Source organism: Hymenobacter sp., from assembly GCF_036388155.1.
In the GTDB taxonomy this organism is placed as follows: Bacteria; Bacteroidota; Bacteroidia; order Cytophagales; family Hymenobacteraceae; genus Hymenobacter.
This window is the reverse complement of record NZ_DASVSI010000050.1, coordinates 1-49,248: the sequence shown is the minus strand read 5'-3', so window position 1 is coordinate 49,248 and position 49,248 is coordinate 1. Positions and strand designations below refer to the sequence as shown.

General features: G+C 61.8%; 42 protein-coding genes and 1 tRNA gene. 26 read left to right on the top strand and 17 right to left on the bottom strand.

The genetic code is table 11. The features are described from left to right. The 4 genes from VF629_RS07480 to VF629_RS07465 form a co-directional block, all read left to right on the top strand. The coding region (locus VF629_RS07480; protein ID WP_331057842.1) for a sugar transferase at window positions 1-212 on the top strand (212 nt) is incomplete at its 5' end. After that, on the top strand, window positions 209-892 hold the full coding sequence (locus tag VF629_RS07475; RefSeq protein WP_331057841.1) for an acetyltransferase: 684 nt from the start codon (window positions 209-211) through the stop codon (window positions 890-892). The genes VF629_RS07480 and VF629_RS07475, both read left to right, overlap by 4 nt. An 85-nt stretch (window positions 893-977) precedes the next feature. Beyond that, a complete protein-coding gene (locus VF629_RS07470) occupies window positions 978-2,144 on the top strand; it encodes a DegT/DnrJ/EryC1/StrS family aminotransferase (protein WP_331057840.1) in 1,167 nt (388 codons plus the stop codon). Between the two features lie 261 nt (window positions 2,145-2,405). Continuing rightward, window positions 2,406-3,719, top strand: coding sequence for a PAS domain-containing sensor histidine kinase (locus VF629_RS07465; protein WP_331057839.1), 1,314 nt, complete (start codon window positions 2,406-2,408; stop codon window positions 3,717-3,719). Window positions 3,720-4,113: 394 nt separating this feature from the next. Here the strand turns inward: VF629_RS07465 and VF629_RS07460 are convergent, their stop codons facing one another. Beyond that, window positions 4,114-4,809 carry a hypothetical protein gene (locus tag VF629_RS07460; protein ID WP_331057838.1) on the bottom strand — a complete coding sequence of 232 codons (696 nt, stop codon included), beginning with the start codon at window positions 4,807-4,809 and terminating at the stop codon, window positions 4,114-4,116. Window positions 4,810-4,963: 154 nt separating this feature from the next. On the opposite strand from VF629_RS07460, the gene VF629_RS07455 reads away from it, so the two are divergent. Both VF629_RS07455 and VF629_RS07450 read left to right on the top strand, forming a co-directional pair. Next, on the top strand, window positions 4,964-5,578 hold the full coding sequence (locus VF629_RS07455; RefSeq protein WP_331057837.1) for a hypothetical protein: 615 nt from the start codon (window positions 4,964-4,966) through the stop codon (window positions 5,576-5,578). A 203-nt stretch (window positions 5,579-5,781) separates the two neighbouring features. Continuing rightward, window positions 5,782-7,569, top strand: a complete 1,788-nt coding sequence (locus VF629_RS07450; RefSeq protein WP_331057836.1) for a glycoside hydrolase family 15 protein — start codon at window positions 5,782-5,784, stop codon at window positions 7,567-7,569. Between the two features lie 246 nt (window positions 7,570-7,815). Here the strand turns inward: VF629_RS07450 and VF629_RS07445 are convergent, their stop codons facing one another. From VF629_RS07445 to atpD, 8 genes are all read right to left on the bottom strand, one after another. Next, the gene (locus VF629_RS07445) at window positions 7,816-9,990 is read right to left on the bottom strand and encodes a bifunctional alpha,alpha-trehalose-phosphate synthase (UDP-forming)/trehalose-phosphatase (RefSeq protein ID WP_331057835.1); all 2,175 of its coding nucleotides are present in this window, start codon (window positions 9,988-9,990) and stop codon (window positions 7,816-7,818) included. 111 nt (window positions 9,991-10,101) lie between these two features. Beyond that, entirely contained in the window at window positions 10,102-10,851 is a 750-nt protein-coding gene (locus tag VF629_RS07440; RefSeq protein ID WP_331057834.1) for a fatty acid desaturase, read from the bottom strand. A gap of 145 nt (window positions 10,852-10,996) precedes the next feature. Beyond that, entirely contained in the window at window positions 10,997-11,677 is a 681-nt protein-coding gene (locus VF629_RS07435; RefSeq protein ID WP_331057833.1) for a DUF4166 domain-containing protein, read from the bottom strand. A gap of 31 nt (window positions 11,678-11,708) precedes the next feature. Continuing rightward, on the bottom strand, window positions 11,709-12,629 hold the full coding sequence (locus tag VF629_RS07430) for a DoxX-like family protein (protein WP_331057832.1): 921 nt from the start codon (window positions 12,627-12,629) through the stop codon (window positions 11,709-11,711). Window positions 12,630-12,789: 160 nt separating this feature from the next. After that, a complete protein-coding gene (locus VF629_RS07425) occupies window positions 12,790-13,920 on the bottom strand; it encodes an aminotransferase class I/II-fold pyridoxal phosphate-dependent enzyme (RefSeq protein ID WP_331057831.1) in 1,131 nt (376 codons plus the stop codon). Window positions 13,921-13,976: 56 nt separating this feature from the next. Then, entirely contained in the window at window positions 13,977-15,032 is a 1,056-nt protein-coding gene (locus VF629_RS07420; protein WP_331057830.1) for an AI-2E family transporter, read from the bottom strand. Window positions 15,033-15,166: 134 nt separating this feature from the next. Next, window positions 15,167-15,412 (bottom strand): ATP synthase F1 subunit epsilon, encoded by a 246-nt coding sequence (atpC, locus tag VF629_RS07415; RefSeq protein ID WP_331057829.1) that lies wholly within the window; start codon window positions 15,410-15,412, stop codon window positions 15,167-15,169. Window positions 15,413-15,513: 101 nt separating this feature from the next. Further along, window positions 15,514-17,019, bottom strand: coding sequence for a F0F1 ATP synthase subunit beta (gene atpD, locus VF629_RS07410; protein WP_331057828.1), 1,506 nt, complete (start codon window positions 17,017-17,019; stop codon window positions 15,514-15,516). Between the two features lie 276 nt (window positions 17,020-17,295). Here atpD and VF629_RS07405 point away from each other — a divergent pair. From VF629_RS07405 to pth, 5 genes are all read left to right on the top strand, one after another. Further along, window positions 17,296-17,368, top strand: a tRNA-Gln gene (locus tag VF629_RS07405). 146 nt (window positions 17,369-17,514) lie between these two features. Then, complete coding sequence (locus tag VF629_RS07400) at window positions 17,515-18,441, top strand: ribose-phosphate pyrophosphokinase (protein ID WP_331057827.1); 927 nt, start codon at window positions 17,515-17,517, stop codon at window positions 18,439-18,441. Between the two features lie 137 nt (window positions 18,442-18,578). Further along, window positions 18,579-19,640 (top strand): DUF6340 family protein, encoded by a 1,062-nt coding sequence (locus tag VF629_RS07395; protein WP_331057826.1) that lies wholly within the window; start codon window positions 18,579-18,581, stop codon window positions 19,638-19,640. Window positions 19,641-19,781: 141 nt separating this feature from the next. Further along, window positions 19,782-20,354, top strand: coding sequence for a 50S ribosomal protein L25/general stress protein Ctc (locus VF629_RS07390; protein ID WP_331057825.1), 573 nt, complete (start codon window positions 19,782-19,784; stop codon window positions 20,352-20,354). 134 nt (window positions 20,355-20,488) lie between these two features. Beyond that, entirely contained in the window at window positions 20,489-21,055 is a 567-nt protein-coding gene (pth, locus tag VF629_RS07385) for an aminoacyl-tRNA hydrolase (protein WP_331057824.1), read from the top strand. A gap of 79 nt (window positions 21,056-21,134) precedes the next feature. On the opposite strand, the gene metG is transcribed toward pth, so the two are convergent. Next, window positions 21,135-23,177, bottom strand: a complete 2,043-nt coding sequence (metG, locus tag VF629_RS07380) for a methionine--tRNA ligase (RefSeq protein WP_331057823.1) — start codon at window positions 23,175-23,177, stop codon at window positions 21,135-21,137. A 232-nt stretch (window positions 23,178-23,409) separates the two neighbouring features. On the opposite strand from metG, the gene VF629_RS07375 reads away from it, so the two are divergent. Continuing rightward, window positions 23,410-24,132, top strand: coding sequence for a hypothetical protein (locus VF629_RS07375; RefSeq protein WP_331057822.1), 723 nt, complete (start codon window positions 23,410-23,412; stop codon window positions 24,130-24,132). 99 nt (window positions 24,133-24,231) lie between these two features. Here VF629_RS07375 and VF629_RS07370 read toward each other — a convergent pair whose 3' ends face one another. Both VF629_RS07370 and msrB read right to left on the bottom strand, forming a co-directional pair. Next, entirely contained in the window at window positions 24,232-24,588 is a 357-nt protein-coding gene (locus VF629_RS07370; RefSeq protein WP_331057821.1) for a hypothetical protein, read from the bottom strand. 230 nt (window positions 24,589-24,818) lie between these two features. Beyond that, the gene (gene msrB / locus VF629_RS07365; protein WP_331057820.1) at window positions 24,819-25,370 is read right to left on the bottom strand and encodes a peptide-methionine (R)-S-oxide reductase MsrB; all 552 of its coding nucleotides are present in this window, start codon (window positions 25,368-25,370) and stop codon (window positions 24,819-24,821) included. 228 nt (window positions 25,371-25,598) lie between these two features. Between msrB and typA the strand changes: the two genes are divergently transcribed. The 3 genes from typA to galB all read left to right on the top strand — a co-directional run bounded on the left by typA (window position 25,599) and on the right by galB (window position 30,650). Then, the gene (gene typA / locus VF629_RS07360) at window positions 25,599-27,410 is read left to right on the top strand and encodes a translational GTPase TypA (protein WP_331057819.1); all 1,812 of its coding nucleotides are present in this window, start codon (window positions 25,599-25,601) and stop codon (window positions 27,408-27,410) included. 151 nt (window positions 27,411-27,561) lie between these two features. Continuing rightward, window positions 27,562-28,077 carry a DUF6630 family protein gene (locus VF629_RS07355; protein WP_331057818.1) on the top strand — a complete coding sequence of 172 codons (516 nt, stop codon included), beginning with the start codon at window positions 27,562-27,564 and terminating at the stop codon, window positions 28,075-28,077. A 104-nt stretch (window positions 28,078-28,181) separates the two neighbouring features. Continuing rightward, window positions 28,182-30,650 (top strand): beta-galactosidase GalB, encoded by a 2,469-nt coding sequence (gene galB / locus VF629_RS07350; RefSeq protein WP_331057817.1) that lies wholly within the window; start codon window positions 28,182-28,184, stop codon window positions 30,648-30,650. A gap of 8 nt (window positions 30,651-30,658) precedes the next feature. Here the strand turns inward: galB and VF629_RS07345 are convergent, their stop codons facing one another. Continuing rightward, the gene (locus VF629_RS07345) at window positions 30,659-31,480 is read right to left on the bottom strand and encodes an RNA methyltransferase (protein ID WP_331057816.1); all 822 of its coding nucleotides are present in this window, start codon (window positions 31,478-31,480) and stop codon (window positions 30,659-30,661) included. 81 nt (window positions 31,481-31,561) lie between these two features. Here VF629_RS07345 and VF629_RS07340 point away from each other — a divergent pair, with 81 nt between their 5' ends. The 8 genes from VF629_RS07340 (at window position 31,562) to VF629_RS07305 (ending at window position 39,711) form a co-directional block, all read left to right on the top strand. After that, window positions 31,562-33,052: a sensor histidine kinase gene (locus VF629_RS07340; protein WP_331057815.1), complete on the top strand. Its 1,491-nt coding sequence runs from the start codon at window positions 31,562-31,564 to the stop codon at window positions 33,050-33,052. Window positions 33,053-33,162: 110 nt separating this feature from the next. Continuing rightward, window positions 33,163-33,573: a response regulator gene (locus tag VF629_RS07335; RefSeq protein WP_331057814.1), complete on the top strand. Its 411-nt coding sequence runs from the start codon at window positions 33,163-33,165 to the stop codon at window positions 33,571-33,573. A 215-nt stretch (window positions 33,574-33,788) separates the two neighbouring features. Further along, window positions 33,789-34,748 carry a hypothetical protein gene (locus VF629_RS07330; RefSeq protein WP_331057813.1) on the top strand — a complete coding sequence of 320 codons (960 nt, stop codon included), beginning with the start codon at window positions 33,789-33,791 and terminating at the stop codon, window positions 34,746-34,748. A gap of 130 nt (window positions 34,749-34,878) precedes the next feature. Further along, on the top strand, window positions 34,879-35,616 hold the full coding sequence (locus VF629_RS07325) for a Fe-S cluster assembly protein HesB (protein ID WP_331057812.1): 738 nt from the start codon (window positions 34,879-34,881) through the stop codon (window positions 35,614-35,616). Window positions 35,617-35,751: 135 nt separating this feature from the next. Further along, window positions 35,752-36,018 carry a DUF167 domain-containing protein gene (locus tag VF629_RS07320; protein WP_331057811.1) on the top strand — a complete coding sequence of 89 codons (267 nt, stop codon included), beginning with the start codon at window positions 35,752-35,754 and terminating at the stop codon, window positions 36,016-36,018. Between the two features lie 67 nt (window positions 36,019-36,085). Then, window positions 36,086-37,456 (top strand): ATP-binding protein, encoded by a 1,371-nt coding sequence (locus VF629_RS07315; protein ID WP_331057810.1) that lies wholly within the window; start codon window positions 36,086-36,088, stop codon window positions 37,454-37,456. Between the two features lie 5 nt (window positions 37,457-37,461). Then, window positions 37,462-38,496 (top strand): tetratricopeptide repeat protein, encoded by a 1,035-nt coding sequence (locus VF629_RS07310; RefSeq protein ID WP_331057809.1) that lies wholly within the window; start codon window positions 37,462-37,464, stop codon window positions 38,494-38,496. 3 nt (window positions 38,497-38,499) lie between these two features. Then, the gene (locus tag VF629_RS07305; RefSeq protein ID WP_331057808.1) at window positions 38,500-39,711 is read left to right on the top strand and encodes a tetratricopeptide repeat protein; all 1,212 of its coding nucleotides are present in this window, start codon (window positions 38,500-38,502) and stop codon (window positions 39,709-39,711) included. 54 nt (window positions 39,712-39,765) lie between these two features. Here VF629_RS07305 and VF629_RS07300 read toward each other — a convergent pair whose 3' ends face one another. The 3 genes from VF629_RS07300 to VF629_RS07290 form a co-directional block, all read right to left on the bottom strand. Then, on the bottom strand, window positions 39,766-40,968 hold the full coding sequence (locus VF629_RS07300; RefSeq protein WP_331057807.1) for a threonine synthase: 1,203 nt from the start codon (window positions 40,966-40,968) through the stop codon (window positions 39,766-39,768). A 165-nt stretch (window positions 40,969-41,133) separates the two neighbouring features. Further along, complete coding sequence (locus VF629_RS07295; RefSeq protein ID WP_331057806.1) at window positions 41,134-42,039, bottom strand: LysR family transcriptional regulator; 906 nt, start codon at window positions 42,037-42,039, stop codon at window positions 41,134-41,136. Window positions 42,040-42,163: 124 nt separating this feature from the next. Next, on the bottom strand, window positions 42,164-42,790 hold the full coding sequence (locus VF629_RS07290) for a chloramphenicol acetyltransferase (protein ID WP_331057805.1): 627 nt from the start codon (window positions 42,788-42,790) through the stop codon (window positions 42,164-42,166). A 157-nt stretch (window positions 42,791-42,947) separates the two neighbouring features. On the opposite strand from VF629_RS07290, the gene VF629_RS07285 reads away from it, so the two are divergent. Further along, on the top strand, window positions 42,948-43,643 hold the full coding sequence (locus VF629_RS07285; protein ID WP_331057804.1) for an HAD family hydrolase: 696 nt from the start codon (window positions 42,948-42,950) through the stop codon (window positions 43,641-43,643). A gap of 109 nt (window positions 43,644-43,752) precedes the next feature. Continuing rightward, a complete protein-coding gene (locus VF629_RS07280; RefSeq protein ID WP_331057803.1) occupies window positions 43,753-44,304 on the top strand; it encodes a DUF4269 domain-containing protein in 552 nt (183 codons plus the stop codon). Window positions 44,305-44,401: 97 nt separating this feature from the next. Here the strand turns inward: VF629_RS07280 and VF629_RS07275 are convergent, their stop codons facing one another. Further along, a complete protein-coding gene (locus tag VF629_RS07275) occupies window positions 44,402-45,265 on the bottom strand; it encodes a M28 family peptidase (RefSeq protein WP_331057802.1) in 864 nt (287 codons plus the stop codon). Between the two features lie 373 nt (window positions 45,266-45,638). Here VF629_RS07275 and VF629_RS07270 point away from each other — a divergent pair. After that, a partial coding sequence (locus tag VF629_RS07270) for an alpha-2-macroglobulin family protein (protein ID WP_331057801.1) occupies window positions 45,639-49,248 on the top strand: 3,610 nt, incomplete at its 3' end.

Below are 49,248 nucleotides of genomic sequence, written 5' to 3'. Positions count from 1 at the left end.
CGGGCTGGGCGCAGGTGCACGGCCGCAACGCCCGCACCTGGGAAGAAAAATTCGCGCTTGACAACTGGTACGTCGCCCACCGCGGCTGGGCCCTCGACGTCCGCATTCTCCTCCTCACGCTGGCCCATTTGCTGGGCCACGGCCGCCACCCCGGCGCCAATGAACCCGCCCCTCGTTTCACTGGCACCCCCACGCCCAACGTTCTTGCATGACCCAGCTTTTCTTTTCTGATTACGACGTGAGCGAGGCTCCGGCGCCGCTCGTCATTTTTGGCGCGGGCGGCCTTGGGCGCGAAGTGCTGCTGCTGCTGCACCAGCTCAACGAGGTGCAGCCCACGTGGAATGTGCTGGGCTTCTACGACGACCAGCCGCCCAGTACATCCATCGTAGCGGGCCTGCCTTACCTGGGCACCAGCGCCGACCTCATCGCGACCACGGAACCGCTGGCGGTGGCCGTGGCCGTGGGCAACCCCGCCGCGCGCGCCGCCGTGGTGGCACGGCTTACCTCGGCGCACTTGTCGTTTCCGGCACTGGTGCATCCGCGCGTGGCACTGGCCCCGGAGCAGCGCATCAGCGTGGGCGCGGGCTGCATCATCCAGCAGGGCTGCCTGCTCACTTGCGACATTAAGTTGGGCCAGTTTGTGCTGCTCAACCTGGGCTGCACAGTGGGGCACGACGCCGTGCTGGCAGACTTTTGCTCGCTGATGCCGCACGCCAACGTGAGCGGCTCGGCCCAGCTGGAAACCGGCGTGTACCTGGGCACCAACGCCACCATTATTCAAGGCGTCCGCGTCGGCGCAAACACCATTGTGGGGGCCGGAGCCGTGGCCGTGCGCGACTTACCGGCCAACGCCACCGCTGTGGGCGTGCCCGCCAGGATAATTAAGAATTAATAATTATAAATGACCGATTTGGCAGCACAACTGCGGTTGGTCGTCCTAATTATTAATTCTTAATTATTCATTTTTAATTATTTGAATGCGTAGCCAAGATTACGACCGTCTGTTTTTGTCCCCGCCCCACCTGGGCCGGCACGAGTTGAACTACGTCCACAAAGCCATTGAGGACAACTGGGTGGCGCCGGCCGGCCCCAACATCACCGGGTTCGAAGCCGACATTTGCCAGGCCGCGGGCGTGGCGCATTGCGTAGCCCTTACTTCGGGCACCGCAGCCATTCATTTGGGCCTGATACTGCTGGGCGTGGGGCCGGGCGACGAGGTGCTGTGCCCGTCGTTCACCTTCGTGGCCACGGCCAACCCGGTGCTGTACCTGGGGGCCTCGCCGGTTTTTGTGGATAGCGAGCCCGATACCTGGAACCTGTGCCCCAAGCGCCTGCGCGAAGCCATTGAGGACCGCATGGCCAGGGGCAAAAAGCCCAAAGCCCTGATTCTGGTCCACCTCTACGGCATGCCCGCCAAGCTGACCGAGCTGCTGGCCCTGGCGCAGGAGTTTGACATTCCCGTGCTCGAAGACGCGGCCGAGGCGTTGGGCGCGCGTTTCAACGGCCAGCCGCTGGGCAGCTTTGGCGCGGTAGGCGTGTTTTCCTTCAATGGCAACAAAATCCTGACCACCAGTGGCGGCGGTGCCTTGGTCACCAACGATGCCGCTCTGGCTAAAAAGGCGCGTTTCCTGGCCACCCAGGCCAAAGAAGACGCCCCCCATTACCAGCATTCGGAGGTGGGCTACAACTACCGCCTGAGCAACATCCTGGCTGGCATTGGCCGGGGCCAGATGGGCTTGCTAGACGACCGGGTGAAGCGGCGGCGCGAAATATTTGCCTGGTACCAGGAACACCTGGCCGGCCTGCCGGGCCTGACCGTGGCCCTGGCCCCCGAGCCGGCTGGCAGCCGCTCGAACCGCTGGCTCACCACCATCCTCCTCGACCCCGCCGAACCGAAGGAAGGCGTTAGCCAAACCACCGCCACGCCCGAAACCGTCCGCCTGCACCTCGAAACCCGCAACATCGAGAGCCGGCCCCTGTGGAAACCCCTGCACCTGCAGCCCCTGTTTGCCACGGCGCCCGTGTACGGCGGCGCAGTTTGCGCCGACCTGTTTGCCCGCGGCCTGTGCCTGCCCAGCGGCACGGCCATGACGGACCAAGACCTGCGCCGCGTGAAAGAAGCCCTCACGGAGGCACTGGCGTAGCATCCGTCGCCGTCCGTTAGACTTTTTTTTGAGGAAGCCGTTGCTTGTGTTTTGGAGTCCACGAAACTCGTCGCCTCGGCGCGCTTCGTGAACTTTGAATCGTGGACGGGTTTCTTAAACTTCTCCGGCCCTGCAACGGCTCACTAGCACCTGATGTCGAGCAGTTGCAAGGCGTTTACTGAAAGGAGCATTTGGGCAACTGGAAACACAGCCGACTTTTGGCCGGCGCCGTAGTATAGGCGTCGTCTCCCGTTTGTTCGCATGCCGTCCGTCCCTTCCGACCCGTCCTCGCAGGAAAGCATTATCCGCGCGCTGCGGGAAGAACTGCAGGCCCTGCGCGACGCCAGTGCCGCCGCCGGTGCCCTGGCCCGGGACGCGGCGCGCTACCACCTCAGACAGGTGCGGTTCCGCACGGTGTTCGAGCATTCGCCGCTGGGCCACAAAATCATCGGCCCGGACTTGCTGATTCGCGACGCCAACCCCGCCGTGGTGGCGCTGCTGGGCCTGCCCGGGCCCGAGGCGCTGCTCGGGCGCCCCATTCTGGACTTTGCCCACCCCGCCCACCGCGCCGACTGGCGGGCCCTGCAACGGGCCCTGTGGGACCGCTCCCTGCCCGCGTTCGCCCTGGAAACCCGCCTGTGCCGGCCCGACGGGACCGAGCTCTGGTGCCGGGTGACGTCGGTGCTGTTTCCCGACGAGGGCGGCACGCTGGGCTACACCACCCTGGAAGACATCTCGCCCCGCAAGCACCTGGAGGAGGGGTTGGCGGAAACGGCCCGCCAACGCGCCGCCGCCAACGAGCACTTGACCGCCCTGAATGAAGAGCTGACGTCGCTCAACGAGCAGCTGCGCGTCGCCAACGAGGAACTGCAGGACGCCAACGCCACCCTGGTGCAAGTCAACGGGGAACTCGACACGTTCGTGTACGCCGCCTCCCACGACCTGCGCACGCCCCTGGCCAACCTGCAGGGCCTGGTGCAAGCACTGGCCGAACACGGGCCCGCGGCGGCGGAAGACGAGCACGTGCCGGTGCTGGTGGGCATGATGCAGCTGTCAGTGGAACGCCTGCGCGCCGCGCTCGACCGCCTGGCCGACTTCGGCACCGCGCGCCACGACATGGCCGGGGCCCGCGAACAGCTGTCGGTGGCGGCGGCGCTGGAAGCGGTGCGGCCCGAGGTGGCGCCCCTGCTGGCGGCCGCGGGCGGGCGGCTGGAGGTGAACATCGCGGGCACCCCGTACGTGTGGTTTTCGCCCAAGCACCTGCATTCGGTGCTGCTCAACTTAATCAGCAACGCCGTGAAGTACCGCCACCCCGACCGCGCCCCGGTCGTACGCGTGCGCGCCCACCGCGAGGCCACCCGCGTGGTGGTGCACGTGAAAGACAACGGCCGGGGGCTGACCGTGGCCCAGCAAGCAAAGGGGTTTCGCCTGTTTCAGCGCTTTCACCCCGACGTGGAGGGCACCGGCGTGGGCCTGTACCTAGTGAAGAAAATCGTGGACCACGCCGGGGGGGAGTTGCAGGTACAAAGCGAGCCCGGGCGCGGCACCACGTTTACGCTCGTCTTCCCGGCGTAAGTGCGGGCGTCTGTGAAAAGGGTAGTTTTCTTCTCACTCCCTCACTTATGGGCTCTGCCAGGCCTGCCAAATGTCACTCGACGCGACCAGGCGCCAAGCTCCGGCGGCAAGCAAGTCTATAACCGGTGAGCGCGACGGCTCACAACCGGCCCAAGGTGCCCGGCAAGTACTCGCGGCTGGCTTCCGGCATCATAAGGGCCGCCTGCACGCCCGTGCGGGCTACTTCTCCCACATGCAACACCGGCCCGCACGGGCGTGCAGGCGGCTTCCGGAATGGTAAGAAGTCGTCTGCACGCCCGTGCCATCGGCTTTTGAAGAGGCAGAAGCGCCCGGTACGCCCGTGCGAGGCATTTTAGGGAGCTACGCAGCCGTCCGCACGGGCGTGTGGGCGGCTTTAGTCCTGGTTGGGCACTAACACGGCCTTCGCCTTGCCCGATTTATTGACTTTAGCCGCCGAGAAATCAAAGAAGCTGTACACCTTCTCGGGCTGGTCGAACGTGAGCTCTAGCTGGGCTTTGAGGCGGCGCTGGGCGCGGGCAATGGCGGCGCGGTCGGCGGCCAGGTCCAGGATGGCCGCGTCGATGGTGGCGGCCTGGGTGTCGCGGGAGGCGTCGGCGGCGGCCAGGGCGGCGTATTTGGCCTGGGCTTCGGCCCCCAGCGTGGGGTAGAGGCTGGGCTGCTGGGCGGTGTAGAGGGCCAGCAGGCGCTCGGACTCGGTGAGCAGCGCGGGCTGCGGCAGGGCGGCGAGCTTGCTCTTGCCGAACTTCTTGAAGTCGGCGTACACGGGCAGCTTGCGCAGCTTGGGCGTCACGTGGTCCTTCATGGTGTCGTCCACGAATTCCAGCCATTCGGCGCGGGCCTGGCGGAAGGCGGTCGTGCCGCCGGCCGTGGACTGGCCCCGGTCGGCGAGGTTCTCGTCGAAGCCACCGATGGCCGTTTCCAGCTCGGCCAGCAGCGGGGCGAAGGCGGTGCCGAGGGCGGCTTCGCGGCCGGCCCGCAGGCTGTACTCGGCCTGGGCTTTAAAGTCGGGCCGCGCCATGCGCAGCGCCTCAAACAGATTGTCGAAGTAGGTAGAATACGCGCCTTGCATGCAAAGAATGGAGAGAAAGAAAAGAACGGCCAATGGCTTGGCCACGCGCTGATTATCAGGCGCGATGTAAGAGTACGGCTTTTTCCGCAACCACGCCGCTGCACACCGTAGCACGGTGTTTGCCGTTATAAGGCGCATTCACTTCTTTATACCCATGACCCACTTCCGTATTCTCGCCGCTTTGCTGCTCGCGCTGCCCCTGGCCGCCACCGCCCAGACCACGCCTGCTTCGCCCAAAAAGACCCCGCCCACCACGACCACTCCGACCACTCCGACCAAGGCGCCGACGCCGGTGAATACCACCTCGGCGCCCCAGCAGGTAACCGAAACCGTTGAGGACCTGGACCCGGCCACGGGCAAGGTGATTCGCCGCACCACCCGCACCACCACGGTGCCGGCCGGCACGCCCCTCCCGGGCACCACCACCGCGCCCTCTTCTCCCACCGAAGTTGCCGATGGAACGATGGCCACCGACGCGCAGGTAACGGCCTTTTTGCGCACCAAAACCACGGTGAGCACCCTCACCGCGCCCGCCCTGGTTAGCGCCTACTCGCGCTTTATGGAGCAGGTAAACGCTAGCCGCCACGGGTGGAGGTCGGCGGACTGGGCCAGTGCGGCGGCGGTACTCAGCAGCCTCAATGCCCGCTACGAACAACTGCGCTCCAACATCAGCTTCGACGACAAAGTGAACATCCGCGCGCAACAAGCCGAGTTCCAGACGCTGCGCACGGCCCGCCAGCTCTCCGACCAGGTGTCGGATAAGCTGTAGGAATAGCAACCTGCATTTGACCGCCCACCGGCCCGCTTCGCACCACGGAAGCGGGGGCCGGTGGGCTGTTTGTTTCTGCAATCAGGAGCAGGAATAACGGCTTTGGGAGTAACCCCCGCTGCCCGAACGGGGTACTAGGGCTGGGCTCGTCGGTAGGCGGGCCGCTCATGCGGCCGCCTGTTGGCCGCCAAGCCTTACTCTCGATGAAGAAACATACCTATGACATGGGCCTGGTGGGCAACTGTGCCTTCCTCGGCCTCATTGGCACCGATACGGCCGTGCGCTGGCTCTGCTGGCCGCGATTTGACAGCAGCTTCGTGTTCGGCAGCCTGCTGGACGAAAAAAAGGGCGGCGAATACAGCATCCGGCCCGTCTCAGACTCCGGATTTCGCTCGGAACAATACTACCTGCCGAACACCAACGTGTTGTGCACGGAGATTGAAACCGCCGACGGCCGCTACCGCGTCACGGATTTTGCGCCTCGCTTTGCGCAGTACGACCGCTACTACAAGCCCCTCATGTTCATTCGCAAGGTGGAGCCGCTGGCCGGCACGCCGCGCGTGCGGGTGGCCTGCCGGCCCATGGGCCAGTACGGCGAGCTGCCGCTCAACCGCCGCCGCAGCTCCAACCACATTGCGTTTCTGGGTTTGGAAGAGGAAATCCGTCTCACCACCAACATTCCATTGACTTACGTGCTCGACGAGGAGGACTTCGTGCTCAACGAAATCAAGTACCTCGTCCTCACCTACGGCGCCCCGCTGGAAGCCCCGCTTGAAACCACCGCCGACCAGTTCCTGCTCAAAACGTTAGACTACTGGCGCAAGTGGGTGAAGAGCACCAGCATTGGCACCTTCCACCAAGACGCGGTTATCCGCTCGGCGCTGGCCCTGAAAATCCACCAGTACGAGGACACGGGCGCCATCATTGCGGCCAGCACCACCAGCCTGCCCGAGGCCCCCGGCAGCACCCGCAACTGGGACTACCGCTACTGCTGGATGCGCGACACCTACTACATCCTCACGGCCTTCAACAACATCGGCCACTTCGAGGAAATGGAGCGCTACTTCCACTACATCGCCAACATCTCCACCAAAGTCAAAGACAAGTACCAGCCGCTGTACGGCATCAGCGGCAAGTCGGACTTGGTGGAGCAGGAGCTGCCCCTGGCGGGCTACCTGGGCAACCAGCCGGTGCGCATCGGCAACGACGCCTACACCCACATTCAGAACGATGTGTACGGGCAGGTGCTGGTGGCGCTGCTGCCGCTGTACGTGGATGCCCGCTTTGTGCACCCGGCCCAACTGCCGCCCGAAAAGCTGGCCACCGAAGTGCTGCGCCTCATGGAAACCACCCTCGACCAGCCCGACGCGGGCCTGTGGGAATTCCGCCACATTGCGCAGTACCACTGCTACACCTACCTTTTCCACTGGGCCGGCGCCCACGCCGCGCGCCAAGTGGCACGCACGCTGGGCCAGCCGGCCATGGAAGCCCGCGCCACGCGCCTGATTGAAGAAGCCAGCGCCCGCATCGAGCAGTGCTACGACGCCGACCGCGGCGTGTATACCAACGCCATCGGTTCGCCGCACCTCGACGCCAGCACCATGCAACTCATCCTCATGGGCTACCTCGACCCTGCTTCCGAGCGCGCCCGCCGGCATTTGGTGGAGCTGGAAAAGGAGCTGCGCACGCCCGAAGGCCTGTTCTACCGCTACCGCCACCCCGACGATTTCGGCACGCCCGAAACCACCTTTCTCATCTGCTCTTTCTGGTACGTGGAGGCGCTGGCCTGCGTCGGCCGCCTCGACGATGCCGCCAACGAGTTTGAAAAACTACTGGCTTATACCAACCACCTCGGCCTGCTTTCCGAAGACGTAGACGCCAAAACTGGCTCGCAGTGGGGCAACTTCCCGCAAGCCTACAGCCACGTGGGCCTCGTGAACGCCGCCTACCGCATTGCCCAGCGCCTCGACCGGCCGCACTTTGTGGGGTAAGCGCCGGACGTAATGAGGACTGAAGAGTGGTCATTGCGAGGCGCAGCCGTGGCAATCCGTCCTGGTCTTAGCGGCCAGCTTTCTAAATGTGAGAAGCCCCGGCTCTGCTACGAGTGCCGGGGCTTCCTTTTGCAAACAAGGGCGTGTCACATCTTAGAGTAAGTCGCTGAAACCAGGACGGATTGCCACGGCTGCGCCTCGCAATGACACCATTCCTCATTCTTCGTTTTTCATTAAGCGAAGCGTCTATAGCAGCTTGCGCAGCAACTCCCGCACGTCCTTCGGCGAGGCCACGTGGAACCGGGCCGAAGAGTGCGCCGCCGAGCCCACCCGAATGGTGTACGCCTCGGCCGGCAAGGCGCGGAACGTGTCTTCATCGGTGCGGTCGTCGCCGAGGGCCAGCGTAAAGTCGGGATTGTACTGGCTCAGCCAGCGCGCGGCGGCCGTGCCTTTGTTGATGCCCGCGTTCTTTATTTCCAGCACTTTGTTGCCTTCCAGCACTTGCAGGTCGGTGTTTGAGGTCATGAACGTCAGGTGGTTGAGCAGCTCGCGGGAGCGCACGGCGCCCAACTCCTCGTCGGCGCGGCGATAGTGCCACACCAGGGAGTAGTCCTTCTCCTCGATGAACGAACCGGCGGTGCGGGCCACGTACAGCTCCAGCACCGGGCGCAGGTCGCGCTTCCAGTCGTTGCGCATGGGCTGGAAGAGGCTCCACTCTTCGCCGGCGGCGCGCAGCCATACGCCGTGCTCGGCAATAAAGTCAACGTGCAAGTCGCCCAGCCACTTTTCCAGCGTGGTGCGGTCGCGCCCGCTGATGATGACCACCCGGTTGCCAGGAATCTCGCTGAGGGCGCGCAGCAACTGGCGCAGCTCCTGGTCGGGCTGCACGCGCTGCGGGTTGGCGTGGAAAGGCATCAGCGTGCCGTCGTAATCGAGCAGCAACAAGCGCTGTGCGGCGGCGTGGTAGGCCTCGAGCAGTTGCGTGGCGGGCGCGAGGGCCAGGGTTTCGGTGGCCAGGGTTTGTTGCTTCATTTTGGTGTAGGCCAACTGGTTGAGAAAGAGTTTGGTCCAGGAAAAAACGTTGTAGCGTTGCACCAACGCCTGCATGGCCGCCATGCGCTGCACTTGCTCATCCTCGGGCATCACCAGGGCGTCGTGCATGGCCTCGGCCAGCTGGTTGATGTCGGTGGGGTTGATGATGATGGCATCAGACAGCTCGCGGGCGGCGCCGGCCCGTTCGCTCAGGATGAGCACACCGCGTTGGTCTACTTTGCTGGCCACGAACTCCTTGGCCACGAGGTTCATGCCGTCGCGCATGGGCGTCACCAGGGCCACCTCGGCCAGGCGGTACAGCGAGGCCAGCTCTTCCAGCGGCAGCGAGCGGTAGAAATAATGAATCGGGTTCCAGCTGATGGTGCGGTACGCCGCGTTGATGCGGCCCACCAGCTCGTCAATTTCCTCCTTCAGGGCCGCGTATTGGGCTACTTGGTCGCGGGAGGGCACCACCAGCATTATCAGGCTCACCTGCTCGCGCCACTCCGGGTAGCGCTGCAACAGCAGCTCGAAGGCCCGGATGCGCTGGGCAATGCCCTTGGTGTAGTCGAGGCGGTCGATGGACAAAATGACCCGGGTGGCGCGCAGGGCCTCGCGATACACTTTCTCGTGCTCCAGCGCCGCTTCCGACTCGGCCGCTTTGGCGTACCGGTCGTAGTCGATGCCCATCGGGAACGAGTCGACGCGCACGGCGCGGTTGTCCACCTCAATCTGTCCGTTTTGGGCCGGCAGGCCCAGCAGCTGCGACACCGAGCTCAGGAAATGGCGCAGGTAACCAAACGTGTGGAAGCCAATCAGGTCGGCCCCCAGCATGCCCCGAATGAGCTCGGTACGCCAGGGCAGCACCCGAATGAGCTCGTAGGACGGGAAGGGAATGTGCAGGAAGAAGCCAATGGTGGCGTCGGGGCGGGCGCTGCGCAGCATCTCGGGCAGCAGCAGCAACTGGTAGTCGTGCACCCAAATGATGTCTTCGGGCCCCGCGTGGGCCAGCACGGCGCGGCAAAATTTTTCGTTCACGGCCACGTAGGCGTCCCAGTGCGACTGCTCGTAGGTGGCAAACTGCGTGAAGTAGTGAAAGGTGGGCCACAGCGTAGAATTGCTGAAGCCCTCGTAGAAATCCCGGATTTCGGCTTCGGTCAGGAACACCGGGGCCATGCTGTCGCCCTGCAGCTGCTCGGTGACGTACTGCTCCTCAGCAGAGTCGTTCACGTACAGGCCGGGCCACCCCACCCATACGTTGCCATCGGCCCGGTAGATGGAGCCCAGCCCCGTGGCCAGGCCACCTTCGCTGGGTTGAAATGAAAGACTTTCCTCGGTGCGCAGAACCTTCGTAGGCAGGCGGTTAGATACAATTATGGTACGCGGCATAGCTCAATGAAAAGGAGGGCAAACCTTTAGGCTTACGGTCCAAATCCAACTTTAGCCGACATTGTTCCTTTTTGGGCACCAAGCAATTTGTTATTGTCGAGACCGAAATGCTTAGTGATGGTGGTGCTCTTCCTCCGGCGGCGGCGGCAATTCCGCGGCGGCGCGGTATAACAACGCGGTGGGCACGCGCGGGTAGTGGTGGTGCAAGTGGTGGAAGGCAAACGAGGCCGTTATCGGCGTCCAGGCCTGGGCCAGGGTGGCGGCCGTGCGCGCCACCGGGTTGCGCGACGACACGTGGTGCGGCACATAAGACGCCCAAATGGGCATGGTGGCGCTCATCACGAACGCCACGCCCCAATACACCAGCCCTACCAGCGAGCCCGTGAGCCAGTACAGCACCACAAAGGCCACGAGCAGCAGCAGGGTCAGGGCCGTTTCGATGAGCTGGATGCGGCGCGTGTGGGGCGCAATGCGCAAGGACTCGCGCCGCAGCATCAGGGTGTGCCAGGGCCCTTGCCACAGCACCCGCCCTAAGCTCCAGGTTGCGGGCGCGCCTTCGGGGTCGGCCTCGGTGAGGCAGCGGCCGTGGTGGCGCAGGTGCGTAACCTGCAAGCCGTGGCCGCTTTTGAGGATGAGCAGGCCGGCCAGGGTCAGCACCCGCTCGTTGGCGGGCTTGGGCAGGCCCAGGGCGTTGTGCATGGCGTCGTGCATCATCACGAAGGCGGCCAGGCACACCACTGCGGCCAGCGGCACCGCCAGCCACCACCAGCCGGCCAGGGCCAGCCCCACATACAAGGCCAGCAGCACCCAGGGGCGGGCCAGCTCCACGCGTCGTTGGGCAGGGGTGAGTTCTAGTTTCATAAAAGATTATAAAAGAAAAGGACCGTCATGCTGAGCGCAGTCGAAGCATCTCGCCAGAGGCAGTAATCCAGTTGCAAGAATTAAGATTAGTGGTGGCACGCGAGATGCTTCGACTACGCTCAGCATGACGGTCTTTTACTATGTTTCATTCCCGGCTTTCGTGCCGCAGCGGCAGCGCATGCACCGGAATCTGCTCCGGCGCCAGGGTTTGCCAACTGGACTGAAACGAGCCATAATAACCGAACAGCTTGCCAAAAACCGGGTTGCGCACTTCCACCTGAATGCGGTAGCAGTTGGCCGCGTCGTCGTACCATTCTTCCACGTCGGCCAGCGCGGCCAGCAGCCGCGGCACGCCAAACGCGAAGCGGCCTTCGTAAAAGCGTTGCGCGCCCGAACGCAGCCGCAGCCCGCCCTTGGCCGTCACGGCCAGGTCGATGTCCACGGCCACGTGCTGGTGGGTGCCCAAGTAGTCCACAATGCAGTTGCGGGCCGCGCTGTGCACCATGGTGGCGTCGAAGCAGCGGGTGTGCGCAGGGAAGGCAAAGCGCCGAATCCACGTCACGGTTTCGCGGCCCAAGGGGTCGCAATAGGCATAATTCTCGATGCGAAACGGCACGTTCAGGCCGGTTTCGGGAAAGGTGATGTGCCGCGCCAGTCCGGCCCGCAGGAACGGTTGCGTAAAAAACGGCCCGTGCCACACCCGCTCCATCACCCCTTCGCCCACAAAAGCGCGGTTGTCCTGGCTGCTAAACGCCAGCCGCTCCTGAATGCGCGGGTGCAGCTTCTGAAAATCGGCGCCCAGTTGCTGCTGATAGATGGAAGGCATGAGGGAAAATGGATGAGCTGGCCAGAGTGAGCTATTCTGCGATGGCGGGTGCTTCCCGCGGCAATTTGCGCGGCGTGCGCGCGGCCTCGGGCGGCTGGCGCAGGCAGCGCGAGGCACTGGGCACCAGGGCGGGCGGGATGGCCAGGGCCACAGCCGCCAGCGCCATCAGCGCCAGGTTGAGCGTAAGGGGATTGAAGGGCGCGACAAACACCGCCGGCTGGCTGAACACCGCCCCTGCCCCCAGCACCACCAAGCCCACCATATTCAGCCAGTACACCGGGCGTAGCCGCCGCGCGGGCAGCAGCCAAAACAACAGCCCAAACAGAATTTCGCCCACTCCCACCGCCGAGGCCACCTGCCGCGCCGCCGCTGCCGAAAATCCCGCTCCTTGCAAGATGCTCAGCTCGCCGGTGTCGGGGTACAACAGCTTGGGCACCATGCCTTGATAAATCCACACAAAGCCCAGGGTGAAGCGCACCAAAGCCATAATTGCGCCCAACGCGCGGGAGACGGCCGGGGCCTGCCCGCGCTCCAGCCACAGCCGCAGGCTGTCGAAGCCCCACGCCGTGGCCCACCCAATGAGGGGCCGAAACGCCAACCGGTCGAGCCACTCTCCTACCGCCCCGAAACGCGTTTGGTAGTCGTAGCGCGTGAAAAAACGCAGGCCGTCCTCTGTAGGCACGTATTTCCAGAAGCCCGCTCCTTCGCGAATGAGCGACACCCACTCATCAGACCAAAACTTCAGCACAGACGTGCGCTCGCCGTTTTTTTCCTTGGTGCCAACGCTTTCGCCACAGCCCGCCACGCCTAGCCCAAATCCGATGCGCGTGGCGTAAAGAAACTGCTGCGGCTCGTTGTCAGAGGCCCGGGACAAGTACTGAATTTCGGTAAATCGCAGGTCCCACTGCTGGTGCAATTCGGGCTGCTGGGTGTGCGCCCAAAGCTGCTCCATGGAACAGCGAATGCGCGCTTCTACGTAAATCGAGGGCCTCTTCATTTGCTACTATGAAGATAGACATGAAGCGCGACAAACCTCAACAAAAAACCAAGAAAATCAGTATTCTGCGGCCTTTTATTACGCAACAAACAGCAGGCTCCAACCCGGCCGTAACCTACTCAAGCGCATAGGCCAAATCGGACAGCAGTTCCTCTACCGGTTCAATGCCCACGCTCAGCCGAATGAGGCCCACGGTGATGCCCAACTCGTCCCGCTGCGCGTCCGTCAGGGCGCGGTGCGAGGTGGAGAGCGGGTGCGAGCACGACGAATCCACGCCCGCCAAGGAAGGCGCAAACGGAAACCGCTGGCTGCGGTGCATGAAGCGGTTCACGGCCGCTTCATCGTCGGGCAACCGGAACGAGAGCATGCCGCTGAAACGGCCGCCGCCTTGCGTCATGGCCAGGGCGTGCTGCGGGTGCGTGGGCAGGCCGGGGTAATACACGGCCCCCACGGCGGGGTGCTCCTCCAGAAACTCGGCCACCAGCCAGGCATTTTCGCTGTGGGCCGCCACGCGCAGACGCAAGGTTTTCATGCCGCGCACGCTCAGCCAGCTTTCCATAGGGCTCAACGTCAACCCGAATACCATTCCGATTTGCCGCAGCCGCGCGGCATCGTCGGCCGTCCGGGCCACCACCACGCCGGCCGTCACATCCGAGTGGCCCGCCAGGTATTTGGTCACGCTGTGCAGCACCAGGTCGGCCCCAAACGCCAAAGGTTTCGTCAGCACCGGCGTGGCGAAAGTATTGTCCACCACCAGCTTGATTCCTTGCTCATGGCACTCGGCAGCTAGGCGGCGCAGGTCCGCCACGCGCAGCAGCGGGTTGCTCATGGTTTCGCAAAGCAGCAGCTTGGTGGTGGGCTGCACGTGGGGCGTGAGGTCGTACAGGTCCGCGAAAGGCACGTAGCTTGCCGTAATGCCCAGCCGCGACAGCTCCAGGTTCAGTAGCGCCGCCGAGCCGCCGTAGATGTCGGCCGCGCACAGCACGTGGTCGCCGGCCTGGCAATAGGTCATCAGGGCCGCGAAAATGGCCGCCATGCCCGAGCCCGTGGCCAGCGCCCCGGCCCCGGCTTCCCAGCGGCAAACGGCCTCGGCCAGCTCGTCGCTGTTGGGGTTGCCGTTGCGCGAGTACATGTAGCGGCGGGCCGGCTCGTCGAAGTACTGCTCCACGGCGTCCAAGTCGTCAAACTTGAAAACCGAGGTTTGGTAGATGGGCGTGATTTTGGGGTGGATGTCCGGACGGTTCATAAAGCGGCTAATGGGCAATGCCTGGCAAAGGTCGGCAGCCGCGGCCAGCTTACCTCCTACCCTTCGCCCTGTTGCCCGCGCCGGTTTTCGCGCCGGAACACCTGCATCAACACCAGCAGGTACGACACCAGCAATGGCCCCACCACCAGCCCAATGATGCCGAAAATCTGCACGCCCAGCACCAGCCCCACCAGCGTCACGAGCGGGTGAATGTCGCCCATGCGCTTGGCCAGCAGAATGCGCAGCAGGTTGTCCACGTTAATAATCACGATGAAGCCCACCAGCAAAATGCCAATGCCCTGCGTGTTTTGCCCCTGCGAAAACTGATACAACGCCGCCGGCCCCCACACCAGCGGCGTACCCAGCACCGGCAGGAAAGCCATAAAAAAGGCCACCACGGTCCAGAACAACGGGTCGGGCACTTTAAAAATCCACAGCGTCAGCCCGGTCAGGATGGCCTGCACCAACGCCACCAGCACTTGGCCCAGCACGTTGGCGTTCACGTTGTTTTTGAGCGACTCGCCCAGCTCATTCAGCGTGTCGCTGCGGAAGGGCAAGTAGCGGTGCAAGCCCCGCAGAAAGCCGGCCTCCTGCTTGAACATGTAGTACATCGTGAACAGCATCAGGCCCACTATCACCAGAAAATTGAGCGCGCTGTTGGCCAGCGTCGGCAGCCACCCGCTCACTTTGCCGGCTCCTTGCAGCAGCGTTTGCCGCACGTTCACCTGCTCGGCTATTTTAAAGCCAGTGGCTCTTTCCAGTCGGTGCAACACCTCCAGAATCTGCCCGGGGTTCTTGGCAAATACCACCAGCCGTTCAATCAACAGCGAGCTGAGGGCATAAAACGGAATGATGATGACCACCACCGTCACCAGCAGCAAGCCCACGGTTACCAGGGTCGGGTTCCATTTTCGGCGGTGCACCAGCGCCACCCACCACGGCCGAAACACCACAAACAGAATGCCCGCCGCCAAAAACGCCGTGAGGTATTGCGCCAGGCCAAACACAATCAGGCCCGCCAGCCCAATCAGGGCCGATACCAGCAGCACGTGCCGCTGGCGCGGGGTGTAAATATTTTCGACGGCGTCGAGGTTCTCTAAAGGGTCCGGCATACGGAGGAGTTTAAACCAGAGGCGGCTCCTCCGTATACGTTTTTATCGCATCTCGGCCGGCCAAACATGCAAAAGGCCGCCCCTGTCAAACAGGGGCGGCCTTTTCTTAGCCGGACAAACCAGCAAGCTCAGCCTTAAGCAACCGTGCCTTCAGCCAGCACAATCACGTTGTTGCGCAGCACTTCCACCACGCCGCCTTCGATGCGAATGGCCTCGCGGCCAACTGCGCTGGTCAGCGTAATCGGGCCGGCCTTGAGGGCGGCAATCAGCGGGGCGTGGTTGTTCAGCACTTCAAACAAGCCATCGGTGCCCGGGAACTGGGCCGACGTCACTTCGCCTTCAAAAACCTTACGGTCGGGGGTGATGATTTCTAAATGCATTTTAGTTGTCAGTTATTAGTTGTCAGTTGTTAGGCTTCAGCAGCTCGTTGCCGTTGTTAGGATGTGCTAACAACCGACAACGAGCAACTGACAACTAAAACTTACTTCGCTTCCGCAATCAGGCGCTCACCCTTGGTTACGGCATCCTCGATGGTGCCCACCAAGTTGAAGGCCGCCTCGGGGAGGTGGTCGTACTTGCCGTCGATGATTTCGTTGAAGCCGCGGATGGTGTCCTTGATGTCAACGAGCACGCCGGCCAGGCCGGTGAACTGCTCAGCCACGAAGAAGGGCTGCGACAGGAAGCGCTGCACGCGACGGGCGCGGTTTACTACCTGCTTGTCCTCTTCGGAGAGTTCGTCCATACCCAGGATGGCGATGATGTCCTGCAGTTCCTTGTAGCGCTGCAGAATCTCCTTCACGCGCTGGGCGGTGTTGTAGTGCTCGTTGCCAATTACGTCGGCCGACAGGATGCGCGAAGTCGAGTCCAGCGGGTCCACTGCGGGGTAGATGCCCAGCTCGGCAATTTTGCGGCTCAGTACCGTGGTGGCGTCCAAGTGAGCAAAGGTATTGGCCGGAGCCGGGTCAGTCAAGTCATCGGCAGGCACATACACGGCCTGTACCGAGGTGATGGAACCGCGCTTGGTCGAGGTGATGCGCTCCTGCATGGCACCCATTTCAGTAGCCAGCGTGGGCTGGTAACCTACGGCCGAAGGCATCCGGCCCAACAGAGCCGATACTTCCGAACCCGCCTGCGTGAAGCGGAAGATGTTGTCGATAAAGAACAGGATGTCGCGACCAGCACCGGTGCCGTCGCCGTCGCGGAAGCTCTCAGCAATGGTCAGACCCGACAGGGCCACGCGGGCGCGGGCTCCGGGGGGCTCGTTCATCTGGCCAAACACCAGGGTAGCCTGCGACTTCAGCAGCTCGTTCTGGTCCACCTTGCTCAGGTCCCAGCCACCGGCTTCCATCGAGTGCTTGAACTCCTCGCCGTAGAGAATGATGTTGGATTCGATGAATTCACGCAGCAAGTCGTTGCCCTCGCGGGTACGCTCGCCCACGCCGGCAAACACCGACAGGCCTTCGTAGGCTTTGGCCACGTTGTTCACCAGCTCCATGATGAGTACGGTTTTGCCCACGCCGGCACCGCCGAACAGACCAATTTTACCGCCCTTTACATAAGGAGCCAGCAAGTCAATCACCTTGATGCCGGTGTAGAGAATTTCCGACGACGTTGCGAGGTCTTCGAAAGCCGGGGGAAGGCGGTGAATAGGCAGCGCGCCTTCGGACTTCGGCTGGGGAATGCCGTCAATGGCTTGGCCAATAACGTTAAACAGGCGGCCTTTCACGGCGTCGCCGGTCGGCATCGACATCGGTGCGCCCAGGTCGCGCACTTCGGCGCCACGGGTCAGGCCTTCGGTCGAGTCCATGGCAATGGTCCGAACCCGGTCCTCGCCCAAGTGCTGCTGGCATTCCAACACCACCACTTGGCCGTTGTCTTTCGTGACTTCGAGCGCGTCGAGGATATTGGGCAGCTTCGTGTTTTCACCCGCGAAGCTCACGTCCACTACGGGCCCGATGACCTGGGTGATTTTGCCAGTATTCGCCATTGCGTTGTATTTATTATGAAGGATGTTGCGATTTCAGGCCGCAAAATTACGCCAGAAGCGCGGCTTTTCCAACCCTTCTCCGCACAAGGATTGCCCCTGTTAGCAAGTAGCCGGCCGGGGCCTTAGCGCGTAGTAATCAGGCTAAATAGATGAATTAGCGGGTTTACCCTGGCCGCGGCTCCAATTTTCTTCAGAAAAATTTTTCCCGTATCCCTTGCCTCGAATTTTTCCGGTAGTACATTTGCAGTCCCAAAGGGCACGTAGCCCGCGGGAAACTGTCCGATGGTGTAACTGGCAACACGCTTGATTTTGATTCAAGAAAGTCCAGGTTCGAGCCCTGGTCGGACAACGACGACGCTCGAGTAAAGCAAAAAGGCGCTGGCTTCTCCAACCTCCGGAGTGGTCAGCGCCTTTCGCTTTTCTACCTTGCGAGCAGTACTAGCCTCAACCGTACGCCGCCGTGGCGCATCTCCTACTTATTCAGCACCTTCCCCAATGAAACAGGTCAAAATATTCGCTGGCAGCGCCTCCCGCGCTCTTGCCGAAAATATTGCTGCCGCCTACGGCACCACGCTCGGCGACCTCACCCTGCAGCGCTTCGCCGACAACGAAATGGGCCCGAGCTTCGACGAAAGCGTGCGCGGGTGCGAAGTCTTCCTCATCCAAAGCACCTGCCCGCCCGCCGAGCACCTCATGGAGCTCATGCTGATGGTGGACGCGGCCAAGCGCGCCTCGGCCTACAAGGTCAACATCCTGATGCCCTACATGGGCTACGCCCGGCAAGACCGCAAAGACAAGCCGCGCGTGAGCATCGGGGCCAAGGTGGTGGCCAACATCATCCAGAGCGTGGGCACCGACCGCCTGATGACCTGTGACCTGCACGCGGGCCAGATTCAGGGCTTTTTCGACATTCCGGTAGACCACCTCGACGGCGCCACCGTCACGGCGCCCTACATCAAGTCGCTCAACCTCGAAAACCTCATTTTTGCCTCTCCCGACGTGGGCGGCGTGGTTCGGACCCGGGCCTACGCCAAGAAGTTTGGCGCCGAGATTGTGGTCTGCGACAAGATGCGCGTGCGGGCCAACGAAATTGCCTCCATGCAAGTCATTGGCGAGGTGAAAGGAATGGACGTGGTGTTTGTGGACGACATGGTGGACACGGCTGGCACCATCTGCAAAGCCGCCGAGCTGGTGATGGAGCGCGGTGCCAAGTCGGTGCGCGCCGTGGTGACGCACCCGCTGCTCAGCGGCCCGGCCCACGAGCGCATTCGCAACAGCGTGCTCACCGAGCTGATTACAACCGACACCATTCCGCTGCGTGAGGAGAACGACAAAATCCACGTCATTACGCTGGCGCCGCTCTTTGCCCAAGCCATCCGCAACGTGGTGACGCACGAGAGCATTAGCTCGCTATTTGTGTAAGCAGCCAATAATTAAAAGCAAAAGCCGCTGGGCGAGGTCTGAGAGCCTTACCCGGCGGCTCTTGCTTTTTTGAGATTTTGAGTTTGGCACAATTTTGTAGAAGACCCAACTAATTGGAACCTTTTTCTGCAAACCCAATGCACAAGCTTTACACCGCCGCTCTTACCCTTTTTGCTGCGCTCCTGCTCAGCGCCTGCGCCTCCACCGTTCACATTCGGGCCTTGGCGCCGGCGGCCGTGCCCATGCCGGCCAACCTGCAAAGCGTGGCCACGGCCAACCGCATTATTCCGGATTCTCGCCGCGACAAGTTTTATGACGTGCTGGAAGGCGTGTTTACCGGGGAAGGGCTGGGCGTGGACCGAGCTGGCGCCGACGAATGCGTGAACGTGGTGGGCCAAGCTCTGGCCAATAACAGCTACCGCTTCAAGGTGACGCAGGCCCAGCTGCAATTGCAAGGCAAGGGGAGGGAATTCTTTCTGGCTCCTTTGCCCCCTCGCTACATTCAGGACCTGTGCCGCCGCACGCAAGTCGACGGCTTGGTGGTGCTGGAAGCTTTCGACTCCGATATGGCCCTGACCCGCACCGCGGGCGAGCGCACGGTGAAAGATAAAGAAGGGAAGGAGCGCAAAGTACCCACGGTGCGCGTGGAAATGGTAATGAAGGTTGTGACCGGCTTCCGCACCTACGGGGCAGCTCAGGGTTTCATCCTCGACCAAGCCCGCCAAGAAGACCAACTCGTTTTCAGGGGCGAAGGCGACACCTACCCTGCTGCCCTCCGCCAATTGCCGGCGCCCGAAGAATGCATCCGGCGGGTGGCGCAACGGGCCGGCGACGGCTACGCCCGCCGCATTGCACCGTCTTACGTCAACCTCACCCGCGACTATTTCACCTCGGCTAAAAAGGAAGCGCTGATGAAGCAAGCGGCCATGCGGGCCGAGGCCCAAGACTGGCAAGGGGCCGAGGGCCTCTGGCAACAAGCCGCCCGCAACCTGAACCCGAAAGTGGCGGGCCGCGCCTTTTATAACCTCGCCGTGGCCAGTGAAGTCCGCGGCGACCTGCCCGGAGCCCTGGAGTGGGCCAAGAAGGCCGCTTACACCTGCAACAATGGCCAAGCCAAAGCTTACCTGCGCGTGCTGAACGACCGCCTGCGGGCCCAAGAGCTGGTGCAAGAGCAGTTGAAAAGTCTTTCGAACAATTAATTCGGAGCCCAGCTACCCACCTTCTCGGTTGAGAATCAATAACCGGCTGGTTTTTATGCCGAGCAAGCCCTACCTTTGCGGCCCGTTTGCCCCAACGTTGGAGGCAAACGGGCCATTTTATTATCTTCAAAAACCACTTTTATGAAAAGCCTCGAGATTGTAGGGTTTAAAAGAGCGAATCTCGGTAAAACTGAGGCCAAAGCATTGCGCTTAGACGCCCAGGTACCGTGCGTGTTGTATGGCGGCAAAGACACCGTGCACTTCTCCGTGCCGGCCATCCTGTTCCGCGAATTGTTGTACACGCCGGAGGCTCACATCGTGGACCTGAACGTGGAAGGCACCCAGTACAAAGCCATTGTGCAGGACGCGCAGTTTCACCCCGTAAATGAAATGCTCCTCCACGTCGACTTCCTGGAATTAGAAGCCGGCAAAGAGGTGAAAATGGACATCCCCGTGAAGTACGTGGGCGTGTCGCCGGGCGTGTTGGCCGGCGGCAAGCTGGTGAGCAAGCTGCGCAAAGTGCGCGTGCGCGCCACCATGGACAACCTTCCCGACTACGTGGAAGTGAACATCAGCACCATGGAGCTGGGCAAATCCATCAAGGTGGGCGCCGTGACGCCGAGTGGCTACACCATCCTCACCAGCAAGGAGGCCCCCATTGCCACCATCACCATCCCGCGTGCGCTGAAAGGCGAACTGGCCGGCAACAAGTAATTATTGCTGGGTCGCATTACTACCAGCTACTGGCGCTAATGCAGACAAATACAAAAAGCCGCTCCAATTTTGGGGCGGCTTTTTAGTTAGCGCCCGTTGCCTCGCGCTGCAGGCGACAATTCCTTACTGACAGTATGAAGTTTCTGGTTCTCTGCCTGGGCAACATTGGCCCCGAATACGCCGACACGCGCCATAACATCGGGTTTATGGTGGGCGACTACCTCGTCGCCAAATTCGACGCGACGCGCTTTGAAATTGGCCGCCACGCCTTCACCACCGAAATCAAGCACAAGGGGCACGCCTACACGCTGGTGAAGCCCACCACGTTCATGAACCTGAGCGGTAAAGCCGCCGCGCACTGGCTGGCGACGCTTAAAATACCGGTTGAAAACATGATAGTGGTGACCGATGACCTGGCCCTCCCCTTCGGAAAGCTGCGCCTGAAAGGCCAAGGTTCGGCCGGCGGGCACAATGGCCTGAAAGACATTCAGGCCACCTTGGGCACCGATGTATACGCCCGGCTGCGCTTCGGGGTAGACGCTAACTTCCCCAAAGGCCGGCAGGTGGATTATGTGCTGAATCCGTTTTCGGCAGATGAATTAATCGAGTTGCCGACGCGCATTGAAAAAGCGGCAGAAGCAGTCTTGGCATTTGGCGCGCTGGGCCTGGAACGCGCCATGAATGTGGTGAATGTGAAATAGCATAAAAGCAAAGGGCCCCTGTTAATGCAGCCCGTGAAAACATCACAAGCTGCAATAACCGGGGCCCTTTGCTTTTTTATTACACTACGCCACTACCGTTGCGCACGGGCTTGCTGGGCTGCATGAGCGCTAGGCTGCCGTCGGCGTTTTCAGCCATCAGCAGCATGCCTTGGCTCTGAATGCCTTTGATTTCGCGGGGGGCCAGATTCAGCAATACCTGCACTTGCTGGCCAATTAAGGCTTCGGGGATGAAGTGTTCGGCGATGCCGCTCACAATGGTGCGCTGCTCCAAACCAACATCGATGGTAAGCTTCAACAGTTTTTTGGTTTTCGCCACTTTTTCGGCCGCTATGATGGTGCCAATGCGCAAATCCATCTGCCCGAATTCGTCGAATGAAACGTCGGATTTGGCAGGCGTAACTGGCGTGCTGGCCAGTTGATTTTCCTTTTTGGTGTCGAGCAATTTCTGGACTTGCGCTTCCACCGTAGCATCTTCAATTTTGGCAAATAGCAAGGCAGCTTCGCGCAATTGATGGCCCACGGGCAAGGCATTGGGACGGCCGGCGCTGGCCCAGTTTCCTAGCTCTAGGTTGAGCATGGTGGCCAGTTTGTGCGCCGACTCGGGCAGGAAAGGCTCCAGCACGGGCGCCAGAGCGGCGGCTATTTGCAAGGCGACGTGCAGCACGGTGCCGGTGCGCACGGCGTCGGTTTTGATGAGGTGCCAGGGTTGCGTTTCAGCGAGGTATTTATTGCCCAAGCGCGCCACATTAATTACTTCGGCCAAGGCATCGCGGAAACGGTAATTTTCAATTAGCTCCCCAATTTTTCTGGGGAATTCAGCCAATTGAGCGAAAGCGTCATTGTCAATAGTTGTCAATTCGCCCAAGGCTGGCACTTTGCCCTCAAAGAACTTGTGGGTAAGCACCGCGGCACGGTTCACAAAGTTGCCGAGGGTAGCAACCAATTCGTTGTTGTTGCGGGCCTGGAAATCCTTCCAGGTAAAGTCGTTGTCCTTGGTTTCCGGCGCATTGGCGCACAGCACGTACCGCAGTACGTCGGCCTGCCCCGGGAAGTCGGCTAAGTACTCGTGCAGCCACACCGCCCAGTTGCGCGAGGTGCTGATTTTATCGCCCTCCAGATTGAGAAATTCATTAGCGGGCACGTTATCGGGCAGCACGTATTCACCGTGTGCTTTCAGCATTACCGGGAAAATAATGCAGTGAAAAACGATGTTGTCCTTGCCAATGAAATGCACCAGTTTGGAGCCGGCATCTTTCCAATAAAGCTCCCATTCCTCCGGGAAAGCTTCTTTGGTGGCCGAGATGTAACCAATAGGCGCATCGAACCACACGTACAGCACTTTGCCTTCGGCGCCGGCCAGGGGCACGGGCACGCCCCAATCGAGGTCGCGCGTCACGGCGCGGGGGTGTAGGCCTTGGTCAATCCAGGATTTGCACTGGCCGTACACGTTGGTTTTCCAGTCGTTTTTGTGGCCTTCGATTATCCATTCGCGCAGCCAGGGCTCGTATTGGTCGAGGGGCAAAAACCAGTGCTTGGTATCGCGCAGAATTGGCTGCGCGCCGCTGAGCATGCTGCGCGGATTAATTAATTCCGTCGGGCTGAGCGAGGTGCCGCACCGCTCGCATTGGTCGCCGTAGGCATTTTCGTTGCCGCAATTCGGACAAGTACCGACGATGTAACGGTCGGCAAGGAATTGCTGGGCCTTTTCGTCGAAATACTGCTGCGTGGTTTGCTCAATGAATTTCCCTTCCTCATTCAGCTTGGTAAAAAAGCTGCTCGACACCTCGGCGTGCGTGGTCGAGGAAGTGCGCGAATACACGTCGAACGATACGTTGAATTCTTTGAACGAATCGCGAATCAGGGCGTGGTATTTATCGACTACTTGCTGCGGCGTGACGCCTTCTTTTTGGGCCCGAATGGTGATTGGAACGCCGTGTTCGTCGGAGCCGCAAATAAATTTTACATCACGACCCGCCGACCGCAGGTAGCGCACATAAATATCGGCAGGCAAATAAACGCCGGCTAAATGGCCAATGTGGACGGGGCCATTGGCGTAAGGCAATGCAGCGGTAACAGTGTAACGCTTAGGGGCAAGCAACATAAATTCGGAATAAAAAAAGACGCCTGACCATCATTATTATTGCTAATAAATAATATGGCGCAATCGCGTTTTGAAGAAAAACTTGGGGAAATGTCTAAACTTTAAAAGAACAAATAATAAGGGCAACCGTTTGACATTTAGTTTCCTTTATATTTGACAGCGGACGGATGCAAATGCTGCGCAGCAGGAGTTTGCTTTGGCCTTTTTTCTAATCACCAATTACCTACTTAAAATGAAAAAGCCTGCTTCTCCGAACAAGACGGAAAAAAGCGCTAAAAGCACACCTGAGGAAAAAGCAGCCCGCAAATCAGCCAAAAAGGCCGGCCGGGCAACTGCAGATTTGGACGACGACCGCGCCAGCAAAAAAGCCAGCCAGAAGAAATCGCTCAAGTCGGCCGCCAAGCAATTGCAGAAAGAGCTGAATAGCCGCATGAACGAAGTGGTGACGCGCATCCGCAAAGAAACGAAAGCCAAGCTGAAGGAAGTAGTGAAGGAAGCCACGCGCCGCCTCGACGGCGACACGGAGCGCATGTTTGAGCAAGCATTGCACACCATTGTGCGGCATTACGACACCATGACCGGTGCCGCCGGGGCAACCAATGGAACCGCTACGGCCGCCGGTGCAGCTGGCCGAAGCAGCAAAAAAGACCACGCGGTGAGCAAAAACGGCTCCTCTCGCAAAACGCGTGATGCCCAAGCCACCGAATCGAGCGCTGCAGCACCCAAAGTCAATGGCCGCAAGCCAGCCGCGCCGGCCACGGGAGCGCGCCGCGGCCCCAAGCCAGCTGCTGCCGCCGCGCCCAGCACCACCACGGGCGCCAAGCGCGGCCCCAAACCGGGTACGCCGGCAACGGGTGCCCGCCGCGGCCCCAAACCCCGCGTGCAGGCCGAGCCGGAAGCCACGGGCTTGCTCAATTCAGCCGATAGCCCCGGTACCGGGGAAGTGAGCGCATAGCTTCTAAAGCCATTTGCCATCTTGCTAATCGAATTAAAAAAGCCCGGCTCTTTCATTGAGCCGGGCTTTTTTGTTGGGTTCATTGCATGCTTTCTTTAGTTACGGGCGGGGCTGAGCCGGCACAGGCGGGTCGTAATTGAGGCGCTGAATGCGGGTTTCGGGCGTCGTATTGTTGGGGTCGTTGGTGTTGGTGTTCTCGATGCGCTTTTGCCGGTTAATGTCGGCGGCTTGCTCGCCCAGGCGCATGCGGTTGGGCGTGGCGTCGGGCACCGAAGAGTTGTTGCCTGCCCCGTTGCTGTTGTAGATGGCGCGGCGGTCGGCATCGGTGCGAATTTCCGTGGGCGCGGCGGAGGGCTCGGCTCTTTCGGCCGTTTGTTCGGTGGCAGTGCAGGCGCCCAGCAGCACGGTGCCCGCCGCCAGCAGCTGTTGGCAGGCGAGCAGTCGAATATTTTTCATGACAAACGCTTGAAAGCAAGCGGCCGGAGTAGGCCACTCCCCTCAAACGAAGGTTCACTGCCAACAGTTGACCTTGGTCAGGCCACTGCCTGTCAGGGCAGGCATCTGGTGCAATTGACGATTTCTAGCCTCGGCTGTTTCTTTGGCTCTGAGATAAATAAAACGCCCCTCAAAATTTAATTCAAGGGGCGCCTTGACAAGGAACAAGCCAGCCAGAAAGCGGCTTTGGCTTACTTTTTCTTTTCAAATACCAGCGCGTTACCGTCCATGCAGTAGCGCTGGCCGGTGGGCTTGGGGCCGTCGTTGAACACGTGGCCGAGGTGGCCGCCGCACTTGGCGCACACAATCTCGTCGCGGGTCATGCCGAACGTGTCATCCGAAGCCACTTTCACGCTATTTGCCGTAGCCGGGGCATAAAAGCTGGGCCAGCCAGTGCCCGACTCAAACTTGGTGTCAGAAGTGAACAGGAAATTATGGTCGGCGGCGCAGTAGTAGTTGCCAGCCGCGTGGTTATCGTGGTACTTGCCGGTAAACGCCCGTTCGGTACCCTTTTCGCGCAGGATGTAGTACTGGTCGGGCGTGAGTTGTTTTTTCCACTCGGCCTCCGTTTTCCGCACTGGGAATTCGTCGGGCTTGCCCGTCACGGGCTGGGGCTGGAAGTAGGTTTTACCGCCCACGGTGCGTACCGGCGGGGCCGAATTGACAGCTACGTCGCGCTTTTGCGAACAGGCCGAATTGAGCGAAAAAACCGAAACAAAGAGCACTAGCAAAGAGAAACGCATGAGCGAATGGGGTTTAATGTCGAAGTGACCAACATACGACGTGGGGGTACGGTTCGGTCGGCGAGGTAGACGAAAACAGCCTGGGAACCTTACGCCTCGCCTAATCGATTTAGGGCGATGGGCTTGGCTATGTGGGTGCTACCCTCGCCTGGCCCCTTGTTAATAGTTGAGTAACACAAGGCTTTGCGCCTTTTTATCCGTACCTTTGCACCCGCAAAAACACAACACATGGCCCAGAACATTCGGAATATTGCCATCATCGCTCACGTTGACCACGGCAAGACCACCCTGGTGGATAAAATTATCCACGCATCCAAGATTTTCGACGCGCATCAGCACTTCGATGACCTGATTCTCGACGACAACCCCCTGGAGCGCGAGCGCGGCATTACCATCGTTTCGAAGAACGTATCGGTTCGCTATAAGGACGTAAAAATCAACATCATCGACACCCCTGGTCACGCCGACTTCGGCGGCGAGGTAGAGCGCGTGTTGAAGCTGGCCGACGGCGTACTGCTGCTCGTGGACGCCTTCGAAGGCGCCATGCCGCAGACCCGCTTCGTGCTGGGCAAAGCCATCGACCTGGGCCTGAAGCCCATCGTGGTGGTAAACAAAGTAGACAAGGAAAACTGCCGTCCCGACGAGGTGCACGAGCAGGTATTCGACCTGATGTTCAACCTCGGTGCCACCGAGGACCAGTTGGACTTCGTGACGCTGTACGGCTCGTCGAAGCAAGGCTGGATGAGCACCGACTGGAAGCACAAGACGGACGACCTCATTCCGCTGCTCGACGCGGTGGTGGCTTCGATTCCTCCGGCCCCGGTGCTGGAAGGCACGCCCCAGATGCAGATTACCTCGCTCGACTACTCGTCGTTCGTGGGCCGTATCGCCATCGGCCGCGTGCACCGCGGCACCCTGAAAGAAGGCGCCAACATGAGCTTGATGAAGGCCGACGGCACCATCAAAAAAGTTAAAATCCGCGAACTGCACATCTTCGAAGGCCTCGGCCGGGTGAAGGTGGACCAAGTGGAGAGCGGCGAAATCTGCGCCGTATCGGGCATCGAAGGCTTCGACATTGGTGATACGCTGGCTGACTTCGAAAACCCCGAAGCCCTGGAGCGCATCAGCATCGACGAGCCGACGATGAACATGTTGTTCACCATCAACAACTCGCCGTTCTTCGGCAAGGAAGGCAAGTTCGTGACCTCACGTCACCTGCGTGACCGTCTGTTCAAGGAAACCGAGAAAAACCTCGCCCTTCGCGTGCAGACGACTGATAAAGAGGACACCTTCCTCGTATTCGGCCGTGGCATTCTGCACTTGTCGGTACTCATCGAGACCATGCGTCGCGAAGGCTACGAGCTGCAAGTGGGCCAGCCCCAGGTTATTTTCAAGGAAGACGACAACGGCAAGCGCCTCGAGCCGATGGAATTGCTCGTGGTGGACGTGCCCGAGGAAACCGCCGGCAAAGTGATTGAATTGGTGAGCATGCGCAAAGGCGAAATGACCATCATGGAGCCGAAAGGCGACCTGCAGCACTTGGAGTTCCGCATTCCGTCGCGCGGCCTGATTGGCCTGCGTAACAACGTGCTGACTGCTACCGGCGGCGAGGCCATCATGAACCACCGCTTCATCGACTTCGAAGAGCACAAGGGCGTGATTCCCGGCCGTATCGCGGGTTCGCTGATTTCGCTGGAAACCGGCCCCGGCACGGCTTACACCATCGACAAGATGCAGGACCGTGGCTCGTTCTTCGTGGACCCAGGCGAGGAAGTGTACGCTGGCCAGGTTATCGGCGAGCACACTCGTCCGAATGACTTGACCATCAACATCCAGAAGGGCAAGAAGCTGACCAACATGCGTGCTTCGGGCACGGATGACAACGCCAAGATTGTGCCCAAGCGCCAGTTTTCGCTGGAAGAGGCCATGGAATACATCCAGAAGGATGAATACTTGGAAGTGACGCCGAAGTCGGTGCGCATGCGCAAGATTCTGCTCGACGAGAACGAGCGTTTGCGCTACGCTAAGACCGCAGAATAGCCTCAGCTGAGGTTCAAGTTTGAAAAGGGCGCGGCTTTAGTCGCGCCCTTTTTATATGCGTAGTTTTCTTACATGAGGGTCGGCGGAAAGGCCGGACTCGATTTACCCGACACCATTCCCAAAGCCTTCGTTTTAGGCCGATTTCACACTTATGAATCAGGAAAACCTTAGCCGTTTCGTCCAGCTTTTCACCTTACACGACCCCGATGCTACCCAGCGGGTACGTGAGCGGCTGGAATTGGCCCTGAGCGACCCCGCGGCTTATCAGGAACAATACGCCGACGAGTTGGAGGAGCGTGACATGGCGGACGCCCTACCGGCACAAGAACTACGTGACGTTGCGCTCATCGACGCGCTGTATAGCGAAGGCCTGCTTTGGGAAAGCGACGCGAGCGAGCCAGCCACGGTGCTGGTTGAAGACGTGAATGATGCATTGGCGGCGCAAGGGCGAACCCAGCGGGTGGACGACTCGGCACTGGCCGGCCGCCGCAATGTTGGCCCCGAAGTGCTCGACGCTTTGCAAGATGCACTAGAGCCGCTGGGCCTGGCGCTGGTGTTGTTTGCGCTGGATAGCGACTCTTACCCGCTTAGTTTGGTAGCGGATGCGCAGACGGAGCAGGCCCGCGAGTTGGCCAAAGAGTTGAGGTTTGGCGTGACGATTTATTAGCGAAAGCGGGCTCATGTGCCACGCAGCAAATGCTGCGCTGTAGGCCAAAATGGGCCCGGGTCGTAGCTTTCGAGCTGAAAACACGCTTCCATCCCCGCCGCCCCATGCACGCTCTGAAAACCCTAACGGCTGCCTTGCTCTTGCTGGCTGCCCGCCCCGCCGTTGCGCAAACCCGGCAAGAATACCTGCTGGACACCAATTGGAAATTCACGAAGGGCGACGTGCCCGATGCCGCCACGCCGGGCTTTCAGGATGCGAAATGGCAGACCGTGACCGTGCCGCACGACTGGGCCATCTACGGTCCGTTTGACGGCCGGAATGATTTGCAGGAAGTTAAGATTGAGCAGAATAACGAGAAAACGGCCACACTGAAAGCTGGGCGGACGGGCGGCTTGCCTTCTATCGGTACGGGCTGGTACCGGCGGCAACTGGCCGTGCCGGGATTTGCGCCGGGCAAGCGCGCCGTGCTGCTTTTTGACGGCGCCATGAGCAACGCGCATGTGTTCGTCAACGGCAAGGAAGTGGGGTATTGGCCCTACGGCTACAATTCGTTTTCCTTCGACGTAACCGACTACCTGAAGCCGGCCGGCGACAACGTGCTGGCCGTGCGCCTGCAGAATCAGCCCGAATCGTCGCGCTGGTACCCCGGCGCGGGGCTGTACCGCAACGTGCACCTGGTGGTGACCGATGCTGTGCACATTCCGGTGTGGGGCACTTACGTGACCACGCCCGAAATCACGGCGGCCAGCGCCACCGTGCGCCTCAAAACCAGCGTGGTGGCGCCGGCAGGCGCAGCCCAGAGCTTGCGCTTGCAAACTGAAATTCGGGACGCGGCGGGGAAAGTGGTGGCCAGCGTAACGACGCTGCTGGGCGCCAGCGCAGGCCAGGAATTCGAGCAGAACCTGACCGTGCCCACGCCGCGTTTGTGGTCGCCGGAAACGCCGGTTTTGTACACGGCCAGCTCCAAGCTGTATGCGGGCGACGTGCTGAAGGACGAGTACAAGACGCCGTTTGGTATTCGTTCTTTCAAATTTGAGGCCGGGAAGGGCTTCTCGCTGAACGGCAAAGTCCGTCAGTTCAAGGGCGTGTGCAACCACCACGATTTGGGGCCCCTGGGTGCGGCCATCAACACGGCGGCGCTCCGGCGGCAATTGGTGCTGCTGAAAAACATGGGCTGCGATGCCATTCGGACCTCGCACAACATGCCCGCGCCCGAGCTGGTGAGCCTGTGCGACGAGCTGGGTTTTATGATGATGGTGGAGGCCTTTGACGAGTGGAAGTCGCCCAAAGTGAAGAATGGGTATAGCCAATATTTTGACCAGTGGGCCGAGAAGGACCTGGTGAACATGGTGCGCCGCGACCGCAACCACCCCTCGGTCATCATGTGGAGCACTGGCAACGAGGTGCCCGACCAGAGCAACGCCGGCGGGCCGGCCATTGCCAAGCGCTTACAGGACATCTGCCACCGCGAAGACCCCACCCGCCCCGTGGCCGTGGGCATGGACCGTTTCGACGACGATTTTAAGTACGGTTTTGCGCCGGTGGTGGAGATTCCGGGCTTCAACTACAAGCCCCACCGCTACGCCGAGGCGCTGCCGAAGCTGCCGCAGGGCTTCTTGCTGGGGTCCGAAACGGCGTCGACTGTGAGCTCGCGGGGCGTGTACAAGTTTCCGGTGGTGAAGGCCAAGAAGCGGAAATATCCCGACAATCAGTCGTCGTCGTACGACCTGGAGGCGTGCAACTGGTCGCAAATTCCCGACATTGAATTTGCGTCGCAAGACGACGTGCCCAACGTGCTGGGCGAGTTCGTGTGGACTGGTTTCGACTACCTGGGCGAGCCCACGCCCTACGACCAGTCGTGGCCGTCGCACAGCTCCCTATTTGGCATTCTGGATTTGGCCGGCCTGCCCAAGGACCGGTACTACCTCTACCGGGCCCGCTGGAACACCACCCAACCCACGCTGCACCTGCTGCCGCACTGGACCTGGCCAGGCCGCGAGGGCCAAACCACTCCCGTGTTTTGCTACACCAATTACCCTTCGGCTGAGCTGTTTGTGAATGGCAAAAGCCAGGGGCGCCAGACCAAGCGCACCACCACGGCCGACACGCCCGAAACCCGCTACCGTCTGATGTGGAACGACGTGAAATACGCGCCGGGCACCCTGAAAGTGGTGGCCTACGACGCCCAAGGTAAAGCCGTGGCTACCGAGCAGGTGCGCACCGCGGGCAAGCCCCACCACATTCGGCTGGTGGCCGACCGCAAGGCCCTGACAGCCGACGGCAAAGACCTCGCCTTCGTGACGGCCCGCATTGAGGACGCGCAAGGCAACCTGTGCCCCAACGCGGCCACCGAGCTGCGCTTTGCCGTGAGCGGCGCCGGACGCTTCCGCGCCGTGGGCAACGGCGACCCCACCAGCCTGGAGTCGTTTCAGGAGCCCCACATGAAGGCGTTCAGCGGCCAGTTGGTGGCCATTGTGGAAACCACGAAAACCGCGGGCACCCTGAAACTGCAAGCCACCGGCAGCGGCCTGCAAAGCGGTGCCGTGGAGCTAAAAACCAGCGCCGCGCGCTAAGCCCGCTCCTACCCGCGCTGGCGTACGGCCTCAAACGTGAGCACGGCCGTGGCCACGCTCACGTTGAGCGAGTCGATGCGGCCGCGCATGGGGATGATGATGGTTTCGTCGCAGGCGGCGCGCATCTGGGGCGTGAGGCCGTCGGCTTCGGTGCCCATGACCAGCGCCGTGGGCCCGCGGAAGTCGTATTCGGTGTAGTTTTTGGACTCTGGGGCCAGAGCCGCGGCGTAGGTCCGAATGCCTTTTTCCTGGAGAAACGCGAGGATGTCGGCCACTGGGGCGGCCACCGTGGGCACCGTGAACACGCAGCCAATGCTGGCCCGAATGACGTTGGGGTTGAACAGGTCGGTGCGCGGGTCGCCGATGAGCACGGCGTCGACAGGGGCCGCGTCGGCGGTGCGGAGGATGGCGCCGAGGTTGCCCGGCTTTTCCACGGCTTCGAGCACAATGACGAGCGGGTTGGGCGGCAGGCGCAGGTCGGCGAGGGTGCGGGCGGGGGTGCGCAGCACGGCCAGCAGGCCATCGGACCCTTCGCGGTAAGCCACTTTTTCGAAGACGGGCTTGGTCACTTCAAACCACTCGGGAGCTTTGTCCAGGCCGGAGAATAGCTGCTGCAGGTCTCGTTGGCCGGTTTCGCCGGCCAGTTCGGGGCAGGAATACACGGTGGCCACGGGCACGCCGGCCTCCACGGCAATGGTGAGCTCGCGCAGGCCTTCGACCAAGGTGAGGCCCAAAGCGCGGCGCGCGGCGGACTTTTGCTGGAGGCGCAGCAGTTGCTTGATGCGGGGGTTTTGGGGGCTGCTGAGGCGGTCGGACGGGGAAAACGGCATGGGCGCAAAGATACCGGCGGCGCGCCCAGCCCAACCTTGGGCCAGGCCCAGGCGTAGGGCGGGCCAGTACCTTCGCAGCCAATGAAATCGAAAATTGACCCCAAAATCATCGTCGGCTTGTCGCTGGCCGTGGGCATTTTGCTGCTCACGGCCTCGGCCTCGTTCTGGAGCATCCGCGGGCTGAGCGTGCAAACCGAGCGCGTGCAGCACACCTACCAAGTCCTCCAGGAAGCCGCCGCCATTACGGGCGCGCTGAAGGATGCCCAGGCCGGCACCCGCGGCTACCTCCTCACCGGCGACACGATGTACCTGCGGCCCTACAGCATTGCTTCGGGGGAGCTGCCCGCCAGCCTGCAGCGCATCGAGGAACTCACCGTGGACAACCCCGCACAACGCGCGCGGCTCGACTCATTGCGAATGCTGGTGGAGCAGGAATTCCGCATCCTGCGGCCGCTCACGGAAATCAGAAAGTCGATGGGCCAGGCGGCCATGCAAACCCTGCTCGACACCGACCGCCAGACCCTGCGCCAGGTGCGCCTGCTTTACGACCGCATCAAGAACAACGAGCTGGCGCTGCTGGCCCAGCGCACCGCCCTGCAAGACGTGTTCGAGAAAGCCACGCCCATCGTGGTGCTGGTGTCGGCCATTCTGGCCATTCTGATTGTGGTGTGGCTGGTGATAAAAATCGTGAAAGAGCTGGCCGATAACCGCCGCCTGCAGGGCGAACTAGCCGACATCAACGCCGAAATCAGCCGGCGCATTGCCCAAATTCGCGCACTGGCCGAGCAGGTGGTGCAGGGCGACTACACGGTCAAAATCACCGACACGGCCGAGGACAACCTGGGCGGACTGGCCTCGTCGCTTAACCGGATGACTCAAACGCTGGACGCCAGCTTCAGCGCCCTCGAAAAGCGCAACCAGGAGCTCGACCAATTTGCCTACGTGGCCTCGCACGACCTCAAGGCCCCGCTACGAGGCGTGACCACCATTGTGCGGTGGATTGAGGACGAGCTGGCCGCCGAAATTTCTCCGCAGCTCCGCACCTACCTCGACCAAATGAAAGGCCGCCTGGGCCGCCTCGAAGACCTCATCAACGGCCTGCTGGCCTACGCCCGCGTGGGGCGCACGGCGCAAACGCCCAGCCAGGTAAACGTGCAACTGCTGCTGAGCGAGGTGGCCGAACTGGTGGTGCCGCCCGACTTTACCCTGCGCATCGGGCCCGACATGCCCACCTTCGTAACGGACCGGCTGGGCTTGCAGCAGGTATTCACCAACCTGCTCAGCAACGCGGTGAAGTACCACCAGCGGGGCGCCGGCCACCTAGAAGTGACTTGCCGCGACGCGGGCACCCTCTACGAGTTTCGGGTGCAGGACGACGGGCCGGGCATTGCGCCGGAGTACCACCAAAAGATATTTCTGCTGTTCCAGACCCTGCGCGACCGAAATACCGCCGAAAGCACCGGCATTGGCTTAAGCATTGTGCAAAAAATCATTGACGAGCACCACGGCACCATCCGAGTGGAGTCGGCGCCGGGCCAGGGGGCGGGGTTTATTTTTACGTGGCCCAAGTAAATCTCCCCGCCGGGAACCCATTACGCCAATTTACGATTGTTGAGCCCGGCTACTCCGTGGCTGCCCCGCGGAAATCCATTCATTCGAATTCGCCCTTTATCCGTTATTGCATGCGCTCTGTTTTACTCGTAGAAGACGATATTTTTGATACCATGACGGCGGAGAAGTCCTTCGCCAAGTTCAACGTGCCCCACGAGCTGCACACGGCTTTTAATGGCGAAGAAGCGTTGGACCTGCTACTGGGCCGCAACGGCAGCGAGCCCCTGCGCCCCCTGCCCGAAGTCATCTTGCTGGACTTGAACATGCCCCGCATGAACGGCATCGAATTCCTCACAGAATTGCGCTCCAACCCCGAGTTCCGGGACATTCCGGTCTTCATCACCACCACTTCCAGCATGGACGTGGACCGCGTCAGCGCTGAAAACCTGGGCGTGAGCGGCTACATCCTCAAACCGTTGGATTTTGAAACCAGCCCGGACCTCGCCGACAGCCTCAGCTTGCTGGAAAAGTTGTTGAAGTAAGGAGGCCGGCAGGCGGAAGCCAGTTCTGGGGCTTGGGGAAGCAACGCCCGCGCTTTGGCCGAGACTTTGCAGGGAATAAACGGCCCCGAGCCTCGTTGGAGTTGTGGGGGCGCTGCGTGTTGCGGCGCCCGCTGGCGGACTTTTGGGCGGTTCTGCATTATTTGCTGCGCATTGGTACCTTGTTCGGCCCTACTGTTCCTCTCGCTGTCTAGTTTATGAGAATTCCCGCTCTTTTTCCGGCTTTGCTTGTGGTGTTGCTTGGGGGGCGTGGTGCCCACGCGCAAGACCAAGGCCCGCGCCAGTTGGGTGCGCCGCCGTCGATACCCAACCCGGCCCAAAACCGTCCGGCCCCGGCCCCGCGCCAGCTGGATACCGTGCCCGTGGCCCCGACCGACACCGCGCGGCGAGCGGCCACGGCGCCGCAGCCCGGCCCGGCCTCGGCCCCTGCGCCCGTTTACGCGCCCACGCGGCCCGGCCAGCTGCCCGGCGATAATACCCGCGCGGCCCGCTTTCAGGTGGGCTTGAAAAACGGCATGGTGTACACCGCCTCCGACGTGGAATTGAAACAGCCGCTGTTTGGACGCTCCTACGTGCTGCTCGACGGGCAGCGCAAGTTTGAGTTGGCCGAGGTCGGGTTCTACGAGGATGAGTCGGGGCACTACGTGCGCACGCAGTTGCCGGGCTCCTCGCGCGAGTCAACGTTGCGGCGCGACAAGACCGGGCGCATCAGCCTGTATTCCGTCACCACCACGCAGTACAGCTCGGGCCCCGGCGGCCTGGGATACCCGGGGTATGGCTACGGCTATGGCGGCTTTGGCGGCTACCCGTATGGCGGCTACCGCACGGTGAAAACCGAGTATTTCTCCAAAGACAACGGCCCCATCCAGAGCCTCAGCGCCCGCAACCTGATGCTGGCCACGGCCGACAACGCCGGCGCCCAGCAGCTGCTGGCCGAGTCGCGGCGCTACCGCCAAGCCACCATTGCGAGCTACGTGGTGGGCGGCGGCCTCATGGTGGCCGGGGCGCTGCAGTCGTTGCGGCCCACCGACAATGGCCGGTCTATCTCGCCGCTGATTTACGCCGCCATTCCCGTTCTCATCGTGCCCATTGTGCTGCAAAGCAAGCAGGCCAACAACCAGCGCCAAGCCATTTCTCTCTACAACTCGGGGAAATAGAGCGAGGCGCTGCGTTTGATGAAGAAAGAGGAACAAAGAATTGTCATTGCCACGGCCTGCGGCCTCGCAATGACAATTCTTTGTTCCTCTTTTTATTTAACTCAGCCCCAATTGCCCGCGTAAGCTGAGCATGAAACCTGCCGTTGCTGCCGGCCCCCTGGCCCCTGATTTTGCCACCCGCCAAGCCAAAGCGTTGCTGGTACACGAGCGGCTGTGCGCCGAATACGGGGCGCCATTCCCGTTTTTCAGCACCAAAGACCCGCTGAGCGAGCTGGTAAGCGCCCTGCTCTCGCACCGTACCAAAAACGCCGACTCGCACCGCGCTTATCAGGAACTGCGGGCCACGTTTCCCACCTGGGAAGCCGTGCGCGACGCCCCCACCGAAGCTGTGCAGCATGCCCTCCGCGCCTGCACCTGGCCCGAGCAGAAAGCGCCCCGCATCCAGGCCGTGCTGCGCGAAATCAGCGAGCGCTGCGGGACCGATGCGCCGTGCTCGTTGGATTTCCTGGCCGAGATGCCCGTGCCGGAAGCCCGCGCCTGGCTAGAGAGCATCAGTGGCGTAGGGCCCAAAACCAGCGCGGCCACCCTCCTTTTCAGCTCACTGCGCATCCCGGCCATGCCCGTCGACAGCCACCACCACCGCGTGGCCCAACGCTTGGCCCTCATCGGCCCGAAAGTGGGCGAAGGTCCCGCCCACAAGCTGCTGGAAGTCCTGCTGCCGCCCAACTGGGACGCCCAGCAGGTGTACGACCACCACGAAGCCCTCATGTACCACGGTCAGAAATGCTGCTACTTCCACACGCCCGCCTGTGGCCGCTGCGTGGTGCTGGACCAGTGCCCGTTTGGGCAAGCGCGGGTAAGGCAATAGCGGCGGAATTAAGAACGTCATGCTGAGCGCAGCCGAAGCATCTCTACCGCGCAAGTAATTCATTTACTATTGCGGTAGAGATGCTTCGGCTGCGCTCAGCATGACGTTCTGTTTATTTTTTTAAACAACCAAGTCATGATTCTGCACTTGCGCGCCAAGCCCAATGCCCGGCAAAACCAGTTGCTGCGCGCCGCCGATGGCTCGATAACCGTGCGCCTGCAAGCACCACCCCAGGAAGGCCATGCTAATGCGGTGCTGCTGGCGTTTCTGGCCGACATTTTCAACGTGCCCAAGAGCCGGGTTGTCTTGCTGAGCGGGCACACCTCTCCGTTCAAAAAGGTCGAGATAGAAGGCCTAAGCGACGAGGCCGGACAGGCCGTCTTGGCACAGCTGCCCGGTTAAAGAATTGACTATCGCCAATCGACGGTGCGCGCACGTTAACTTTCCGGCTGATAAGCTACTCTACCCTATGTCCGCCGACCTTCAGCCGCTGCTCGACGCCCTGCAGTTTTCACCCGATAACCTGCCCCTGCGCCAGCACGTGGCCTGCCAGCTCAACGCGGCCGGCCGGCACCAGGAGGCCGAAACCCTGTGCCGCGACGGCCTGCGCCAGCACCCCACCGACGACGCCCTGCGCCTGAGCCTGGCCGAAGCTTACTTTGCCAGCAACAAGCACTCGGCGGCTTTTGTGGTGGTGGAAGATTTGCTGGGTCAACGCGCCGATTACGCCCCCGCGCACCTGCTGCACGCCCGCCTGCTGCTGGCCGCCGGCCAGCCCACCGAAGCCCGCGAGGCCTACGCCCACGCCCTAGAAATCAACCCCGGCTTGGCCGACCGCGACCTGGGCCAGGCCCTGGAAGCCGCCGCGCCGGCCCGCCGCGTGCCCACGCCTGCCAGCGGCGGCTACGGCACCCCTCCGCCGCCCGACGACGATGCGCCCAGCGCGCAGGCCCAACTGATGGGCTTGGAAAGGCCCAAAATCAACTTCGCCGATGTGGGCGGCATGGAGGCGGTGAAGGACGAAATCCGCCTCAAAATCATCCATCCCCTGCAATTCCCGGACCTGTACAAAGCCTATGGCAAGGCCAGCGGCGGCGGGCTGCTGCTCTACGGCCCGCCCGGCTGCGGCAAAACTCACTTGGCCCGTGCCACGGCCGGCGAGGTGCAGGCCAGCTTCATCAGCGTGGGCATTGCCGACATTCTGGACATGTGGCTGGGCAACAGCGAAAAAAACCTGCACCAGCTGTTTGAATTGGCGCGGGCCCAGGCGCCGTGCGTGCTGTTTTTTGATGAGGTAGACGCCCTGGCCGCCAACCGCCACGACTTGCGCCAAAGTGCCGGCCGCACCGTCATCAACCAGTTTCTGGAGGAGCTGGACGGCGCCACCCGCTCCAACGAGGGCGTGCTCATTATGGCCGCCACCAACGCGCCCTGGCACCTCGACCCGGCCTTCCGCCGCCCCGGCCGCTTCGACCGCATTACCCTGGTTACGCCGCCCGACGAGCCGGCCCGCGCCGCCATTCTCGATATTCTCTTGCGCGGCAAGCCCCTGGCCCCCGGCGTGAACACCACGGCCGTAGCCGCCCGCACCGCCGGCCTCAGCGGCGCCGACCTCATGGCCCTGGTAGACGGGGCCGTGGACGTGTGCCTGCGCGCCTCCATGCGCAGCGGCCGGCCCCTGCCCATTGAGCAAAGCCACCTGCTGGACGCCGCCAAGCTGGTGAAGCCCAGCACCAAGGAATGGTTCGCCACGGCCCGCAACTACGCGCTGTACTCCAACGAGGGCGGGCTGTATGACGACATTCTGGTGTATTTGGGGGTGAAGAAGCCGGGCAATTAGCGGCTATGACGGGGTCTGCTACCAGTATTCCTGAGCTTGAGCGCATCTGGCTGCTGCTGGAGCACCACCGGCCGCAACTCGCGGAGCAGTTGGCCCGCCAGCGCCTGGCCGCCGACCCCGCCGGCTGGGCAACCTTTCTCGCCCTGGCGGCTGCCCTTCAGCAACTCAATCGGCTTACTGAGGCCAGGGAAGCGGCCCAAGCGGCCATTCGCATAGCTCCGGAAGCCGCCGAGGCACACTATGCACTAGCGCAGGTGCGCGGCCAACTGGGGCAGTTGCACGAAACAATAACGGCTGTGGATGAAGCGCTGCGCCTGGCTCCGCATCAAGCCGAATACTACGGCTATCGGGCCCAACTTTTCTACGTGCAGCGCCGCTACGCTGAGGCCGTGAAGTGCGGCGAGGCCGGGTTACGAATAGACCCGCAGCAACCCAATTGCTTGTTGTGGCGTGCCCTGGCTCAAGAGGCCCGCGACAGGCCCCATGCGGCCGACCAAGATTTTGACCTGCTCCTGCAGGTAGCTCCAGAGAGCGCATTGGTGCACAGCCATTTAGGCCAGCTACTACTGAAACGCTTCGAACCCCGGGCCGCCGAGCCGCACCTGGCAGAGGCCCTGCGTCAATCGCCCGAAGAGGCTGCTCAATTAGTGCCGCTGCTGCAGTCAGCCCGTCAGTTAGCCACTTGGCCAGCTTGGCTGCTTGGAGCCGTACGACGAGAAGCGAGCGAACGGACTCTCGGGGTCGAGCTGGGGTTTAGGACGTTGCCAGTCCGCTTAGCCGTCGTGGCCTATACCTCTCGGGCGGAATGGCTCAACCGCCACGACCCACTTTTTCAACTGCATAATAAACCCGCTTTGCTGCGGCCATGGGCTTCTTCGCCACCGGCGTGGGCAGCGTTGGCTATGTTGTTGGCAGCGGCTATTTATTTGAACGTAACACTTCGGCTGCGTGCAGGACCGGCCATTTTCATGATGGCCATTTTCGCGGTACAATACATGCGCAAGCGGCAAAGCAAGGACAATTCCTTTCCTCGTTTTTAATCTATGGCCCTTAATTCTACCCCCTACCTCCCTCGCGTGCAGCTGCTGCTGAGCCAGAAACGCCACGCGCTGGCCGCCACCGAGCTGCGCCGCCAGCTTGGCGAGGACCCGCACGATTTCGTGGCCCATGCCCTACTGGCCGTGTGCCTGCTGGAACAAGAGCAGCTAGCCGAGGCCCAGGCCGAAGCGGAGCTGGCCATTCATCTGGCGCCGGAGTATGATTTTGCCTTCTACGCGCTGGCCCTGATTGAGGACAGGCAACACCACCCCAAGCAGGCGCTGGCGGCCATCAACGAAGCCCTGGCCCTCGACCCCAACGACGCCGACTACTACCACCTGCTGGGCCAGCTGCGCCTGCAAAGCGGGCAGTGGCAGGCGGCGCTGCAAGCCGCCGAAACCGGCCTCAGCCTCGACGCCGAGCACGCCGACCTGCACGGCCTGCACGCCCGCGCCCTGGCCCGGCAAGGCCGCACCCAGGAGGCCGGCACCGCCGCCCGCTCGGCCCTGGGCTACGGGGCCGACAGCAGCATCACCCAGGCGCAGGCCGGTTGGGTGGCCCTTGAAACCAACCGCCCGGCCGAGGCCCAAGCTCACTTCCGCGAAGCCTTGCGCCTGGACCCCACCTCGGATTTTGCCCGCGAGGGGCTGGTGGAAGCCCTCAAGGCCCGCTTTTGGGTGTACCGTACGTTTATGCGGTTTACTTACTGGTCGGCTTCGCTCAGCGACGGGGCGCGGCGCGGCATGTTTATCGGCTTGTTTGTGCTGTCGCGGTTCATGCGCCCGCTCCTGATTCCATATCTGGCGCTGGTGTACATGAGCTGGTTCAGCGACTCCATTTTCAGCTCGCTGCTGCGCTTCAATGCCGATGGTCGGCTGGCTCTTAGTCCCGAGCAGACGCGGCATTCCAACCAGTTCCTGGCGTTGCTGGGCGTTGGCGTAGCGGCGCTTATCACATACGCCACGGCCCTGCCCCTGCCGGCGGTGCAGAGTGCCGGGTACGTGTCGTTGGGGCTGCTGTTTCCGTTGGTGGGCACGTGGCGGCTGCGGCACTCGCCCAACCACGCCCGCTCCTATTATGCCGGGGTGGTGCTGGCGGTGATGGGCGTGGCAGCTATCGGCCTCGACATTGTTGGCCTTGGCGAACTGGCGAACTGGGCATTCAGTGCCTTTCTCATCGGCAGCATTGGCTACGTTTGGGTGTTTGCCTTGAGCTAAGCTGTATGGACAACCAGCAGGACGGCCCTTTTGACCAGCGGTGTTTTCTAATGCTTAGCTAAAGGCGCGGCCGGCTACGTTGTCTAGGTATTTCTGGGCATTGCCGGTGTTCAGGAGCAGCACTTTTTCGTCGCGGTGCAGCCAACCGGTGGCGAGCAGCTGGCGGGCCGCCATCCATACGGCGGCGCCTTCGGGGGCCACAAACAGGCCTTCCTGCTGGCCCAAGTCGCGCATGCCGGCCAGCATGTCTTCTTCGCTTACGCTCACCACCGTGCCGTGCGACTCGCGCAGCACGCGCAGCATCATGGCCTCGCCCAGGGGGTGCGGCACGGCTAGGCCGTTGGCCAGCGTGGGGCTGCCGTGGTAACTGTGGCAGTTGGGCTGGCGGCCGGCGTAGGTTTCGAGCAGCGGGCAGCAGTTTTTGGCTTGCACGGCCACCATGCGCGGCAAGGCCACGTCGGGTGCCAGCCAGCCGAGGGCTTGCATTTCCTGAAACGCTTTCCAGATGCCGATGAGACCGGTGCCACCGCCGGCCGGGTACAGCAGCACGTCGGGCAGCGTCCAGTTGAGCTGCTCGGCAATTTCGTAGCCCATGGTTTTCTTGCCTTCGAGGCGGTAGGGCTCCTTCAGGGTCGAGATGTCGAGCAGGGCGCCGTCGGCGTTGCGCTGGCGCACGCGGGCGCCGCAGTCGCTGATGAGGCCGTCCACCAGCTCCACTTCGGCCCCGTACCAATAGCATTCTTCCTTGAACGCCTGCGGAGTGTGGCGGGGCATTACCACCACTGCCCGCAGACCGGCGCGGGCGCAGTAGGCGGCCATGGCCACGCCCGCGTTGCCGGCCGTGGGGATAATGCAGCCTTCCACGCCCAGCTCTTTGGCTTTGGAAATGGCCATGCTAAGGCCGCGCGCTTTAAACGAGCCGGTGGGATTTTGGCCTTCGTCCTTCAGCAGAAGGGAAGACAGCTCGTAGCGCGCGGCCAAGCGCGGCAGGCGCAGCATGGGGGTCATGCCTTCGCCCAGGGTTACTTTGTTCTCCTCGCGCAGCAGGGGCAGCAGCGCGCCGTAGCGCCACATAGAAGAGTCGGCCCGGTCGATGACGTCGCGGCTCAGGGGCTCGTGCAGGTCGTAGTCGGCCACCAGGGGCTGGCTGCAGCAGGCCGACGCACGCTGCAAGTCGAAGGCCGAATATGCTTTTCCGCACTGTGAGCAGTGCAGCGCCACCAAGCGCGAAAGGGATTCAGAGGCTACCAGATTCATCTACAAATGGTGAGACGGTGAGATGGCGAAGTGGTGAGTTTGATGTTCGCACTGCGCAGATGGAACGTTAGACTCGCCATCTCACCAGTTCACTGCCTCACCGCCCCAAAGTACGGGAACTGTTCAGCCGTGGTATGCCAATCTGGGATGGGTATTTGGAATAGGCTATGCCTTGCGGGAATAATAACGCTTGGTAAAAAGCAGGAAGTCGCGGTACGGTGCGTTGTTCTCGGTGCCCTTGCGCTGAATGAAGTTGAACTCCCGCTTCAACGGAAAATTCCTGATTTTTACTTCTGAGAATTCGCCCGAAGCCAGCTCTTTCACCACGGCTTGGCGCGGCAGGAAAGCCAGGCAGGTGTCCACGCGCACGAAGTTCTTGAGGGCCTCGGTGCCGCCCAGGCGCACGCGCACCGGCAGGGCCGCCAGCTTGATGCGGTGCCGGGCCAGGGCTTCCTCGAGCACGGCCAGGGTACCAGAGCCGGCCTCGCGCAACGCGAGCGGTGTGGTGAGCAGGTCGTGCACTTCGAGGGTGCGGTTTTCCAGCGGGTTGTTGGCGCCGCACACGGCCACCACGTCGTCGGTGAGCAGAGGCGTGTAGGTCACGTTGCTCACCTTGTGGATGCCTTCGATGATGCCCAGCTCGATTTCGTGGTCGAGCAGGGCCCGCAGGATGTTGTCGGAATTGCGGTTTTTGAGGCTGAGCTGGCGGTTGGGGTGCTGGCGCAAATAGGCCGAAACCACGGGCGGCAGCACGTAGAGCGAAATAGTGGTGCTGGCCCCGATGAGCAGGTGCATGCTGGGCGCAAACTCGGTGCTCAACTCGCTCATCTCCTGGTGCAATTCCTGCTGCAGCTGCTTGGCTTGCAGCAGCTTTTGGTAGAGCTTGAGGCCGGCTGGCGTGAGCTGAATGCTGCTGCCCAGGCGCTCGAACAGGCCGGTTTTGTAGTGCTCCTCCAGGGCCTTCACCTGCTTGCTCACGGCCGACTGGCTGATGAACAGCGCCTGGCTGGCTTTGGTGAAGCTCAGGCGTTGGGCCACTTCCAAGAAGACTTCGTGCGGGTGCGAAAGCATGAGATGAAAAAAGGTAGCACGTGCTTTAATGTAGAGACGCATACTTGCGTCTCGTCGTCCGCGCCGTTTATACGATTACCGTTCAACGACGAGACGCAAATATGCGTCTCTACCCCGTCCGGGCTCACCCCAGGCGCCGTTGCAGCGCGGCAAAAAACAGCCCCGCGTGGTAGCCATCGCCAAGGCCGTGGTGCAGGTTTACCGATACGGGCAGCTGCCGGGTAGCGCCTTCCTGAAACACTTGTCCGAAGGAGATTTTGGGGCAGCTGTCGGGGTGGCTGAGGCTGCGGGCGTGCGAGAGCGCCGTGAAGCGCACCCACGGAATGGCCGAGCAGTGCACTACGTCGGGGCGGGCGGTGGCGTCGCTCAGCCGCAGGCCGGTGCTGGCTTGCACGGCGGCAATCTCGGCTTCGGCGGCGGCTATGAACCCTGCCAGCTCATCGTTCTGCTCGATGAAGGAAAAGGCGAATGTGTGGTCGGCCCGGCCGAGGGTGGCCGACACGTGAATGCGGTCGTAGCAGTACACCTGGCCGTCTTCGATGCGGTAGCGGAATTCCTCCACCTCGTTGGCCGCTTCGAGGGCGTGGTAGAGGTAGTACAGGAAAAACGACACGCCCAGACGCTTGGCTTCGGCCTGAGCGGCGGTGCAGTCCACGTTGGCGGTGAGACCAAAGAAGGGTTCTTCGAAAGCGGAAAAGAAGGCAAAATGCTCGCGGCGCGGCCACTGGGCCTGGTCAATCAGGTGCTTCATGGAAGGCAAAGGTCGGTAGCTTTGCGGAGTTGGCGCAGTTCGGTCATGCAGAGCGCAGCGAAGCATCTCGCGTGCTACCACTAACTCTTACGATTGAGTTGCTACCCCACGCGAGATGCTTCGCTGCGCTCTGCATGACGTTTTAAATCATCAAACCATGCCTATTCAGACGTTCATTGCCTTCGATGCCGACGACACGCTGTGGCCCAACCAGCCGCACTTCGACCACGTCGAACTCCAACTCTTGCGGCTGCTGGCGCCGTATGCCGACGAGCCCACCATCAACGCCCGGCTCTACGACGTGCAGCGCGCCAACATGCAGCTGTTCGGCTACGGGGCGAAGTCGTTTATGCTGTCGATGATAGAAACCACCATTCAGCTCTCGGGTGGGGCCGTGGTGGGGGGTGAGATTCAGCAGATTCTGGACCTGGGCAAGGAGCTGCTGCGCTTTCCCATCGAGCCGCTGCCCGACGTGGTGGAGGTGCTGACGGAGCTCAAGTTGCGCGGCCACCAACTGCTGGTGCTTACCAAAGGCGACTTGTTTGACCAGGAAAGCAAGCTGGCCCGTTCCGGCCTGGGCGACTTTTTCGATTACGTTGAGATTGTGAGCGAGAAAAATGAGCCCACCTACCAACGCCTCTTCACCCGCCTCGAGGCCACGCCCGCGAACTTTGTGATGATTGGCAACTCCCTGAAATCCGACATTCTGCCGGTGGCGCGCCTGGGCTACCCCGCCGTGCACGTGCCCTACCACGCCAACTGGATTCACGAGCACGTGCCGGCCGAACAGTTAGCCGAAGTGAATTTCCATACCGTGACGGCCCTGCGGGAAGTGCTGGACTATGTGCGCTAACCCAGCCGCCTATCAACAAAAGTGCTCAGTTGCATCCATTGAAAACCGGCTCAATGCGCTTGTTGACGATTATTCCTGCTCAGTGAGAAATTGGACTGACCCTGCCTATATGCAACACGGCACCCCCCGGCAGCGGGAGGCTCATGAGACGCTGCAAATACTAAAGCTTTGGCAGACGCTGGCCGATTTCGGGCCGGTACTGGCCGGTACTGTGCCCCTCAACATTGACGTTCCGGGCAGTGACCTTGATGTGCTGTGCGAGGTGCATCCGTTGATGGAGGCGCAGTTCAGCGCGGTGCTGCGGGCGCAGTATGGGCATCTGCCAGGTTTCTGCCTGCGCCGAACCACTATTGGCGGCTTGAACTGCACCATCAGCACTTTCTTTTATCTCGGCACCGAAATAGAGGTGTTTGGCCAAGCCGTACCTGCCGTGCAGCAACGCGCGTTTCGGCACATGGTGGTGGAGCACGCCATTCTGCAAGCCGGCGGCGAGGCGTGGCGGCAGGCCGTGCAACACCTCAAAACGCAAGGCCTGAAAACCGAGCCGGCCTTTGCCGCTTTGCTACATCTTCCGGGCGACCCATACGAGGCGCTGCTCACTTTGGAGGACAAAACGCCAGCCGAGCTGCAGGCGCTTCTAGCACGTCATCCGCTGTCCTGACTCAGGCTTCTTGGCAATCGTTAGCTTAACGAATGTATTCGCAAACGTCATGCTGAGCGCAGCCGAAGCATGACGTTTCTATTGGTGTGTTTAGTTTTCAGAGCGCCAGCAACGCCCCGTACACGCCGTTCACTACCTGCGCCATGCGCGGAAAATCCAGCGTGTCAATGGTGTCGGTTTTCTGGTGGTAGTTCGGGTTGCGCAGGAAGGAAGTGTCGTTAATCATCACGGCGTTGTAGCCATGGCGCCAGTAGTTGCGGTGGTCCGAGAGGCCGGCCAGGCCCATTTCCGCCGGCAGGTTGATGCGCTGCACGTCGAGGCGGCCGGCGTGGGGCTTCATCAATTGCTGCACCTGCTGAGTGAAAGCTTCCTGGCCGGTTTTGCCCACCACCACAATGAAGTTGCCGGTGGAAGGGTACAGCTTGGCCAAGGCTTCGTTGGGGAAGCTTTGCGAGTTGGGCTTGTCGCTGAAGTAGCCAATCATTTCGTAGCAAATCATGGCTCGCACCTTGATGTTGGCCGCGTGCAGGGCCTTGGCGTGCACGGCGCTGCCCATGTGCTCGGTGGCGAAGTAGGGCGGCTCCTCGTTGGGGTAGGCCACAAAATCGATGCGGTGCTTGAGCGCCGGGCGGTCCAGGTGCAGCAGCCGGGCAGTTTCAATGAGGCCGGCCACGGCGCTGGCGTTGTCGTCGGCGCCGGGCTGGTCGCCGCACACGTCGTAGTGCGCCCCCACAACGATGCGCTCGGCCTCAGGCGGGCCGAAGGAAGCAATGATGTTGCGGTAGCGCCGCCCATCGGCCGTAAACGCCTGCTCCGAGACGGTGCCGCTCAGCTTCTCGAAGCAGCCCTTGATGTAGTCGGCCGCTTTGTTGAGCGACTGCAAGTTGTGGCAATTGCGGGCCGGTTGCAGGTTGGTGAGGAAAGTGACGTCGGCGTGCAGGCGGGTTTGGTCGGCGGGCATAATGGTAGGATTAGTAGGTGAATTTTATACGGCTGGGGAGAAGGCGGGGCGGTTGGTTGAGCTTATAAAATGGTGGAAGAATTCAGCCCCGCGGAACCTCACCCCCGGGCCCTCTCCCGCGGCGAGGGGAGCCAAACGAATGGTAGCGCGGACTTTTAGTCCGCGCGTAAATTGTGCAGATGTGAGCAACTCGCGGACTAAAAGTCCACGCTACAGTCCGTCCGGTTCCCCTCTCCGCAGGACCGGGGTCGTATCCGGTAGGGCCAGGGGTGAGGTGAACGAGGGTGAGCCAACTCAAGATTAAGCTTCTGCAAGCAGCATCTAAAAAGCCGGAATATATATACCTTCCCGCGTCCTTACGCTCCCGCTTTTTATGCACCTCACATTTCTGCGCCGCTTACCCCTTCTGCTGCTGTTTCTGGCGCTATTTGTTGCCTCTTCCTGCTCCAAAAAAACGGCCCAGGAACAGGCCGCCACCGAGCAAACCGACGGCGAAGAAATCGACCCCTACTCCAACCTCATCTTCACGTTTGACGAGGCCGTGGTGGCCGACGCCCAGCTCAACCGCTGGGACACCACGCAGTACGTGCAGTTCACGCCGGCCGTGCGCGGCAAGTTCAAGTGGACCGGCGACCGGGAGCTGACCTTTTCGCCGCTGGAGCCCTTTCGCCCCAGCACCGTGTTCGACGCCGCGCTGCGTACCGAAAACATGCCCAGCGGCAAAGACAAGCTGGAATTGAACCGCCGGCGCTTCCACACGCCCTACCTGGGCATGGCCACGCCGCAGGTGTTCTACGGCCGCTCGGAGCGGGCCGCGGGCACCGCCGAGCTGCGCGCCAACCTCGTGTTCAACTACCCCGTGCGGCCCGTGGACCTGCGCCCGCTGCTGCGCGTGAGCCAGGACGGCAAGCCCGTGGCCGTGCAGCTCATTTCGGCCGAGCCCGACAAGACGCTGGGTCTGAGCTTCACGCAGGACGTGAAGCCCGGCGCGGCCCTGACCGTGGAAGTGGCGCCCGGCCTGGTGCCCGCCGTGGGCGGCAAAGCCACCGACAAGCCGCTCACCGCCCAGTTGGAAGTGCCCGAGCCGCAGATTCTGGAAGTGCGCGAGCTGACCGGCTCCCTGGTAAACGGCGAGGCCGTGGTGACGGTGCTCACCAACCAGCCAGTGGCCGTAAACGACATTCAAAGCGTGCTGAAGGTGTCGCCAAGCGCGCCTTTTACAATCGAAGCGCTGGAAAGCGGCTTTGCACTGAAAGGCAATTTTGTGGTTGGCAAAACCTATCAGGTGACGCTGGCTTCCGGCGCGCGCGGCATGCTAGGCGGGCAGCTGTATGAGCCTTACAGTCAGTTGGTTTCCTTCGCGGCCGAGCGGCCCAGCATCAGCTTTGCCAGCGGCGAAAAGGCCATGTACCTCGACGCGCTGGGCACCCGCAACCTGGGTTTGCGCATCAACGAGGTGCAGAAGGTGAAGGTGACCATTGCCAAGGTCTACGCCAACAACATTCAGCAATTGCTGCGCGGCGAGGCCAACTACGGCTACCCCGGCTACGATGGCGAGGAAAGCGAATACGACGAAGGCAGCAACCGCGACGAAGACGGCGAATACATCGACCGCAGCTTCCGCTACTACGACACCGAAAACATCGGCAACGTCCTTTCCGAGCGCACCATTTCCGTCACCGGCTTACCCAAAGCGGGCAGCCTGCGCCTGCTGAACCTCGACCTGAAGGAACTGGAATTCCAGGGCGCCATGAAAGGCCTGTACGTGGTGCGCGTGCAGGACACCGAGCGCCAGTGGCTGCAAGTGAGCAAGCTGGTGGCCGTGACGGACGTGGGCCTGATTGTGCGGCAGGGCGCCACCGGCGGCACGCTGGTGTTTGCCAACTCCATCCGCACGGCCCAACCGCTGAGCGGCGTGACGGTAAACATGGTGAGCTCGAATAACCAAGTCATCGGCACGGTGACGACGGACGGTTCCGGCGTGGCTGCCTTCGACTCCGCCGCCAGCATGAAACGCTTTAAGCTGGGCATGATAACGGCCACGAAAGACGCCGACTTCACCTTCCTCGACCTCAACAAAAGCCGGGTCGAAACCTCGCGCTTCGAAGTGGGCGGCCTCACCAGTAATGCGGCCCGCTACCAGGCCTTCCTCTACGGCGACCGCAACCTCTACCGCCCCGGCGACACCGTGCGCACCAACACCGTGGTGCGCACCGAAGACTGGCAAACCCCGCCCGCCAACCTGCCCGTCAAAATCCGCCTGCTGCTGCCCACCGGCAAGGAATACAGCAGCCTGCGCCAGAAGCTGAGCGCTGCTGGCTCGTTCGAAAGCCGCTTCATTCTGCCGCCCGCCATCATGACCGGCCTCTACACGATGGAAGTGCTGACCGGCAACGATGTGCTGCTGACGTCCAAGCAAATCAGCGTGGAAGAATTCATTCCCGACCGCCTGAAAGTGAGCGTGACTGCCGCGCCCACCGTGCTGAAACCGGCCCAGACCGTGACGGCCACCATCAGCGCCCAAAACCTGTTCGGCCCGCCCGCGGCCGACCGGAAGTTTGAGGTGGAATTCTCCTTGAAAGAGAAAAGCTTCGCGCCCAAAAACTTCCCCGGCTACTCCTTCGACATCAACAGCGGCGAGCGGCGCAAAACCATTACGTCGGAAGACGGCGAAGAAACAACTACTACGCCCACCTCACGCTTCGAAAAAACAACCCGCGAGGGCATGACCGATGCCACCGGCAAAGCCACCGCCACCTTCGACGTGCCCGAAGTGCGCGACCTGGGCACGCTGGAAGGCGTGGCATTCGCCACCGTATTCGACGAAACCGGCCGGCCTGTGAACCGCCTCGCCACCTTCGACGTGCAAACCCAGGCCACGATGTTCGGCATCCAGGACATTCCGGAACTGCTGAACACGCGCCAGGCCGCCACCGTGCGCCTGCTGGCCCTCACACCGCAGGGCAAGCCCACCAGCGCCCAGGCCCAGATAAAAGTGGTGCGCCTGCTCTGGGAAACCGTGCTGGAGCGCCAGGGCGGCCGCTACGTGTACAATTCGCAGCAACGCGAGCAAACCATTGTGGCCCGCACGCAGGCCGTGGGCAACGGCACGGCGTTCAGCTTCACGCCCCTGAACTCGGGCGAATACGAGGTGCGCATCAGCCGGCCCGGTGCCCTGAGCTACGTGGCGCAGCGCTTCTACGCCTATGGCTACGGCGATACCCAGGCCAATTCCTTCGAGGTGAACAACGAGGGCGAGGTGACCATTGAGGCCGACAAAGCCAAGTACGAGCCCGGCGAAACCGCCAACCTGCTGCTGAAAACGCCCTTCCCCGGCCGCGTGCTCGTGACTGTGGAGCGTGGCAGCGTGCTCGACCATTTCTACGTGACCACCGACCAGAAATCGGCCCAGGTCAAAATCCCCATCAAGGCCGAGCACGTGCCCAACGTGTACGTGACGGCCACGGCCATTCGCGCCATCTCCGACAACCGCCTGCCGCTCACCGTGGCCCGCGGCTTCGTGCCGCTCACGGTGGAAAAGCCGGGGGCTCGCCTCGCGGTGGCCATTGCCGCGCCCGCCACCAGCCGCTCGCAGATATTCCAGACGGTGGAAATCACCACCGCGCCCCGCGCCCAGGTCACGCTGGCCGTGGTGGACGAGGGCATTCTGCAAATCAAAAACTACCTCACGCCCGACCCCTACGGCTACTTCTACCAGAAGCGCGCCTTGGAAGTAAATGCCTACGACGTGTACCCCTTCCTGCTGCCCGAGCTGGGCACCAGCAGTGTGGGCGGCGACGGGGCCGACCTGAGTCGCCGCACCACGCCCGTGCCCTCGCGCCGGGTGCAGCTGCTGGCCAAGTGGAGCGGCGTGCTGCGGGCCGATGCCAACGGCAAAGTGCGCTACAAAATGCGCGTCCCGCAGTTCAGCGGGGCCGTGCGCGTCATGGCCGTGGCCTACAAGGGCGACGCCTTCGGCTCGG

Excerpts from the sequence above, each read along its gene's own strand:
- VF629_RS07390 (WP_331057825.1), top strand. The coding sequence starts at position 19,782 with ATGAAAAGCCTCGAGATTGTAGGGTTTAAAAGAGCGAATCTCGGTAAA.
- VF629_RS07295 (WP_331057806.1), bottom strand. The coding sequence starts at position 42,039 with ATGCTTTCGCACCCGCACGAAGTCTTCTTGGAAGTGGCCCAACGCCTG.
- VF629_RS07420 (WP_331057830.1), bottom strand. The coding sequence starts at position 15,032 with ATGCCGGACCCTTTAGAGAACCTCGACGCCGTCGAAAATATTTACACC.
- atpC (WP_331057829.1), bottom strand. The coding sequence starts at position 15,412 with ATGCATTTAGAAATCATCACCCCCGACCGTAAGGTTTTTGAAGGCGAA.
- VF629_RS07325 (WP_331057812.1), top strand. The coding sequence starts at position 34,879 with ATGAAACCTGCCGTTGCTGCCGGCCCCCTGGCCCCTGATTTTGCCACC.
- VF629_RS07290 (WP_331057805.1), bottom strand. The coding sequence starts at position 42,790 with ATGAAGCACCTGATTGACCAGGCCCAGTGGCCGCGCCGCGAGCATTTT.
- VF629_RS07470 (WP_331057840.1), top strand. The coding sequence starts at position 978 with ATGCGTAGCCAAGATTACGACCGTCTGTTTTTGTCCCCGCCCCACCTG.
- VF629_RS07345 (WP_331057816.1), bottom strand. The coding sequence starts at position 31,480 with ATGCCGTTTTCCCCGTCCGACCGCCTCAGCAGCCCCCAAAACCCCCGC.
- VF629_RS07280 (WP_331057803.1), top strand. The coding sequence starts at position 43,753 with ATGCAACACGGCACCCCCCGGCAGCGGGAGGCTCATGAGACGCTGCAA.
- VF629_RS07315 (WP_331057810.1), top strand. The coding sequence starts at position 36,086 with ATGTCCGCCGACCTTCAGCCGCTGCTCGACGCCCTGCAGTTTTCACCC.
- VF629_RS07475 (WP_331057841.1), top strand. The coding sequence starts at position 209 with ATGACCCAGCTTTTCTTTTCTGATTACGACGTGAGCGAGGCTCCGGCG.
- VF629_RS07300 (WP_331057807.1), bottom strand. The coding sequence starts at position 40,968 with ATGAATCTGGTAGCCTCTGAATCCCTTTCGCGCTTGGTGGCGCTGCAC.
- VF629_RS07425 (WP_331057831.1), bottom strand. The coding sequence starts at position 13,920 with ATGAACCGTCCGGACATCCACCCCAAAATCACGCCCATCTACCAAACC.
- VF629_RS07395 (WP_331057826.1), top strand. The coding sequence starts at position 18,579 with ATGCACAAGCTTTACACCGCCGCTCTTACCCTTTTTGCTGCGCTCCTG.
- VF629_RS07275 (WP_331057802.1), bottom strand. The coding sequence starts at position 45,265 with ATGCCCGCCGACCAAACCCGCCTGCACGCCGACGTCACTTTCCTCACC.
- VF629_RS07375 (WP_331057822.1), top strand. The coding sequence starts at position 23,410 with ATGAAAAAGCCTGCTTCTCCGAACAAGACGGAAAAAAGCGCTAAAAGC.
- msrB (WP_331057820.1), bottom strand. The coding sequence starts at position 25,370 with ATGCGTTTCTCTTTGCTAGTGCTCTTTGTTTCGGTTTTTTCGCTCAAT.
- VF629_RS07370 (WP_331057821.1), bottom strand. The coding sequence starts at position 24,588 with ATGAAAAATATTCGACTGCTCGCCTGCCAACAGCTGCTGGCGGCGGGC.
- VF629_RS07355 (WP_331057818.1), top strand. The coding sequence starts at position 27,562 with ATGAATCAGGAAAACCTTAGCCGTTTCGTCCAGCTTTTCACCTTACAC.
- VF629_RS07445 (WP_331057835.1), bottom strand. The coding sequence starts at position 9,990 with ATGCCGCGTACCATAATTGTATCTAACCGCCTGCCTACGAAGGTTCTG.
- VF629_RS07460 (WP_331057838.1), bottom strand. The coding sequence starts at position 4,809 with ATGCAAGGCGCGTATTCTACCTACTTCGACAATCTGTTTGAGGCGCTG.
- VF629_RS07455 (WP_331057837.1), top strand. The coding sequence starts at position 4,964 with ATGACCCACTTCCGTATTCTCGCCGCTTTGCTGCTCGCGCTGCCCCTG.
- VF629_RS07450 (WP_331057836.1), top strand. The coding sequence starts at position 5,782 with ATGAAGAAACATACCTATGACATGGGCCTGGTGGGCAACTGTGCCTTC.
- VF629_RS07330 (WP_331057813.1), top strand. The coding sequence starts at position 33,789 with ATGAGAATTCCCGCTCTTTTTCCGGCTTTGCTTGTGGTGTTGCTTGGG.
- galB (WP_331057817.1), top strand. The coding sequence starts at position 28,182 with ATGCACGCTCTGAAAACCCTAACGGCTGCCTTGCTCTTGCTGGCTGCC.
- VF629_RS07435 (WP_331057833.1), bottom strand. The coding sequence starts at position 11,677 with ATGCCTTCCATCTATCAGCAGCAACTGGGCGCCGATTTTCAGAAGCTG.
- VF629_RS07310 (WP_331057809.1), top strand. The coding sequence starts at position 37,462 with ATGACGGGGTCTGCTACCAGTATTCCTGAGCTTGAGCGCATCTGGCTG.
- VF629_RS07285 (WP_331057804.1), top strand. The coding sequence starts at position 42,948 with ATGCCTATTCAGACGTTCATTGCCTTCGATGCCGACGACACGCTGTGG.
- VF629_RS07335 (WP_331057814.1), top strand. The coding sequence starts at position 33,163 with ATGCGCTCTGTTTTACTCGTAGAAGACGATATTTTTGATACCATGACG.
- VF629_RS07320 (WP_331057811.1), top strand. The coding sequence starts at position 35,752 with ATGATTCTGCACTTGCGCGCCAAGCCCAATGCCCGGCAAAACCAGTTG.
- atpD (WP_331057828.1), bottom strand. The coding sequence starts at position 17,019 with ATGGCGAATACTGGCAAAATCACCCAGGTCATCGGGCCCGTAGTGGAC.
- pth (WP_331057824.1), top strand. The coding sequence starts at position 20,489 with ATGAAGTTTCTGGTTCTCTGCCTGGGCAACATTGGCCCCGAATACGCC.
- VF629_RS07430 (WP_331057832.1), bottom strand. The coding sequence starts at position 12,629 with ATGGAGCAGCTTTGGGCGCACACCCAGCAGCCCGAATTGCACCAGCAG.
- VF629_RS07305 (WP_331057808.1), top strand. The coding sequence starts at position 38,500 with ATGGCCCTTAATTCTACCCCCTACCTCCCTCGCGTGCAGCTGCTGCTG.
- metG (WP_331057823.1), bottom strand. The coding sequence starts at position 23,177 with ATGTTGCTTGCCCCTAAGCGTTACACTGTTACCGCTGCATTGCCTTAC.
- VF629_RS07400 (WP_331057827.1), top strand. The coding sequence starts at position 17,515 with ATGAAACAGGTCAAAATATTCGCTGGCAGCGCCTCCCGCGCTCTTGCC.
- typA (WP_331057819.1), top strand. The coding sequence starts at position 25,599 with ATGGCCCAGAACATTCGGAATATTGCCATCATCGCTCACGTTGACCAC.
- VF629_RS07340 (WP_331057815.1), top strand. The coding sequence starts at position 31,562 with ATGAAATCGAAAATTGACCCCAAAATCATCGTCGGCTTGTCGCTGGCC.
- VF629_RS07465 (WP_331057839.1), top strand. The coding sequence starts at position 2,406 with ATGCCGTCCGTCCCTTCCGACCCGTCCTCGCAGGAAAGCATTATCCGC.
- VF629_RS07440 (WP_331057834.1), bottom strand. The coding sequence starts at position 10,851 with ATGAAACTAGAACTCACCCCTGCCCAACGACGCGTGGAGCTGGCCCGC.